52 protein-coding genes, 1 tRNA gene and 1 riboswitch (2 of these 54 only partly in view) are annotated in these 56039 nt (G+C 73.0%); of the genes, 23 read left to right on the top strand and 30 right to left on the bottom strand.

The window, feature by feature from the left end; genetic code table 11:
• The 4 genes from ACGFSC_RS28700 to ACGFSC_RS28685 form a co-directional block, all read left to right on the top strand.
• Window positions 1-139, top strand: partial view of a glycosyl hydrolase gene (locus ACGFSC_RS28700; protein ID WP_359904567.1) — the 3' end only. It extends 1169 nt beyond the left edge of the window; 139 of the gene's 1308 nt are visible here — the last part of the coding sequence; the start codon falls outside the window, past its left edge; it ends in the stop codon at window positions 137-139.
• Window positions 140-201: 62 nt separating this feature from the next.
• A complete protein-coding gene (locus ACGFSC_RS28695) occupies window positions 202-1437 on the top strand; it encodes a ricin-type beta-trefoil lectin domain protein (RefSeq protein WP_359904570.1) in 1236 nt (411 codons plus the stop codon).
• 65 nt (window positions 1438-1502) lie between these two features.
• Window positions 1503-1646, top strand: a riboswitch (cobalamin riboswitch).
• A gap of 167 nt (window positions 1647-1813) precedes the next feature.
• Complete coding sequence (locus ACGFSC_RS28690; RefSeq protein ID WP_392864113.1) at window positions 1814-4249, top strand: ribonucleoside-diphosphate reductase subunit alpha; 2436 nt, start codon at window positions 1814-1816, stop codon at window positions 4247-4249.
• Window positions 4249-5268, top strand: a complete 1020-nt coding sequence (locus tag ACGFSC_RS28685; RefSeq protein ID WP_359904573.1) for a ribonucleotide-diphosphate reductase subunit beta — start codon at window positions 4249-4251, stop codon at window positions 5266-5268. Before ACGFSC_RS28690 ends, ACGFSC_RS28685 begins: the two co-directional genes overlap by 1 nt.
• Before the next feature lie 65 nt (window positions 5269-5333).
• On the opposite strand, the gene ACGFSC_RS28680 is transcribed toward ACGFSC_RS28685, so the two are convergent.
• From ACGFSC_RS28680 to ACGFSC_RS28670, 3 genes are read right to left on the bottom strand one after another with little or no spacing between them, the layout of a single operon-like run.
• Complete coding sequence (locus ACGFSC_RS28680) at window positions 5334-5618, bottom strand: DUF397 domain-containing protein (RefSeq protein ID WP_359908491.1); 285 nt, start codon at window positions 5616-5618, stop codon at window positions 5334-5336.
• 59 nt (window positions 5619-5677) lie between these two features.
• Complete coding sequence (locus tag ACGFSC_RS28675; RefSeq protein ID WP_359908488.1) at window positions 5678-5887, bottom strand: DUF397 domain-containing protein; 210 nt, start codon at window positions 5885-5887, stop codon at window positions 5678-5680.
• 29 nt (window positions 5888-5916) lie between these two features.
• Window positions 5917-6771 (bottom strand): helix-turn-helix transcriptional regulator, encoded by an 855-nt coding sequence (locus ACGFSC_RS28670; protein ID WP_359908485.1) that lies wholly within the window; start codon window positions 6769-6771, stop codon window positions 5917-5919.
• A gap of 232 nt (window positions 6772-7003) precedes the next feature.
• Here ACGFSC_RS28670 and ACGFSC_RS28665 point away from each other — a divergent pair, with 232 nt between their 5' ends.
• The 6 genes from ACGFSC_RS28665 (at window position 7004) to ACGFSC_RS28640 (ending at window position 11559) form a co-directional block, all read left to right on the top strand.
• Complete coding sequence (locus ACGFSC_RS28665; RefSeq protein ID WP_359908483.1) at window positions 7004-7441, top strand: ATP-binding protein; 438 nt, start codon at window positions 7004-7006, stop codon at window positions 7439-7441.
• The gene (locus tag ACGFSC_RS28660; RefSeq protein ID WP_359908480.1) at window positions 7438-7713 is read left to right on the top strand and encodes a hypothetical protein; all 276 of its coding nucleotides are present in this window, start codon (window positions 7438-7440) and stop codon (window positions 7711-7713) included. The genes ACGFSC_RS28665 and ACGFSC_RS28660 overlap by 4 nt, the downstream gene beginning before the upstream one ends.
• Before the next feature lie 117 nt (window positions 7714-7830).
• Complete coding sequence (locus ACGFSC_RS28655) at window positions 7831-8322, top strand: hypothetical protein (RefSeq protein WP_359908477.1); 492 nt, start codon at window positions 7831-7833, stop codon at window positions 8320-8322.
• 164 nt (window positions 8323-8486) lie between these two features.
• A complete protein-coding gene (locus ACGFSC_RS28650) occupies window positions 8487-9551 on the top strand; it encodes a ferritin-like protein (protein ID WP_359908474.1) in 1065 nt (354 codons plus the stop codon).
• Window positions 9552-9629: 78 nt separating this feature from the next.
• Window positions 9630-10472, top strand: a complete 843-nt coding sequence (locus ACGFSC_RS28645) for a transcriptional regulator (RefSeq protein WP_359908471.1) — start codon at window positions 9630-9632, stop codon at window positions 10470-10472.
• Window positions 10473-10575: 103 nt separating this feature from the next.
• Complete coding sequence (locus ACGFSC_RS28640) at window positions 10576-11559, top strand: NAD-dependent epimerase/dehydratase family protein (RefSeq protein WP_359908468.1); 984 nt, start codon at window positions 10576-10578, stop codon at window positions 11557-11559.
• A gap of 90 nt (window positions 11560-11649) precedes the next feature.
• Here ACGFSC_RS28640 and ACGFSC_RS28635 read toward each other — a convergent pair whose 3' ends face one another.
• From ACGFSC_RS28635 to ACGFSC_RS28615, 5 genes are all read right to left on the bottom strand, one after another.
• Complete coding sequence (locus ACGFSC_RS28635; protein WP_359908466.1) at window positions 11650-12543, bottom strand: sugar ABC transporter permease; 894 nt, start codon at window positions 12541-12543, stop codon at window positions 11650-11652.
• Entirely contained in the window at window positions 12540-14156 is a 1617-nt protein-coding gene (locus ACGFSC_RS28630) for an ABC transporter permease subunit (protein ID WP_359908463.1), read from the bottom strand. The genes ACGFSC_RS28635 and ACGFSC_RS28630 overlap by 4 nt, the downstream gene beginning before the upstream one ends.
• Before the next feature lie 183 nt (window positions 14157-14339).
• A complete protein-coding gene (locus ACGFSC_RS28625; protein WP_359908460.1) occupies window positions 14340-15650 on the bottom strand; it encodes an extracellular solute-binding protein in 1311 nt (436 codons plus the stop codon).
• A gap of 94 nt (window positions 15651-15744) precedes the next feature.
• On the bottom strand, window positions 15745-17106 hold the full coding sequence (locus tag ACGFSC_RS28620) for an alpha/beta hydrolase-fold protein (protein WP_359908457.1): 1362 nt from the start codon (window positions 17104-17106) through the stop codon (window positions 15745-15747).
• On the bottom strand, window positions 17103-18911 hold the full coding sequence (locus ACGFSC_RS28615) for a glycoside hydrolase family 13 protein (RefSeq protein ID WP_359908454.1): 1809 nt from the start codon (window positions 18909-18911) through the stop codon (window positions 17103-17105). Before ACGFSC_RS28615 ends, ACGFSC_RS28620 begins: the two co-directional genes overlap by 4 nt.
• A gap of 152 nt (window positions 18912-19063) precedes the next feature.
• Between ACGFSC_RS28615 and ACGFSC_RS28610 the strand changes: the two genes are divergently transcribed.
• Window positions 19064-20110 carry a LacI family DNA-binding transcriptional regulator gene (locus ACGFSC_RS28610; RefSeq protein ID WP_359908452.1) on the top strand — a complete coding sequence of 349 codons (1047 nt, stop codon included), beginning with the start codon at window positions 19064-19066 and terminating at the stop codon, window positions 20108-20110.
• 57 nt (window positions 20111-20167) lie between these two features.
• Here ACGFSC_RS28610 and def read toward each other — a convergent pair whose 3' ends face one another.
• The 8 genes from def to ACGFSC_RS28570 all read right to left on the bottom strand — a co-directional run bounded on the left by def (window position 20168) and on the right by ACGFSC_RS28570 (window position 28263).
• Window positions 20168-20809, bottom strand: coding sequence for a peptide deformylase (def, locus tag ACGFSC_RS28605; protein WP_359908449.1), 642 nt, complete (start codon window positions 20807-20809; stop codon window positions 20168-20170).
• A gap of 43 nt (window positions 20810-20852) precedes the next feature.
• Window positions 20853-21845 (bottom strand): hypothetical protein, encoded by a 993-nt coding sequence (locus ACGFSC_RS28600; RefSeq protein ID WP_359908447.1) that lies wholly within the window; start codon window positions 21843-21845, stop codon window positions 20853-20855.
• 289 nt (window positions 21846-22134) lie between these two features.
• A complete protein-coding gene (locus ACGFSC_RS28595; RefSeq protein WP_380354963.1) occupies window positions 22135-23469 on the bottom strand; it encodes an HD-GYP domain-containing protein in 1335 nt (444 codons plus the stop codon).
• Window positions 23470-23573: 104 nt separating this feature from the next.
• Window positions 23574-25007, bottom strand: coding sequence for an HD-GYP domain-containing protein (locus tag ACGFSC_RS28590; RefSeq protein ID WP_359908445.1), 1434 nt, complete (start codon window positions 25005-25007; stop codon window positions 23574-23576).
• A 402-nt stretch (window positions 25008-25409) separates the two neighbouring features.
• Window positions 25410-25820 (bottom strand): mycothiol system anti-sigma-R factor, encoded by a 411-nt coding sequence (gene rsrA, locus ACGFSC_RS28585; RefSeq protein WP_359908442.1) that lies wholly within the window; start codon window positions 25818-25820, stop codon window positions 25410-25412.
• On the bottom strand, window positions 25817-26722 hold the full coding sequence (locus ACGFSC_RS28580; RefSeq protein WP_380354936.1) for a sigma-70 family RNA polymerase sigma factor: 906 nt from the start codon (window positions 26720-26722) through the stop codon (window positions 25817-25819). Before ACGFSC_RS28580 ends, rsrA begins: the two co-directional genes overlap by 4 nt.
• Before the next feature lie 129 nt (window positions 26723-26851).
• Entirely contained in the window at window positions 26852-27490 is a 639-nt protein-coding gene (locus ACGFSC_RS28575; RefSeq protein WP_359908439.1) for an alpha/beta family hydrolase, read from the bottom strand.
• A gap of 20 nt (window positions 27491-27510) precedes the next feature.
• Window positions 27511-28263, bottom strand: a complete 753-nt coding sequence (locus ACGFSC_RS28570) for an SOS response-associated peptidase (protein ID WP_359908437.1) — start codon at window positions 28261-28263, stop codon at window positions 27511-27513.
• Between the two features lie 149 nt (window positions 28264-28412).
• Between ACGFSC_RS28570 and ACGFSC_RS28565 the strand changes: the two genes are divergently transcribed.
• From ACGFSC_RS28565 to hisN, 5 genes are all read left to right on the top strand, one after another.
• Entirely contained in the window at window positions 28413-29138 is a 726-nt protein-coding gene (locus ACGFSC_RS28565; protein ID WP_359908434.1) for a M50 family metallopeptidase, read from the top strand.
• Window positions 29139-29203: 65 nt separating this feature from the next.
• Complete coding sequence (gene aroA, locus ACGFSC_RS28560) at window positions 29204-30535, top strand: 3-phosphoshikimate 1-carboxyvinyltransferase (protein ID WP_359908431.1); 1332 nt, start codon at window positions 29204-29206, stop codon at window positions 30533-30535.
• A gap of 15 nt (window positions 30536-30550) precedes the next feature.
• Complete coding sequence (rsgA, locus tag ACGFSC_RS28555; RefSeq protein WP_359908428.1) at window positions 30551-31603, top strand: ribosome small subunit-dependent GTPase A; 1053 nt, start codon at window positions 30551-30553, stop codon at window positions 31601-31603.
• Between the two features lie 128 nt (window positions 31604-31731).
• Window positions 31732-32055, top strand: coding sequence for a multidrug efflux SMR transporter (locus tag ACGFSC_RS28550; protein WP_359908425.1), 324 nt, complete (start codon window positions 31732-31734; stop codon window positions 32053-32055).
• Between the two features lie 108 nt (window positions 32056-32163).
• On the top strand, window positions 32164-32961 hold the full coding sequence (gene hisN / locus ACGFSC_RS28545) for a histidinol-phosphatase (RefSeq protein WP_359908423.1): 798 nt from the start codon (window positions 32164-32166) through the stop codon (window positions 32959-32961).
• 80 nt (window positions 32962-33041) lie between these two features.
• On the opposite strand, the gene ACGFSC_RS28540 is transcribed toward hisN, so the two are convergent.
• On the bottom strand, window positions 33042-34517 hold the full coding sequence (locus tag ACGFSC_RS28540) for a catalase (protein ID WP_359908420.1): 1476 nt from the start codon (window positions 34515-34517) through the stop codon (window positions 33042-33044).
• Window positions 34518-34621: 104 nt separating this feature from the next.
• Here ACGFSC_RS28540 and ACGFSC_RS28535 point away from each other — a divergent pair, with 104 nt between their 5' ends.
• On the top strand, window positions 34622-35035 hold the full coding sequence (locus ACGFSC_RS28535; RefSeq protein ID WP_359908417.1) for a Fur family transcriptional regulator: 414 nt from the start codon (window positions 34622-34624) through the stop codon (window positions 35033-35035).
• Window positions 35036-35110: 75 nt separating this feature from the next.
• On the opposite strand, the gene ACGFSC_RS28530 is transcribed toward ACGFSC_RS28535, so the two are convergent.
• From ACGFSC_RS28530 to ACGFSC_RS28520, 3 genes are all read right to left on the bottom strand, one after another.
• Entirely contained in the window at window positions 35111-37087 is a 1977-nt protein-coding gene (locus ACGFSC_RS28530) for a sel1 repeat family protein (protein WP_359908414.1), read from the bottom strand.
• 367 nt (window positions 37088-37454) lie between these two features.
• A tRNA-Met gene (locus ACGFSC_RS28525) sits at window positions 37455-37528 on the bottom strand.
• Window positions 37529-37592: 64 nt separating this feature from the next.
• On the bottom strand, window positions 37593-40532 hold the full coding sequence (locus ACGFSC_RS28520; protein ID WP_359908411.1) for a UPF0182 family protein: 2940 nt from the start codon (window positions 40530-40532) through the stop codon (window positions 37593-37595).
• Between the two features lie 251 nt (window positions 40533-40783).
• Here ACGFSC_RS28520 and ACGFSC_RS28515 point away from each other — a divergent pair, with 251 nt between their 5' ends.
• Window positions 40784-41356: a PPA1309 family protein gene (locus tag ACGFSC_RS28515; RefSeq protein ID WP_359908408.1), complete on the top strand. Its 573-nt coding sequence runs from the start codon at window positions 40784-40786 to the stop codon at window positions 41354-41356.
• 62 nt (window positions 41357-41418) lie between these two features.
• Here the strand turns inward: ACGFSC_RS28515 and ACGFSC_RS28510 are convergent, their stop codons facing one another.
• The 4 genes from ACGFSC_RS28510 to ACGFSC_RS28495 all read right to left on the bottom strand — a co-directional run bounded on the left by ACGFSC_RS28510 (window position 41419) and on the right by ACGFSC_RS28495 (window position 44710).
• Complete coding sequence (locus tag ACGFSC_RS28510) at window positions 41419-42528, bottom strand: PDZ domain-containing protein (protein ID WP_359908403.1); 1110 nt, start codon at window positions 42526-42528, stop codon at window positions 41419-41421.
• Window positions 42529-42570: 42 nt separating this feature from the next.
• Window positions 42571-42762: a hypothetical protein gene (locus tag ACGFSC_RS28505; protein ID WP_359908400.1), complete on the bottom strand. Its 192-nt coding sequence runs from the start codon at window positions 42760-42762 to the stop codon at window positions 42571-42573.
• 212 nt (window positions 42763-42974) lie between these two features.
• On the bottom strand, window positions 42975-43415 hold the full coding sequence (locus ACGFSC_RS28500; protein ID WP_359908397.1) for a molybdenum cofactor biosynthesis protein MoaE: 441 nt from the start codon (window positions 43413-43415) through the stop codon (window positions 42975-42977).
• A 146-nt stretch (window positions 43416-43561) separates the two neighbouring features.
• Complete coding sequence (locus ACGFSC_RS28495; RefSeq protein WP_359908394.1) at window positions 43562-44710, bottom strand: NAD-dependent epimerase/dehydratase family protein; 1149 nt, start codon at window positions 44708-44710, stop codon at window positions 43562-43564.
• 199 nt (window positions 44711-44909) lie between these two features.
• Here ACGFSC_RS28495 and ACGFSC_RS28490 point away from each other — a divergent pair, with 199 nt between their 5' ends.
• Entirely contained in the window at window positions 44910-46430 is a 1521-nt protein-coding gene (locus ACGFSC_RS28490; RefSeq protein WP_359908391.1) for a zinc-dependent metalloprotease, read from the top strand.
• On the top strand, window positions 46427-47029 hold the full coding sequence (locus ACGFSC_RS28485) for an NUDIX hydrolase (protein WP_359908388.1): 603 nt from the start codon (window positions 46427-46429) through the stop codon (window positions 47027-47029). The genes ACGFSC_RS28490 and ACGFSC_RS28485 overlap by 4 nt, the downstream gene beginning before the upstream one ends.
• Window positions 47030-47149: 120 nt before the next feature.
• Here ACGFSC_RS28485 and ACGFSC_RS28480 read toward each other — a convergent pair whose 3' ends face one another.
• Window positions 47150-47881, bottom strand: a complete 732-nt coding sequence (locus ACGFSC_RS28480; protein ID WP_359908385.1) for a YgjP-like metallopeptidase domain-containing protein — start codon at window positions 47879-47881, stop codon at window positions 47150-47152.
• 255 nt (window positions 47882-48136) lie between these two features.
• Between ACGFSC_RS28480 and ACGFSC_RS28475 the strand changes: the two genes are divergently transcribed.
• Window positions 48137-49225 (top strand): ThiF family adenylyltransferase, encoded by a 1089-nt coding sequence (locus tag ACGFSC_RS28475; protein WP_359908382.1) that lies wholly within the window; start codon window positions 48137-48139, stop codon window positions 49223-49225.
• Window positions 49226-49452: 227 nt separating this feature from the next.
• Window positions 49453-50835: an AarF/ABC1/UbiB kinase family protein gene (locus tag ACGFSC_RS28470; protein WP_359915644.1), complete on the top strand. Its 1383-nt coding sequence runs from the start codon at window positions 49453-49455 to the stop codon at window positions 50833-50835.
• A 120-nt stretch (window positions 50836-50955) separates the two neighbouring features.
• Here ACGFSC_RS28470 and ACGFSC_RS28465 read toward each other — a convergent pair whose 3' ends face one another.
• The 4 genes from ACGFSC_RS28465 to ACGFSC_RS28450 all read right to left on the bottom strand — a co-directional run bounded on the left by ACGFSC_RS28465 (window position 50956) and on the right by ACGFSC_RS28450 (window position 54886).
• Entirely contained in the window at window positions 50956-51354 is a 399-nt protein-coding gene (locus ACGFSC_RS28465; RefSeq protein WP_380358895.1) for a hypothetical protein, read from the bottom strand.
• Window positions 51351-51719, bottom strand: a complete 369-nt coding sequence (locus tag ACGFSC_RS28460; RefSeq protein ID WP_380358898.1) for a WhiB family transcriptional regulator — start codon at window positions 51717-51719, stop codon at window positions 51351-51353. Before ACGFSC_RS28460 ends, ACGFSC_RS28465 begins: the two co-directional genes overlap by 4 nt.
• 170 nt (window positions 51720-51889) lie before the next feature.
• On the bottom strand, window positions 51890-52336 hold the full coding sequence (locus ACGFSC_RS28455) for a hypothetical protein (protein WP_359915371.1): 447 nt from the start codon (window positions 52334-52336) through the stop codon (window positions 51890-51892).
• A gap of 282 nt (window positions 52337-52618) precedes the next feature.
• On the bottom strand, window positions 52619-54886 hold the full coding sequence (locus ACGFSC_RS28450) for an ATP-dependent DNA helicase UvrD2 (RefSeq protein ID WP_380358904.1): 2268 nt from the start codon (window positions 54884-54886) through the stop codon (window positions 52619-52621).
• 164 nt (window positions 54887-55050) lie between these two features.
• Between ACGFSC_RS28450 and ACGFSC_RS28445 the strand changes: the two genes are divergently transcribed.
• Window positions 55051-55308, top strand: coding sequence for a mycoredoxin (locus ACGFSC_RS28445; protein WP_030058313.1), 258 nt, complete (start codon window positions 55051-55053; stop codon window positions 55306-55308).
• A gap of 41 nt (window positions 55309-55349) precedes the next feature.
• Here ACGFSC_RS28445 and ACGFSC_RS28440 read toward each other — a convergent pair whose 3' ends face one another.
• Window positions 55350-56039, bottom strand: the 3' portion of a protein-coding gene (locus tag ACGFSC_RS28440) for a GntR family transcriptional regulator (protein ID WP_359915373.1). It continues 150 nt past the right edge of the window; 690 of the gene's 840 nt are visible here — the last part of the coding sequence; its start codon lies beyond the right edge, outside the window — the gene reads right to left on this strand; its stop codon occupies window positions 55350-55352.

Genomic DNA, 56039 nt, shown 5'->3' with positions numbered 1-56039 from the left:
GCCGGCCCCCGCGCCCGCCCCGACGCCCGATCCCCCGACCACTCCGAGCCCGACGGCCGGCTCCAGCACGAAGCCCCCCGCCAAGAAGCCGACCTCCCCCGCGACCCGGCCCCGGTCGAGCTCCACCCCCGCCGGGTGAGCGCGCCGCCGAGCCGGCCCTCGTACCGGCCGACAACACCGCAGCAGGGAGGCGAGAACCCCATGACCACCACCCCCGCCGTACCCGGAACCGGGCGCGCGACCCGGCGCTCGTGGTGGTGGCTCGCGCCGACCATCGTGATCGCGCTGATCCTGTGCGCCGTGCTGCTCCCCCGGGACCGCAGGCAGCCCGACCAGGCCGCCCCCGCGGTCGCCCCGCTGCCGGCCGCCACCGCCGGCGAGATCTGCTCCACCGCGGAGAACCGCTACCCCGCCCAGGCCGTCGACTCCGGCCGCTACCTGATCAACCCGAACGAGTGGAACGCCACCGGGGGCCTCTGCATCAGCGGCACCGACGGCGGAAGCGGCTTCCGGGTGACCCGCAGCGGCATCGGCCCCGCCAGCCTGACCGACCCGGACCGCGGCCCCGGCGCGTACCCGCACATCAGCACCCAGCTCCAGCCCGGCACCGGCCCGCTGCCCATCGCGGTCGACAAGTTGCGCTACGCCACCAGCAGCTGGCGGACCACGCAGATCGACAGCGGCGTCTACAACGCCTCGTACGACGTCTGGTACAGCAACAGCCGGACCAGCTGCTCCTTCACCGAGAGCGCCGAGCTGATGATCTGGCTGCGCGGGAACGGCAAGACCCCGTTCGGCCGGCAGGCCGGCGAGCTCCAGGTCGGCGGCGCCTCCTACCGGGTGTACGAGGCGCCGAAGAAGAGCAGCCACACCCTGATCACCTACGAGATGGCCACCAGCGCGACCTCCGTCACCGACCTGGACCTGCGGGCCTTCACCCGCGACGCCGTCCAGCGCGGCTACGTCCCGGCGGGCTCGTACCTGTGCGCCGTCCAGGCCGGTTTCGAGATCTGGGACGGGGGCGCCGGGCTCAGCAGCGACTCGTTCTCGTTCCAGGCCGCCGCCGGGCAGCCCAGCGGCGCGATCACCTCGGCCCTGCCCGGTCTCTGCCTGGACAGCCGGGTGGCGGGCGATCCGGCCGCGATCGGCGCCGGCACCTGCGACGGCTCGCCCGCGCAGGCGTGGACGATGGGGGACGACGGCTCGGTGGGGCAGAGCGGGCGCTGCGTCGAGGATCCGGGCCTCGGTTTCCCCGTCCTCACGGACTGCACCTCGCGTCCCGACCAGCGCTGGCGGGTGACCCCGACGGGGCAGCTCGCGAACCAGGGCACCGGGCGCTGCGTCGAGAATCCGGGCGCCGCCGCGAGCGGGACCGCCCAGGTCCGGATGCGCCCGTGCGAGGCCCGCACAGGCCAGGAATGGCACCCTCCAGCCTGAGCAGTTTATCGCACACACAGTCGAACAACTGTACTTCGCGACACAACATGTGGGGCTGCATCGGACTCACGGCACTAGATGTATGCTCGTCCCTGCTGTCGATGCAGGGGAACCCGGTGCGAATCCGGGACTGCCCCGCAGCGGTGAGCGGGCGGCTCCACGAGCCCTCCCCGCGAGTCCGAATACCTGCCGACGGCGTGCCACGGGCCCTCCCGCAGAGGCCGGCAGCACGAGCAGTTTCCTTCCGGGCCTCGCGGGCGGGCCGGGGATGCCACCGTCGCGCGGACGCCGCTTGCGCCCGCGTGCGTGCTCCCCTGCCCCGATCGGCCCGGTACCCCCGATCACCGCCGCCCGATCGCCGCCAGGAGAGAGCGCCTTGACCATCGCCGCCTCAGCCACCCTGCCCACCCAGGGCACCGGCACCGCCTTCACCGACCCGACGGTCTCCGACCCCGGCGGCGCCCTGTTGCGGCTGCTCACCGACCGCAGCACCGACCTCACCGAGGTCGACCCCGGCCATGTCGCCGCCGCCGCGCTGCGCGGCCGCCACGCCGGCTCGGACTTCGCCGAGCTGCGCGGCCTGGCCGTGGACGCCGCCGCGTCGATGATCGCCGAGGACCCCCAGTACTCGAAGCTCGCCGCCCGCCTGCTCGCCCTGGAGATCGTCGACGAGGCGAACAGCCAGGGCTCGGTGTCCTTCTCCGCCTCGATCGCCGTCGGCCACGCCGAGGGCCTGATCGGCGACACCACCGCCGCCTTCGTCACCAAGCACGCGGCCGCCCTGGACGCGCTCGTCGACACCAAGGGCGACGACCGCTTCGAGTACTTCGGCCTGCGCACGGTGCAGTCCCGCTACCTGCTGCGCCACCCGATCACCCGCAAGGTGATCGAGACCCCGCAGCACTTCCTGCTCCGCGTCGCCTGTGGCCTGGCGGTCGGCGACAGCGAGCAGTCCGTGCGCGAGGTGGCCGAGCTGTACGGCCTGATGAGCCGCCTGGAGTACCTGACCTCCTCGCCGACGCTCTTCAACTCCGGCACCCGCCACCCGCAGATGTCGAGCTGCTACCTGCTCGACTCGCCGCTGGACAACCTGGACTCGATCTACAACCGCTACGCGCAGATCGCCCGCCTGTCCAAGCACGCCGGCGGCATCGGCCTGTCGTACTCGCGCATCCGCTCGCGCGGCAGCCTGATCCGCGGCACCAACGGCAAGTCCAACGGCATCGTGCCGTTCCTGCGCACCCTCGACTCCTCGGTCGCCGCCGTCAACCAGGGCGGCCGCCGCAAGGGCGCGGCCTGCGTCTACCTGGAGACCTGGCACGCCGACATCGAGGAGTTCCTGGAGCTCCGCGACAACACCGGCGAAGAGGCCCGCCGCACCCACAACCTCAACCTGGCGCACTGGATCCCGGACGAGTTCATGCGCCGGGTCAACGCCAACCAGGACTGGTCGCTGTTCTCCCCGGCCGACGTGCCCGAGCTGGTCGACCTGTGGGGCGAGGAGTTCGACGAGGCGTACCGCAAGGCCGAGCTGGCCGGCAAGGCCGTGCGCACCATCCCGGCGCAGACCCTGTACGCCCGCATGATGCGCACCCTCGCGCAGACCGGCAACGGCTGGATGACCTTCAAGGACGCCTCCAACCGCGCCGCCAACCAGACCGCGCTGCCCGGCCGCACGGTGCACTCCTCCAACCTGTGCACCGAGATCCTGGAGGTCACGGACGACTCCGAGACCGCCGTCTGCAACCTGGGCTCGGTCAACCTGGGCGCCCACGTCGCCCCGGGCGCCTCGGCCGCCGACCTGATCGGCGCCATGGACTGGGAGCGCCTCGACGCCACCGTCCGTACGGCCGTGACGTTCCTCGACCGCGTGGTGGACATCAACTTCTACCCGACCACCGAGGCCGGGACGTCCAACTCCCGCTGGCGGCCGGTCGGCCTCGGCGTGATGGGCCTCCAGGACGTCTTCTTCCAGCTGCGGATCGACTTCGACTCCGCCGAGGCGAAGGTCCTCTCCACCCTCATCGCCGAGCGCATCATGCTCACCGCGTACGAGCGCTCCGCCGACCTGGCCGAGCAGCTCGGCCGCCACGAGGCGTACGGCGAGACCCGCGCCGCCCGCGGCGAACTGCACATCGACCACTTCCCGACGGCCGCCCCGCAGTGGGCCGACCGCTGGACGGCGCTGCGCGCCCGGATCGCCGAGACCGGCCTGCGCAACTCGCTGCTGCTGGCCATCGCGCCGACCGCGACCATCGCGTCCATCGCCGGCGTGTACGAGTGCATCGAGCCGCAGGTGTCCAACCTGTTCAAGCGCGAGACGCTGTCCGGCGAGTTCCTCCAGGTCAACCCGTACCTGGTGCGCGAGCTCAAGGAGCTCGGCGTCTGGGACCAGCAGACCCGCGACGCCCTGCGCGACGCCAACGGCTCCGTCCAGGAGCTGAACTGGCTTCCCGCCGAGGTGCGTTCGCTGTACCGGACGGCCTGGGAGCTGCCGCAGCGCGCGCTGATCGACCTGGCCGCGGCGCGGATGCCGTACCTGGACCAGAGCCAGTCCCTGAACCTGTTCATGGCGGCGCCGACCATCGGCAAGCTCAGCTCGATGTACGCCTACGCGTGGAAGGTCGGTCTGAAGACCACCTACTACCTGCGCTCGCGCCCGGCCACCCGCATCGCCCAGGCCGCGTCCGGTGCCGCCCGCGCCGCCGCGCCGGCGCCCGTGCCCGTGAACACCCCGACCCTCACCCCGGAGCAGGAAGCCGCCCTCGCCTGCTCCCTGGAGAACCCCGAGTCCTGCGAGGCCTGCCAGTAATGTCCCAGTCCGAAGACCGCAAGATGCTGCTCGACCCCGGCTTCGAGCTGACCCTGCGCCCGATGCGCTACCCGTCGTTCTACGACCGGTACCGGGACGCGATCAAGAACACCTGGACCGTCGAGGAGGTGGACCTGCACTCCGACGTCGCCGACCTGGCGAAGCTCAGCGAGGGCGAGCGCCACCTGATCGGCCGGCTGGTCGCGTTCTTCGCGACGGGCGACTCGATCGTCTCCAACAACGTGGTGCTGAGCCTCTACAAGCACATCAACTCGCCCGAGGCGCGGCTGTACCTCTCGCGGCAGCTGTTCGAAGAGGCCGTGCACGTCCAGTTCTACCTGACGCTGCTCGACACCTACCTGCCCGACCCGGAGGACCGCAACGCGGCCTTCGCGGCGGTGGAGAACATCCCCTCCATCCGCCAGAAGGCGCAGTTCTGCTTCAAGTACATGAACGCGGTCGACCACATCGACTCGCTGCAGACGAAGGAGGACAGGCGGGCGTTCCTGCTCAACCTGATCTGCTTCGCGGCATGCGTCGAGGGGCTGTTCTTCTACGGCGCGTTCGCCTACGTGTACTGGTTCCGGAGCCGTGGCCTGCTGCACGGCCTGGCGACCGGTACGAACTGGGTGTTCCGCGACGAGTCCATGCACATGGACTTCGCGATGTCGGTGGTCGACACCGTCCGCGAGGAGGAGCCCGACCTCTTCGACGACGAGATGGCCAAGCAGGTCACGGAGATGCTGGAAGAGGCCGTCGAGGCCGAGCTCCAGTTCGCCCAGGACCTGTGCGGCGACGGCCTGGCCGGCATGAACACCGCCTCGATGCGCGAGTACCTGGAGGCCGTGGCGGATCAGCGCCTCGCGCGCCTCGGCCTGCCGATCCGGTACGGCTCCACGAACCCGTTCGGCTTCATGGAGCTCCAGAACGTCCAGGAGCTGACCAACTTCTTCGAGCGCCGCGTGTCGGCGTACCAGGTCGCCGTCGAGGGCACCGTCGCCTTCGACGACGACTTCTAGGAAGAACAGAACGAACGACAGAGGTGCCCCGCACGGCCACAGCCGTGCGGGGCACCTCTGTCGGTTCAGAGGGACGGAAACTCCCCGCCCTTGATCCCGGCGAGGAAGGACGACCAGGCATCGGCCGCGAACAACAGAGCTGGCCCGTCCGGTTCCTTCGAGTCCCGGACAGGAACGGCACCAGGCAGGCCAACAGCCACCTCAACGCACTCGCTCTGCGCACCCGAGAACGAAGACTTGTGCCAACTGACTTCGGCACGCACGAAGCCCGCTACCTCCACGCAGTTGCTCTGCGCACCCGAGTACGACGACTTCCGCCACACGATGCCTCCGAGATCCACTGCGATCACGTCTCGCCTCCACGGACCAGTGGCACAAGCCCAGCCGCATTCAAGCGATCGAGACGTGTCTACCCATCCGATAGCTCTCCAGCCTTCACGCCCCGAACGAACGCAGTCCAGGCATCCGCAGTGAACGCCAGAGCCAGCCCGCTTGAGTCCTTCGAGTCCCGGACGGCCATTCCACCCAGGACCAGCCGACGGGTCTCCACGCAGTCGTTCGCCTGAGCGCTGAAGCTGCTCTTGAACCAGTCCCGAACAGCGATCTCCGGTACGGCCATCGCGCTCACACCCCTGTCTGGTCTTGTGCTCACGTCTCCGCTGCAATTGCCGAGATCATATCCAGCGATTCCGCCGGGTTCAGGGCCGATGACCGGAGGTACTCGAAGACCAGCCCGTAGCCGTCCAGCTCTGCTTGGTTCTCCATGTAATGGCTGCTCGTCAGTGTCTCCAAGAAGACCGCTCCGGGGTTCGGGGAGTCTGTGAACCCGAACATCACGAAGGCTCCGCACGCGCCAGCCGTCGCACCGACCTCCAGCGGCACCACCTGCAAGGTCACATTGGGCATTTGAGCAGCTATGGCCAGGTGCTCCAGCTGCGCTCGTTGGACTTTCCTGCCTCCGACGGGGCACCTGAGCGCTGGTTCCCAGATGATCGCCCAGAATCTGGCCGGGTCGGCTTTGGAGAGGACTTCCTTCCGCTCCATCCGGATCTCGACCAGCTGGTCGATGCGCTCCGGGCGGACGGCAGCCGGATTGGCCTCCAATACCGCGCGTGCATAGTGCTCGGTCTGCAACAAGCCCGGCACCACCATGGATTGCCAGGTACGGATGTACCGGGCATCTCCCTCGAGCCCGAGGAAGTCGGCGTATGCCGGCGGAATCGTGTCGCCGTAGTCGTGCCACCAGCCGCGCTTCTTGCTGTCACGGGCCAGTACCTCAAGAGCATCGCGTTCCTTGCCTGCCGACCCGTACAGGTCCAGCAGGATCCCAAGATCCAGCCGACGAACGCCCGACGCCCCGGTCTCTATGCGGCTGATCTTGGCGCGGGAGCAAGCAAGTGCCTGCGCCGCATCATCCGTTCCCTTGCCCGCAGCTTCGCGAAGTCGGCGAAGCTCCGCGCCAAGACGGCGGGCACGGACAGTGGGCTTCGGTTCATCAGCCATGCGCAAGTCCTCTCACCTGACGGGCCCAAGTGTGCCGCGTGACGGTTCGTCAATCCAGCGCCACCAGTTCTGCATCGTTGCAGTTGTTTCGCTTGCAGGTTGCAGCGACACGGGTGCATGCTACCTGGAGTGCGAGTACCGCCACGAAACGTAATCAAGGCGGGCTCATCACCGGGCATCCCCATGCCCTCTTCAGCCACTCTCACCTGCACACTCCATAGGTGGCCCCGCCATGCCTGAAGACCTCTCCCCCTCCCCCGTCCCCGCCGAGCGGACCTGCTGGTTGCCCCGGCATCGCAAGGCCCCCCGTGCCGCCCGCTGGGAGCTCCACGACTTCCTCCTCCCCCACCCCTCCGGCGAACTCCTCGTCTTCACCGGTGAATTGCTGGTCAGCGAGCTGGTCACCAACGCCGTCCGGCACGCCCGCGCCCCGCGTGACCGGCTGATCTTCATCCGCTTCCAGCTCTCCCCGGACGACACCCTCCGCATCGAGGTGCACGACGCCAACAGCGAGAAGCCCTCCCTCCGGCCCGCCTCCACCTCCGCCGAAACCGGCCGGGGCCTGCGACTCGTCCAGCAGCTGGCCACCGAGTGGGGCTGCTGCCCGCGCGAGGGCGGCATCGGGAAGTTCGTCTGGTGTCACATCTCCCCCGAGGCGGACGCCGCGTGAGCGCCGTCCGGGCCGGGATCGCCGGCATCATGCTCCCCGCCGACTTCCCCAGCCTCGACCACGCCCTCCCCGTCCTCTGGGAGCGCGTCCGCGAGCTCCCCATCCGGGAGGCCCACCGGGACTTCATCCGGATCTGCATCGGGCCGGGCGGCGGCCAGGGCATCGCCAACCGCCTCTCCCGCAACGACTCCTGGAGCGTCACCCTCTACGTCGGCGAGATGACCGACTGGACCTCCCACCTGATCACCGTCACCACCACCCCGCAGCCCTGAACTCCCCCGCCGCCGCCCGGCGTTCACGCCGGGCGGCGGCGATTGCCCGGGTGCGTGCCGCCACGCTCGCCCCCCTCGCCCCGGCCATGATCTATCGAATCTGCTACGGTCGTACTCATGACGAAAGAAACTGGCGCCCAGTCCGCCGCGACCGAGCTCCGGATGCCCCTCGACACCAAGGTGGTCGTCTGGGCCTTCTGCGGCGCGGTCGGCGCCGGCCTCGGCTTCGCCGTCCCGTGGCTGCTCCAGTTCGCCGCCCGGCACCCGATCCCCTACGCGGACACCGTGCGGTTCCTGGGCTCGTTCTCCTCCCCGGCCATGGTGATCGGCCGCCCGGTGGCGCTCGCCGCCGTCGGCCTCGTGATCGGGCTCTTCGTCACCTACCACGCCGCCGCGCTGCGGATCTCGGACGAGAGCATCACCATCGTCGAGGGCGACGACAGCCGGGTGATCACCCGCGACCAGGTCGGCGGCGTCTTCCGTCACGGCGGCAAGGTGCGGATCGAGTCACCGGTCGGGCGCGTCCTCTTCGACGACGACGTCGAGGGCGGGAAGGCGGCCATCGCCTCGGCCTTCCGCCGCCACGGCTATCCCTGGGAAGGCGCGTGATCGAGCACCGAGGCGCTCCTGCCCGGTCGGCGCCGGGCAGGAGCACCTCGGGCGAGACGCGACATCCGTCCGGATGAACTCCTCGGCCGCACCGACGGCATGCGTCCGCGCGCGATCCGCCTCCGGCTACGGTCCGGCGCACAGCCGAACGAAAGGTGACCAGCGTGACGACCGGAATCCTGGACTACGAGAGCGACGCGATCGTCCAGCTCATGAACATCGCCGAGGAGGACTGGACCGAACAGGAGCTCAAGGACGCGCTCCAGCGGGCGATCATGCTGGAGCTCTCCACCATCCCGCCCTACGCCACCGCGCTCTGGTCGATCACGAGCCAGGACAACACCCAGCCCGTCCGCCACACGATCCGGGAGATCGTCTTCGACGAGATGTCGCACTTCGGCCTGGTCTGCAACATGCTCACCAGCATCGGCGGCACCGTCGTCCTGACCGACCCCGCCACCGTCCCGAAGTACCCGGGCGAGCTGCCCGGCGGGGTCAACCCGGGGCTGATCGTCTCCCTCGGCGGGCTGACCAGGGAGTCGGCGGGCCTCTTCGCCGACATCGAGAAGCCCGAGAACCCGCTCGCGTTCGCCGCCGACGGCAACACGATCGGCGCCTTCTACCAGCGCATCGCCGATGTCTTCCCGAGGTTCGCGCACCTGCTCACCGGCCGGAACCAGGTGACGTTCCCGCTGGGGTCGCAGCACGGCGCCGGCAACAACATCGTCGCGATGAACACCCTGGACGACGTGCTGAAGGCGATCGACGTCATCCGGACCCAGGGCGAGGGCACCGATGTCTCGCCCGACAACCCCTTCCCCGGCCCTCCTGGCGAACTCGCCCACTACTACGCGTTCAAGGAGATCGCCGTCGGCAGGAAGCTGGTCGAGAACCCCGCGACGGGGAGGTTCGAGTTCACCGGCCCCGACGTACCGCTCCCGGACACCTCGCCGGTCGCCCGTGTTCCCGCCGGCGGCTGGGCCAACGACCCCGCCAACGCGCCCGACCAGCCCACCGCCTCCGCACTGCACGACTTCAACACGTCCTACAGCGCCATGCTGACGTCCCTCGAACACGCCTGGGGCGGCAACGGGAACGAGCTCTTCGACGCGATCGGGCACATGAGCGATCTGGGCGACGCCGCACGGGTGATCGACGCCATCAAGCTCCCCGCCGATCCCCACCTCACCTACGGCCCGGAGTGGCTCTTCGTCCAGCAGGGGTCCTGAGCCGACGCCGGCGGCCGGTGTGGCAGATTGACCGGACGGCCCCGCCCCGGGGCTCGTGATCGAGAACCGAGGTCTTCCGTGTCCGCAGACAAAGCCGCGCCGCGAACGGTCGTCGAGGCCTGCTTCGATCCGCAGGGCACGGCCTCGCTCGACTACGTCTACGACGTCGCCGCGGCGGTCGGCCTGTCGGACCAGCCGGTGCGGCTGGCCGTCCGCCGGCTGGAGGCGGCGGGCGTCCTGCGGCAGGAGGGGCGGGGCCGCAAGGGCCGGCTCGTGCTGACCGACGCGGGCAGGCTCCGCTCGGACATGGACGTCCGGTTCGTCGCGCTCGCCTACGCGCAGGACGCCGGCCTCGCCCCCTGGGACGGGCTCTGGCGCCTCTACACCTTCTCCGTCCCCGAGCGGCACCGGTCGGAGCGCGACGCCCTGCGGGCCGCGCTGACCCGGCTCGGTGCCGTGCCGCTCGCGCCCGGCGCCTACGTGAGCCCGCACGACCTCCTCGACGAACTCACCGCCGAGGCCTCGGCGGCGACGGTCGGCGCCTACCTGATCACGGCGGAGGCCACCCGCCTGACCGGTCCGGGCTTCACCGACCCCGCCTCCACCGCGGAGCACCTGTGGCCCTCGGCCGAGACGGTCGAGGCCTACCGGCCCCTCGCCGACGTGCTCGCCGCGGATCCCCTCGGCCCCGACCTCGGCTCCGTCGAACTCGTCGCCGTCGCGCTGCGGCTGGCCGAGGCCTTCACCCACGCCCTGGAGCGCGACCCGCTCCTCCCTCCGGAGCTGCGGCCCGCCCCCTGGCTCCCGTCCCGGATCCGGCGCGACTTCCACGAGGCCTGGACCACGATCCGCGGCCGTACCCCCGACCTCTCGCTCTTCCGTGCCTTCGACACCGGGCCGACGGCCGCCCAGCGTGCCTGAACTCCACCCCGGGACAAACCCCGCTCGCCCGATATTCACCCGGACGGACGCGAATTCGAATTCCCGGATCGCCCATATGTTCTAGGCCTGATATATCGATTACATGCTCGAAGAATACGACAAGGTATTGGTGTCGGGCGGATTGGGTTTCGTCGGAAGGCACCTGACCAGCGCTCTTCTCTTCCTGGGGAAAGAGGTGTCGATCATCGACAACGCCCGGACGGCCACGAGCATCTCGGCGCCGTCCGGGACCACCCTGCACCTGCTGGACATCCGCGAGGTCGACGCCGTCGCCGCGGCCGTGGACGACGCGGACCTGGTCTTCCACGTCGCCGCGAACGCGAACGGCACGTTGTCGGTGACGCAGCCGCGCCTCGACTTCGAGATCAACGCACTCGGCACGCTGATCTTCGCCGAGGCCCTCCTCAAGGCGCCCGTCCGTCGGGTCGTCTACGTCTCGTCCGCGTCCGTCTACGGAACGCCCCGGAAATTCCCCATGGACGAGGACCACCCGACCCGCCCCTTCGTGCCGTACGGCGCGTCCAAACTCAGCGGCGAGATCACCTGCCTGGCACTCCACCGCGCCTGCGGCCTCCCGGTGGTGGTCGGCCGCCCCTTCTGCGTCTACGGACCGGGGGAGAACCCGCACGAGGCGATGGTCGAGGTCGGCCGCTTCCTGCGCTGGCACCTCAACCACCGACCCATCCAGATCGTGGGCGACATCGACCGGAAGACCCGCGACTTCGTCCATGTCACCGACCTGGTCCAGGGGTTGCTGACGATCGCCGACCGGGCCGACCTGGGCGAGGTGTTCAACATCGGCTCCGGCACGGAGGTGTCGATGCGCGAGCTCGTCGACACGATCGGGGAGGCCACCGGCAAGTCGCCCGAGGTCAGCGTGATCCCGGAGATCGAGGACGACACCTACCGGCTGGTCGGCGACATCTCCAAGCTCCAGGGCCTGGGATACCGGCCGTCGGTCTCGCTGGTCGAGGGGGTGCGCGACCTGGCCGACCACCTCGGCGCGAATCCGGAACTCCCCGGCAGCCCGACCATCTTCTCCCGCGGCCAGCACGGCGAATCCTGATCCGCCGCCCGCACGGGACCCCCTGTGCGGGACCCACCACCCCGCCCCGGACGTCGTCGGCGTCCGGGGCGGCGGGCCGGCCACCCGCGCTCAGCCCTTGACCGATCCCGCGGTCAGCCCCTGGGCCAGGTAGCGCTGGAGGAACTGGTAGACCACGATCACCGGCAGCGAGGTCACCAGCGCACCGGCGGCGAACAGGCCGTAGTTCTGGTCCTGTTGGCCGGAGATGATCCCGTAGAGGCCGACCGCGACCGTCTTGGAGTCGTTCGAGGTCAGGAAGATGTTCGCGAGGATCACGTCGTTGAGCGCGGCGGTCAGCGACAGGATGGAGATCACCACCAGCATCGGCGCGGCGAGCGGCAGGATCAGCCGGAAGAAGATCTGGGCGTGCCCGGCGCCGTCCACCTTGGCGGCCTCGTCGATCTCGCGCGGGATGGTGTCCAGGTAGCCCTTCATCAGCCAGGTGTTCACCCCCATCGCGCCGCCGAGGTAGACCAGCACCAGGCCCCACGGGGTGTCCAGGCCGATCGCCGGCAGCACGTCGCCGATCTTCGCGAACATCAGGTAGAGCGAGATCACCGCGAGGAACTGCGGGAACATCTGCACCAGGAAGACCGCCATCAGCCCGAACCGCCGCCCCCGGAAGCGGAACCGCGAGAAGGCGTACGCGGCCAGCACCCCGAGCAGCACGTTGAGCACCGCGAAGGTGCCGCAGACCAGCGCGGTGTTCCCCAGCCACCGGGCGAACGGGTACTGCCCGTCGGTGAAGAGCGCGGTGAAGTTGGCGAGCGAGGCGTGCCGGGGCAGCAGGGTGGACGACTGGAGCGTGCCGAGCGGGTTGAGCGCGGCGGAGAGCACGAACAGCAGCGGGAACAGCGCGAAGCAGACGGCGAGTACGGCGATCAGGTGCCGCCAGCCGAAGCGGCGCAGCCAGCGCGCGGCAGCGGTGCCGGTGGTGCCGGTGGTACCGGACGTGGCGGTCATGCGTTCAGCTCCTCAAGGGCGCGGGTGCGGCGGAAGCCCACCAGCGTGATCAGCCCGACCAGCAGGAAGATGACGATGGACAGCGCGGCGGCGAAGCCGTACTGGGCGCCCTGCCCGCCGAAGGCCAGCCGGTAGGTGTAGCTGATCAGGATGTCGGTGGAGCCGGCCGTGCCGCCCGCGCCGTCGAACGGCCCGCCGCCGGTGAGCAGTTGGATGGCGTTGAAGTTGTTGAAGTTGAAGGCGAAGGACGAGATCAGCACCGGTGCGGCGGCGACCAGCAGCAGCGGGAAGGTGACCGCCCGGAACGCCCGCCACGGCCCGGCGCCGTCGATCCGGGCGGCCTCGTTGAGCTCGGCGGGCATCGCCTGCAGCACGCCGGTGCAGATCAGCAGCATGTTGGGGAAGCCGAGCCAGAGGCTGGTGAGCACCACCGCGAACCGGGCGCTCCAGGCCTCGCCCAGCCAGTCGATCCGGGTGTGCAGCAGTTGGTTGAGCAGCCCGAAGTCCCGGTTGTACATGCTCTGCCAGATCAGGATGCCGATGAACGCGGGCATCGCGTACGGCAGCAGCATCAGCGAGCGGTAGACCCGCTGCCCGCGCAGCCGCGGGTGGTGCAGGGTGAGCGCGAGGCCGAGGCCGAGGGCGAAGGACGCGCCGGTGGAGAGCAGGGCGAAGCCGAAGGTCCAGGCGAGCACGCCGAGGAAGGGGCCGCGGATGGCGGGGCTGGTGAGCACGGCGGTGAAGTTGGCGAAGCCGACGGTGCGGTGCCAGCCGGTGGGCAGGGTCCGCCCGGAGCCGTCGGCGGCGGTGTACCGGCCGTCCTCCGGGTGGTAGACGGTGCCGTCGCGGGTGTCGGTGAGGGTGTCGGCCGCCCGGTCGTGGACGAGGGTGGGCCGGGCGGTGGTGGCCATCGACAGCCCCTGGCTCACCAGGAAGGCACCGTCCACCGGCACCCGCAGGCCGGTCAGCTCGGCGGAGCGGGCGTTGACCTGGCCGAAGGTGAGCAGCTTCAGTCCGGGGGCGGAGGTGACCCGGCCGTCCGGTCCGGCGACCGTCCCGGCGGGGGCGGGGGCGAGGCCGCTCGCGGTGCCGGCCGACACCTGCCCGGTGTCGGGATCGGTGAGCAGCAGCACCAGCGGGCCGCCGTCCGGTCCGGTGGCGACGGTGAGCGCGTACGAGGGGCTGCCGGGAACGGGCTCGACGGAGTGCTCGACGAGGCTGCGGACCGCCTGGTCCTTGGTGAGGAGGTGGCCGTCGCCGTAGTCGGTGAAGGAGATGGCGACGATGTACAGCACGGGGTAGGCCACGAACGCGAGGAAGAGCCCGGTGGCGGGCAGCAGGTACTTGGCGGGCAGCCGGCGCGGCGAGAGGTAGGTCCAGAACGTCGCGCCGACGGCCGCGGCCAGCACGCCGAGCGCGGCCCAGTGCCCGCCGTCGTACAGCCGGGGCGCCGCGTAGAGGGCGAGGGCGGCGACGGCGGCCAGCAGGGAGGTCCTCGCCACGAGCGCGGTGACGGCGCCCGAGCGGCGGGGGGCCCGGCGGGGCGGGCGGTCCGGGGCGGCGGCGGAGTCGTCGTCCGGGCGCCTGCTGTCCTGAAGGGTGGGGGAGGTCATGGGTGGTCCCTGGTCCGGAGGGCGCCCGGAGGTGGTGGCCGTCCGGGTGGCGGCACGCGTGCGGAGGGCTCGGCACACGGGGGCTGGGTGCACGGAGGCCCGGCACACGGGGGCTCGGTACGGGAGTTCGGTGTACGGGAGTTCGGTGTACGGGGTGTACGGGGGTTCGGAAGGGCCGGGGCCTCAGCGGGCGGAGCCCAGGGCGGCCCGGATGGCCTCGCCGGCCTGCTTCATGGTCGTGGCCGGGTCGGCACCGGCCACGATGTTCGCCTCGGCCTGGCCGAGCGGCCCCCAGATCGCGTTCATCGCGGGGATCGTCGGCAGCGGCTGCCCGCCCGCCCCGGCGGCGGCGAGGGCGCCGATGTCGGGGTCGGTCGCGGACGCCCGGGCGAGCGCGGAGGTCAGCGCCGGCGGCTCCGGCGAGGCCTGGTAGAGCGCCAGCTGGCCCGACTCGGAGCCGATCTCGCGCAGCAGGAACTCCTGGGCCAGCGGCACGTTCCTGGCCTTGGCGGACAGGTAGAAGCTCTGCACCCCGATGAACGGCCGGGCCTGGCCCTTGCCCGCCCAGCCGGGCACCGGCGAGATCGCGTAGGGCAGCCCGGACTGCTTGAGCTGGCCCAACGCCCAGGGGCCTGCCACCAGGAACGGCGTCTTGCGCTCGGTGAACAGCGCGATGGCGTTGGTGTCCACCGAGCGGTTGAACAGCGCGCTGCCCTTCTCCCCGTACTGCTTGAACAGCTCGCCGGCCGCGATCGAGCCCGGCCCGCCGACCCCGAGGTCGGCGGTGTCGTAGCCGCCGTCCGCCTTGGTGCCGAACAGGTAGCCGCCGGCCGAGGTGAACAGCGGCTGCAGCGCGTACGCGTTGCCCTGCTGGCCGATCGGCAGGGCGAGCGGGACGTCGCTGCGGCCGGCCTTGACGGCGCCCTGCCCGGCGGCGGCGAGGTCCTCGAAGGTGGCGGGGGCGTCCGGGGCGAGTTCGGTGTTGCGGAACAGCACCAGGCTCTCGGTCGCGTAGGGCAGCCCGTACGGCCGGCCGTCGTGCTGCACGGCCTCCAGCGCGGCGGGCTCGAACGACGCCTTCTGCGCCCCGGTGAGCGGAACGGGCGCGACGACGCCGTTCTGCACCAGGTTGCCCAGCCAGTCGGAGGCGCCCACCACCAGGTCGGGGCCCTTGCCCGCGTTGGTGGCCGAGACGTAGGCCTGCTGGGTGTTGACGGACTGCGGGACGACGGTGACCTTGACCCCGTGCTCCTTGCCGAACCGGTCGGCGACCGGCTGGAGGGCGGCGGCCTGCTGGGTCTGCGCCCAGATCACCAGATCGCCCTCCGCGGCCGGGATCGGCGGGTCGGTCATCGGTCCCCCCGGGGCGCCGCCCGCGGCGGATGAGCCGGCGGCCGGGGTGACGGGGGACGGCGTGCCGGCGGGCGAGGTGCCGCCGCAGGCCGTGACCAGCAGGGCGAGGACGCCGAGAGCGGCGTGTCTGCGGTAGCGCATCGTCCGAGACTCCTTCGTCTGGGAGGGGGTGGGGCCGGGCCCCGGGGCGGGTGGGGCCCGGACCCCGGGGTGGGGCCGGGCCCGGGAGGGCGGGTCAGATGCCGTCCGCCGGGCGGTGCCAGCGGTCGACGGTGAGGTCGAGGCGGGTGTCCCGGTCGACGGTGAGCGGGTGCACGACCCGCAGGCCGTCCTCGTCGACGGCGTCCAGGCCCCAGCCGCGGGAGACGCCGCCGTCGAAGCCGGTGCCGCGCGGGACGGAGATCCGGCCGCGGAAGCGCCCGGGGCCGTCGGGCCGGCAGGGCAGCGGGCCGAACATCACCGGCGCGTCGTCCGGGGTGCCGTCCGGCACGGTGACGACCACCTCCAGGACGGGCCGGGCCGGCAGCTCCGGCGCCACCTCGACCTCGGTGGGCGCGTCCAGCCCGTGCGCCCGGACGGTCACCGCGGTGCGGCCGGCGGCCAGCGGGCGCAGCAGCCCGTGCGGCAGGACGGCGGCGACCTCGGGCCGCTCCACCCGGTAGTCGGCCTCCAGTGCGGTGTACCGCACGCCGTCGGCCCGGACGGCGACCGGGTTGACGGCGCTCCAGGTCTCGCCGGGGGCGAGCCGCAGGTGCGCGGCGGCGGTGAGCGAGACGACCGGCGAGGCGGCACCGAACAGGTGCAGCAGCGCGTGCCGGGCGCGGGGACGCCAGGCGTCCTCGTGGTGGGGTGCCTGCGGGTCCTCGTAGTAGAGGAGGTCGGCGCCGCTGGTGTAGCCGGCCTCGTCGAGGAGCTGGACGGCCAGTTCCCTGGCCGGCCGGGCCAGGATCAGGCCCTCCCGGCCGCCGATGTCCAGCCAGAGCCGGCTGGGCCCGCGGCGGCGGTAGCGCTCGTACACCGACTTCTCGCCGAGGCCGGCCGGGTCGACGTGGGTGAGAAACGGGGAGAGGACGGCGGCCAGGCCGAACACCTCGGGGCGGCGGAAGGCCATGTGGTAGGCGACCAGGCCGCCCATCGAGGAGCCCATCACCGCGGTGTGCTCCGGCCCGGTCCTGGTCCGGTAGCGGGCGTCGACGAACGGCTTGACCTCGTCGACCAGGAACGCCTCGTAGCGGTGGCCCTTGAGCGGGGTGCCGGGGGTGCGCCAGTACTCGGCGACGTGCGAGTACTCGGTGCCGCGCTCGGCGCCGGCGTTGGGCACGCCGACCGCGATCAGCTCGGGTATCAGGCCCTCGGCGTAGAGCTGCTCCAGCGTCCGGTCCAGCGCCCAGGTGGGCCGCTGTCCCTGGTCGAAGACCTGCTGGCCGTCCTGGAGGTAGAGCACCGGGTAGTCGGCGTCCGGGCTCTCGTCGTAGCCGGGCGGCAGGTGGACCAGGAGGTCCCGTTCGTTGCCGAGCTGTTCGGAGCGGAAGCCCGGGACGCGTTCGGTCCGGCCGCGGCGCACGGCGGCGGCGGTCCCCGCGGTGGAGGTGCTCATCGGGCCACCGACCAGACGTGCACGGCCGGGCCCTCGGCGGGCAGGTCGCGGCCGGGGACGAGCTGCGGCCCGCCGAGCAGGTGGGTGGCGTGCCACTCCCCCGCCACCGGCGGGTGGTCGGCCCGGCTGATCTGCACCAGGATCCGCTCCTGGTCGTCCTCGCGCTCGAACAGCAGGACGTCGCGCTCGGCGAGCAGCCAGCGCAGCCCGCCGCCGCCGAGCGCGCTGTGGCCGCGGCGCAGCCGGATCAGCTCGCGGTAGGTGCGGTAGGTGTGCTGGTCCCAGGCGGACTCGTCCCAGGGGAAGGGCTTGCGGCCCTCCTCCAGGCCCTCGCCCACCACGCCGACCTCGTCGCCGGAGAACACCATCGGGGTGCCGGGCAGGGTGAACAGCAGGGCCGCGCCCAGCAGTTGGCGCTCGGGGCCGGCGAAGCTGCGGAACCGGGCGGTGTCGTGCGAGTCCAGCAGGGTGAGGTTGTGCACCCGGCTGCGCCAGGGCAGGGCGGCGCCGAACGCCGTCATGGTGGCCCGCAGTTGGGCGCCGCTGTAGTCGGGGATCGGCCCGGGCACCGCCCAGAAGTCCTTCTGGTCGTGCCGTTCGGCGAGCCAGGCCCAGACCGGGCGGGTGAAGCCCGCGTAGCTCATGGTGCCCTGCCAGCCGTCGCCGCCCAGGGCGAGCGAGGCGTCGTGCTGGTGCTCGGCGAGCAGCACGGCGTCGGGGTTGGCGGCCCGTACGGTGGCGGCGGTGGTGGTGGCGACCAGGCGGTTGAGTTCGACCTCGCCGCGCCGGCCGGCCATCTGGGCCACGTCGACCCGCCAGCCGTCCAGGTGGAACGGCGCCTTGAGGTACTTGGCGACCACCGAGTCGGGGCCCTCGTAGAGGCGGCGGCGCAGTTCGGCCGAGCGGTGGTCGAAGGTCGGCAGGGTGCGCACGCCCAGGAAGGTGGCGTAGTCCTCGGGGCCGCCCTCGCCGAAGAAGTAGTAGCCGGCCTCGGGGCTGCCGGGGTCCCGCTGGGCGGTGCGGAACCACTCGTGGTCGCTGCCGGAGTGGTTGAGGGTGATGTCGCCGATCACCTTGATGCCGCGCCGGTGCGCCTCGGCGATCAGTGCGATCAGCGCCTCGTCGCCGCCGAGCGCCGGGTCGACCCGGTCGAAGGAGACGGCGTCGTAGCGGTGGTTGGAGCGGCCCTCGAAGAAGGGGGTGAGGTAGATGACGGTGGCGCCGAGGCGCTGGATGTGGTCGATCCTGCGGGCCACGCCCCAGAGGTCGCCGCCGTACATCTGCTGGAGGGCGGCGGCGTCGCCGGTGTGCAGCGGGGTGTCCCAGTCGGCCGGGCGGGCCCACTCGGCGAGCGGGGCGTCGCCGCCCCGGGCGTAGCGGTCGGGGAAGATCTGGTAGACCACCGCGTCGGCGGCCCAGGCCGGCGGGGCCGGGTGGGCGGTGAGGCGGAAGTCGGTGGCGTCCGGCAGGTCGTGGTCGTGCAGGCCCGCCGCGGTGAGCCAGCGTCCGCCGTCCGGGGTGTGCAGCCAGAACCGGTAGTTCATCTCCGGGTTGACCATCGTCAGGCCGACCCGCCACCAGTTCGCGTCGGCGTCGGTGCGGTCGGGCACGGCGGCCTCGAAGTGCGGTTCGCCGTCGGGGACGGAGCGCAGGAAGACCCGCTCCACCGGCTGGTCGGCCGGGACCCGGACCAGCAGGTCGACCTTCTGCCCGAGCCGGGGCGCGAGGTCGCCGACGTAGCGCGCGGAGCCGTCGTGGTGCGGCTGGTGGCGGGCGGCGAGGCGGGGGCTGCGGGCCGTGTCCATGGAGCTCCTCGGTCGGGCGAACAGGGTACTGGAGGGCGGCGTTCCGCTTACCGGGGCCGACGAGGGAACCGTAACGGCGATGAAACTGTTGCGCAATATGTTGCTAAGATTGTTTCAACAGCCTCGCCGACCCGCGGCCCGGGATTTGTAAGATGCAGGCTCGACCAGTCGGGAGGACCACATTGAGCGGCCCGTCACTACGGGACATCGCCGCCCGGGCAGGCGTCAGCGCCGCCTCGGTGAGCAGGGTGATCAACGACCGACCGGGTGTCTCCGACGACACCAGGCTCAAGGTCGCCGAGGCCATGCGGGAGCTCGGCTGGCAGCCCGACCAGGGCTACGACCCGCACCAGGGCGCGCTCATCGGCATCGTCGTCCCCGAACTCGACAACCCGGTCTTCCCCCTGCTCGCCTCCGCGATCGAGGTGCAGCTCGCCAAGCACGGCCTGACCGCCGTGGTCGGCACCTCCACCCGCCAGGGCACCGCCGAGCTGGGCTACATCGACGTCCTGCTGCGCAAGGGCGTCTCCGGGCTGGTCCTGGTCTCCGGCCGGCACGCCAACCCGCACGCCGACCACGGCTTCTACCGGCTGCTGCACGAACGCGGCATCCCGATGGTGCTGGTCAGCGGCCGGGTCGAGGGCCTGGCCGTACCCACCGTCGCCACCGACGAGGCGCTCGGCGCCCGGATCGCCGTCGCGCACCTGCGCGAACTCGGCCACCGGCGGATCGGACTGGCCGGCGGCCAGGGCTACCTGCGGCCCTCGATCAACCGCCTGGACGGCTACCGGCGCGCGATGCGCGAACTGCTCGGCGAGGAGGCCCCCGCCGACTGGTACGCCGAGTCCTCCTACTCGATCGCCGGCGGCGCCGCGGCCGCCCGCCAGCTGTTCGACGCGGGCGTCACCGCGATCGTCGCCGGCAGCGACCTGATGGCCCTCGGCGTCGCCCAGGCCGCCCGCGAGGCCGGCCGCTCGGTGCCGGGCGACCTCTCCGTGGTCGGCTACGACGACTGCTACCTGGCCGCCCACAGCAACCCGCCGCTGACCACCGTGCGCCAGCCGATCCAGGATATGGCCGCGGCCGTCGCCGAGGCCCTGTGGCGCCAGCTGGAGGGGCACGGCGGCCAGGTCAGGGACTACCTGTTCAGCCCGGAGCTGGTCGCCCGCGAGTCCACCGGCCGGCTGCGGCACGGCTGACCCCACGCCGAGGGCCGGGACACCAGCGGTGTCCCGGCCCTCGCACGTACCGCACCGTCAGGCGTTCGACACCGTCGCGTACTTCGGGGTGCCCTCGGCCATCTGCTGCAGGGCGTCCTTGCGGTCCCGCTTCGACAGCTTGTCGATGTAGAGGGTGCCGTACAGGTGGTCGGTCTCGTGCTGGAGGCAGCGGGAGAAGAAGCCGGTGCCCTCGACGCGGATCGGCTTGCCGTCCTTGTCGACGCCGGTGACCGCGGCGAAGTCCGGGCGGGCCAGCTCCGCGTAGGCGGTGGGGACGGAGAGGCAGCCCTCGTTGCCGTCGTCCAGGACGCGGCGGCGGTCGGCCGGGTACTCCTCCAGCACCGGGTTGATCACGTGGCCGATGTGGCGCACGCCGTCGTCGTCCGGGCAGTCGTAGACGAAGACCTTGAGGTCGACGCCGATCTGGTTGGCGGCGAGGCCGACGCCCTCGGCGGCGTACATCGACTGGAACATGTCGTCGATCAGTGCGGACAGCTCGCCGTCGAAGACGGTGACGTCCTTGACCTCGCGGTGCAGCACCGGGTTGCCGACGACGGTGATCGGGCGCGCGGTGCCCTTGCTGAGGTCGGGCTCCTCACCGATCACCTTCACGGGCGTCTCGGGCGCCGTCCCCTCCACGTCGTGCTCGTGCTCGTGCTGCTCGGCCTGCTCCGCCATGTCTTCCGCTTCCGTCGGTGTACGCGTTACCTCACCAGGGTACTCAGCACACTTCTTCGAGATCCCGGTAAGCCCGGCTTCCCGGGGCGGCCGCGACCCAGCGGTCCAGCAGGGTGCGCACCAGGTGGGCCGGTGCGGCGATCCCGCACTCGCGCTCGACCAGCCAGGACATCCCGGCCGCGCCGCCCTGGCTGAGGTGGCTGAGGTGGCCGGGGTGGGCGGCGTCGCCGTCGTCGTGCGGGTCGTGGTGGGCGGCGACGCCGTCGTCGGAGGCCATCCGGCTCTCCGAGCAGGCGCGGCACAGCAGTCGCACCGAGGAGGTCCAGTCCTCGGCCGCGTAGCCGGCGTCGGCGACCAGCCGCTCCAGCGCGTCCCGGTCCCCGGCGGTGGCGGCCTGGAGCAGCACCACGTAGGTCGGCACCGGGGAGGGCGCCCACAGCTCGATCTCGTCGAACACCGGGTAGGCGACGCCGTCGGTGACCCGCTCGCCGTGCGGGGCGCCGTCGTGCAGCACCACCTCGCCCCAGCGGCGGCCGGAGGAGGGCAGCGGGATGGACAGCACCTCGATCCGGGCCGGGTCCAGCCGGCGGCCCCAGACCACCTCGGACTCGCCGTCCGGGGAGAGCCGTACCGGGGTGGTGCCGAGGTCCAGGCTGACCGGGCCGTCCTGCTGCCCGCCGGGGCCGCCGGGCAGCTTCAGCCCGTACGCCTGCCAGGCGCGGCGGGCCAGCGGCCAGTCCTGGAGGGCGGTGGCGGTGATGCCGAGGTTCCACCAGTCCGGGGCGCCGTGCTCGCGGTCCAGCAGGGCGACGGCGCGCAGCCCGGCCGAGCGGGCCTGCTCCCAGTCCCGGCGGAACTTGTGCAGCAGGGCGAGGTTGAACCAGGAGTCGGAGAGCCACGGCTCCAGGTCGGCGGCCATCACCAGCAGCGCGCCGGCGTCCTCGTAGCGGCCGTCGCCGATCAGCGTGAAGGCCCGGTCGGTCGTCTGCCGCCAGGTGGCGGACGGCCGGTGCCGTGCCCGGTGGAAGATCCTCACGTTCGTCCCTGCCGTCGTCGTCCGCTCAAGTCCCGTGCCACCGTGCCCGTACCGCCTCGGACGGTGTTCGGGGCCCGGTGCCCCGGGTCGGTGTTCCACGCTACGACCGCATCCAACCACGCCCGCCCCCGCCCGCGCTCCCCACCGCCGAGGTTGGGGTCCGCCCCTCCCCAGCCTGCCCGTCCGATCCCACCCGCTCAACCCCTGACGGCCGGAACCCGGTTTTCCCGGTCCCGCGACGGCGGCGCACGGCCCGTACCGTGCGAGCCCCGCGCGCCCGGGCCCGCCCTCAGCGACGGGCCTGGCCGCCCACCCTGGCGAGGGCGTCCACCACGCGGGGGTCGTAGACCCGGCCGCGGCCCAGCCGCAGCACCTCCAGGGCCTCCAGCCGCCCGACGGCCTCGCCGACGCCCCGGCCGCGGGCCGACGTGAGCAGGTCGTCGTGGGCGTTGGCGACCCGGATGATCCGGGACGCGAGCGGCACCGGCCCCTCGCCGGGGGCGGGTCCGGTGTACGGGTCGGCCAGCCGGGCGACCTGCTCGGCGACCTGCCGGGGCACTCCGGTGCGGCTGATCACCTCGCTGCCGAGGCGGGCGATCCGCTGCTGCTCGGCGTACGGCAGCAGGGCGGTGGCGCCGTCCGGAACCGGTTCGACCAGGGAGAGCTGGCCGACGTCGTGCATCAGCGCGGCGTACTCCAACAGGGCGAGCTCGCGGGTACCCATACCCAGCTCGCGGCCCAGCGCGCACGCCGTGTCCGCGACCCGGCGCGCGTGCCCGTGCGGGGTGTAGCCGGCCACCTCGGTGGCCCGGGCGAGGCTGGCGATGGTCTGCCCGGTGGTGGCCCGCACGGCGGCGGCGCGCCGGAAGGACACCTGGGCGAGCAGCAGCGGGGTGCAGAACAGCGGCAGCGCCCACAGCCCGACCTCGCCCGCCGCGAGGCTGACCAGCATCCCGGTGGCGACGATCGCCGAGCCGATGCCGAACAGCGAGCGCAGCTCGTCCTCCAGCGCCGCCGGGAACCGCAGCCCGCCGCCGGAGCGGCGCAGCAGCGCCGCCAGGGTCGCGTCGCAGAGCGCGGCCAGCGCGGCGACGGCGGTCAGGAACGCCCCGTACGCCGGGCCCTCGGGCGAGAAGCGGTCGACCGCGCCGCCGTTGTAGAGCGGCTGGAAGACGGCGGCCGCGAAGCCGACGGCGAGCAGCCGGCGGGCGGCGCCGTCGCGGCGGGCCGGGTCGGCCCAGGGCGGACGGCCGGGCGGACGGCCGGGGCCGCCCGGCAGGACGCGGCGCGGCAGGACGAGGCAGGCCAGCCAGCCCAGCAGCAGACCGGCCCCGGTCACCGCGACCACCTGGAGCGTCCCGTGCGCGGTCGGCACTCCGCGCAGCGGCCCGAGCAGCGCGTACGCCAGCGCGCCGGCCGCCCCGATGGGCGCCTGCTCCCGATCCCCCGGAAGGGTGATCCGGACGCACTCGCCGAGCGCGATCAGCGCGGTGAACGCCAGCACGACCCCGGGCTCCGCGACCCCGCGCACCGCGACGGCGCCCAGCGCGAGCACCAGCAGCGCGGCGGCCACCGCGTGCACCGCGCGCGCGGTGCGCCCGCAGGGCGTGCGGCCGAGGAGCACCCGCCGCAGCGCCCGGGGCCCGAACGCCCCCGCTCCGCACACCGCACGCCCGAACACCCCCGCTCCGAGCACCGCACGCCCGGAAGCCGCGCGCCCGGGGGCCCTCACGGCTGCCCGGCCGCGGGGACGCTCCCGCCCTGGGGCGGCACCCGGCCCGGCGCCGCCCGGACCGGCTCGGGCACCCCGAGCGGGATGTCCGGCACCGCCTCGATGCCGTCCTCGGAGTGCACCACCGGCTGCCAGTCGTGCCCGGCCAGCGCGTCGATCAGCGCCCGCACCATCACCGGGTCGAACTGGCTGCCCGAGCAGCGCTCCAGCTCCGTGACCGCCTCGCCGACCGGGCGGCCGCGCCGGTAGGAGCGGGTGGAGGTCATCGAGTCGAAGGCGTCGGCGACCGAGATGATCCGGGCGAACTCGGGGATCCGCTCGCCGGCCAGCCCGCTCGGGTAGCCCCGGCCGTCCATCCGCTCGTGGTGGTGCAGGATTCCGGCGTGCGCCTCGCCGAGGAAGTCGATCCCGCGCACCAGCTCGTACCCGTACACCGGGTGGATCTCCACCGCCCGGCGCTCCGCCTCGGTGAGGGGACCGTTTCTGCGCAGCAGTTCGGTGGCCACCCCGAGCTTGCCGACGTCGTGCAGGATGCCGGCGAAGCGCAGGGTGCGCAGCCGCTCGGCCTCCATGCCGAGCTGAGTGGCGATCAGCACCGAGGCCCGGCCGACCCGTTCGCTGTGGCCCCGGGTGTAGGAGTCCTTGATCTCCACGGCCTGCACCAGCGACTGCACGGTGGCCTGGTGGGCGTCGCGCTCGCGCTGGCCCTGGGCGAACACCCAGGCCGAGATGGACAGCGGCAGCAGGGCGAGCAGCGCCGCGAACGCGCCGTACGGGCCCTGCCAGAGCACCGCGACCATCAGCCCGCCGGCCGCGTGCACCAGCACCGGCAGCCCGCACACCGCGTGCGCCCCGCGCAGCAGCACCCCGGGGCGGCGTCCCTCGCCGAGCATCAGCATGACGCCCACCACCACCCCGTTGACCAGGCAGAACACCGCGACGGCGGCGAATCCCGGCAGCAGCGCGGCCGGGAAGCGGGAGCCGAGCAGCAGCTGCGGGCCGCGCAGCAGGTGGAAGGCGGCCGAGGAGGCGAAGGCGCACAGCGCGAGCTGGGAGCCGTTGAACAGCTGGCGCGGGCGGCAGCCGCGCCCGTTCGGGCCGCCGAGCAGCGCGGCCGGGGCGGCGACCAGGGCGGCGGCGGACGGCGGGAGCATCAGCACCCCGGCGAACAGCACCGGGAAGAAGGCGTTCACCCCGGGCCGGGCCGGCGTCCGCTCGGGCAGCGCGGGCCGGTGCAGCAGCCGGCGCACCAGCACCAGGCAGGGCGTGGGCAGGCCCTGGGCCAGGGACTCCCAGCAGCCGTGCAGGAAGGCCAGCAGCCCGACCTTGGGCCAGTCCACCGGAGCGCCCAGCCAGTGCGGCACCCCGGGGGCGGCCGCGGCGGGCAGCAGCGGCACCAGGCAGCACAGCGCCGCCACCGGGACGGCCACCAGGTAGCGCGCCGCTCCTCGCGGCAGGGTCGATCCTCCACAGTCGGTAGCGATCTCGACCTCCCCGCCGTACGGACCCCGTCTTGCCTCAACGCGTCGGGCGGACCGACGGTGAGTGTCCGTCAGGAGAATAGGCCGCCGTCCGGACATGGGGACGCATGATGGCGCAACGGCGCAGTTGGCGCACCGCCAACTCACTCGAACGAGTGAGGGCGCATGCGAGCGGAACGGGAACGACCCCGGGAGCACACACTCCCGGGGCCGCTGTCACTCCTTGCCCGACCTGCGCGAACCGTCCGCCCCACCCTCACCGGCGGGCCGGCGGACCACCGTTCCCGGTGGTCGGCCACCCGGCCGCCCGTCGCACGGACGTTCGCCGCGCGGGCGTTCGCCGAGGGGCCGTCACTCCGCCTGGGCGCCGGCCTCGACCGGCGCGCCGGGGCGCTCCGTGGACTCCTGTTCGGCCGCCCCGCCCAGCCCGGGCGCCGGACGGGCCGACTCGGCGTGCACCTCGACGGTGGTCTCCACCGCGACCACCACCTGCTCGCCCGAGCGCTGCCCGGCCCGGATCGAGTCGATCCTGGCCAGCACCTTGCTGCGCAGGTCGGTCGGGGTGTCGTCGCACCCGCAGGAACGCTTGATCAATGCCTTGATCGCCTGCTCCAGCCCGTACTGCTTCAGGCAGGGCGAGCACTCCTCGAAGTGGACGCGCAACTTTGCGCAGTCGCCCTCGGGCATCTCGTTGTCGAGGAATTCATAGAGGTGGTCGAGGACCTCGCCACACTCGGTTTCGTGCGGATCGCCGCAGCTCATGAGCCCGAGCCCTTCGCTTCCTGCCCTGCCCCGCTGCCGGCCGGGACCAGCCCGCGCTCACGGGCGTAGTCCTCCAGCATGCCGCGCAGCTGACGACGGCCGCGGTGCAGCCGGGACATCACCGTACCGATGGGAGTACCCATGATGTCCGCGATCTCCTTGTACGCAAAGCCTTCTACGTCCGCGAGATAGACGGCGATCCGGAATTCCTCCGGGATGGCCTGGAGCGCGTCCTTCACATCACTGTCGGGAAGGTGGTCGAGCGCCTGGGTCTCGGCCGAGCGCAGACCGGTCGACATGTGCGACTCGGCCCGGGCCAGCTGCCAGTCCTCGATCTCCTCCGCCGCGGTGCGCTGGGGCTCCCGCTGCTTCTTGCGGTACGAGTTGATGAACGTGTTGGTGAGGATGCGGTACAGCCAGGCCTTGAGGTTCGTGCCCTCGCGGAACTGGTGGAAGGACGCGTACGCCTTCGCGAACGCCTCCTGGAGCAGGTCCTCCGCGTCGGCCGGGTTGCGCGTCATGCGCAGCGCCGCCGAGTACATCGGATCCAGGTAGCCCAGGGCGTCGCGCTCGAAGCGCTCCCGCCGGGCCTCCTCGCTCTCCTCCGCCGACACCCGGTAGGTGTCCTCACCGATCGCCTCGGCCAGCTCCTCACCGGTGAGCGCCTCGCCCGCGGGCAGGGCGTCGCCCGGGCCACGGCCCGGATCGGCCTCGTGCTCGGTCCCGACGACCGGACCCACCTCCTCGGCATGACGGGCACGGCCCACGGCGGGCCGCCCAGAAATGGAGGATATCGGGCTGACGGGCTTCTCGCCCGCGTCGAGCCACTCCGACCACGAGGGGGCGAACGCCGTGGTGGCCTCGCGCTCCTCAGGCCGCTCGGGGCACGCGATCGAACCCATCTGCCCTGCCTCTCACACCGGTGACTCGTGCTGACGGACACGACAACCACACCGGCCCCGGCCGCATTCCCGCCCCCGGGCACCATTCGCTCGCACGAGTGATCGAGCAGAAACTCCCCGCTCACGGCCTCACAGCAGCCGCAGCACCCAGTCCCCCACCGACGAACAGATCAGGTCCAGCACCTCGTCCTGCCCCACCGGCGCCCGCTTGGGCACCTCGAACCCGTGGCTGCCGTACGGCACCGCCACCAGTTCGTGCCCCTCCGGGAGCTCCGGGAACTCCGCCGGCCCGCCGAACGGGTCCGCCGCGCTCTGCACCACCAGCGTCGGCAGAGCGGACTCCAGCAGCTCCCCGGCCCGGCTCTTCTCCGGCTTGCCCGGAGGGTGCAGCGGGAACGCCAGGGCCACCACCCCGACCGCCCCGGTCGCCGCGCCCGTGCGGCAGGCCACCCGCGCCCCGGCGCTGCGACCGCCCACCACCAGCGGCAGGCCCTGCCCGGCCAGCCGCTCCGCCACCGGCCGCCAGCCGAGGTCCAGCGTCCTCGGCGCCGGGCCGAGCCTGCGGCCCGCCACCCGCCAGGGCTGCTCGACCAGCGCCACGGTGATCCCCCGGGCCGGCAGCTTCCCGGCCAGCGCCACCAGGTCCCGGGCCTCGATCCCGCCGCCCGCGCCGTGGCCGAGCGCCAGCACGGCCACGGGCCGCTCGGCGCGGTGGTAGGTGATCCGGGCCTCCCCGGCCTCGGTGGGGACCAGTTCGGTGGTGCTCATCGCAGTGACTCCAGGAAGGTTCAGAACAGGGTGGTCTCGTACTCGACCTCGGTCCACGGCTCCTTGAGCTCCGGACCGTTGTTGCGGATGCTGCCGACCGCCGGCGACACCGGGGTGGCCAGCAGCGCGCCCGGCGGCGGGGGCACCAGCAGCCGGCGCAGCCCGTCCGGGTCGGTCAGCCGCGGGTCCAGCCACTCGTCCCAGTCCCCCGGGTCCAGGAACAGCGGCATCCGCTCGTGGATCGGCGCCAGCGACTCCTCGGCGTCCGTGGTGACGATCGTGAAGGTCACCAGCCAGGCCTCCGGGTGCCCGGGCGGCACCGCCCGGTTGCGCCAGAACTCGTACAGCCCGGCCAGCGCCAGCGGGGTGCCGTCGGCCCGGGAGACGAAGTACGGCTTCTTGCGGGCCTTTCCGCGCTCCCCCGGCACCGTCTGCCACTCGTAGTAGCCGTCCACCGGCAGGACGCACCGGCGCGCGGCGAAGGCCTGCCGGTACGAGGGCTTCTCGTGCACCGTGTCCGACCGGGCGTTGATCATCTTCACCGCCGTCTCGGCGGAGTTCGACCACTGCGGCACCAGCCCCCAGCGCAGCACCCGCAGCTGCCGCACCGGCCGCGGCCGCTCCCCGCCCAGCCGCTCCAGCACCACGAAGGCGCTGTTGGTCGGCGCGACGTTCCAGTTCGGGTCCAGGGTCTCCGCGGGATCCCAGTGCTCGACGTCGAACAGCTCGACGACGTCCTCGGGCTTGCTGCTGGCTGCGAACCGACCGCACATGCGGGCCAGCTTGCCATGCCACCGGTCCTCAGGACTTGTTCATCCCCGGACCAGAACCACCCGCCGCCTCCCGCCCGTCCCCGCATGGGAGGCTGCCCCGAACGGCCCAACGCGACGGCCCAGTGCGGCGGACGGAGGCGGAGACCCCGATGAACGCGAACGACCTGACCCTCGGCGACCTGTGGAACCAGGTGACCGGCACCCAGGCCGCCCCACCCGGCTGGCTGGTCCTGGCCACCGGCGCCGCCGCCCTGCTCACCGTCCTGGCCCGCCCGCTCTGGCACGTCGCCCGCAACGCCGTGACCATCGCCCACGAGGGCGGCCACGGCCTGATCGCCGTGGTCACCCGCCGCAAGCTGGCCGGCATCCGGCTGCACTCGGACACCTCCGGGCTCACCCTCTCCTACGGCCGCCCCACCGGCCCCGGCATGGTCCTCACCGCCGCCGCCGGCTACACCGCCCCCGCGCTGCTCGGCCTCGGCTGCGCCGCCCTGCTCGCCGCCGACCGGATCACCCTGCTGCTCTGGCTGGCGATCGTGCTGCTGCTCGCCCTGCTGCTGCGCATCCGCAACGCCTTCGGCTTCCTCAGCGTGCTGGTCGCCGGCGGCGCCTTCTTCCTGGTCTCGTGGTTCGGCAGCGCCGAGGTCCAGGCCGGCTTCGCCTACCTCGGCTGCTGGTTCCTGCTCTTCGGCGCCGTCCGCCCCGTCCTGGAGCTCCAGCACCAGCGCCGGATCGGCTGGGCCCGCGACTCCGACGCCGACCAGCTCGCCCGGCTCACCCACGTCCCCGCCCTCGCCTGGGTCACCGTCTTCCTGCTCGTCGCCCTCGCCTGCCTCGGCCTCGGCGCCGCCTGGCTGCTCCAGCCGCTGCGGTAGCCGGCCGGGGCGTCCCGCCGCCCGACCGACGAGGGGGCTTCCGCCGCGGCCCCTAGACTTGCCCCATGACCGAGACCCTGTGGCCCGCCCCCGTCGCGACCAGCCCCGTCGACGCCACCGTCACCATCCCCGGCTCCAAGTCGGTCACCAACCGGGCCCTGGTGCTGGCGGCACTCGCCGACGGGCCGGGCTGGGTGCGGCGCCCGCTGCGCAGCCGGGACTCCCAGCTGATGGCCGACGGCCTGCGCGCCCTCGGGGTCACCATCGAGGAGAAGGTCAACAACGACTCCGGCGGCACCGGCGGCGGCGAGGCCTGGCGGGTCATCCCCGCCCCCGCGCTGCTCGGCCCCGCCTCCGTCGACGTCGGCAACGCCGGCACGGTGATGCGCTTCCTGCCGCCGCTCGCCGTCCTCGCCGACGGCCCCGTGCACTTCGACGGCGACCCGCGCTGCTACGAGCGCCCCCAGCACGGTGTGATCAACGCCCTGCGCGCGCTCGGCGCCCGGATCGAGGACGGCGGCCGGGGCGCCTTCCCGCTCACCGTGCACGGCACCGGCTCGCTGGACGGCGGCCCGGTCGAGCTGGACGCCTCCTCCTCGTCCCAGTTCGTCTCCGCCCTGCTGCTCTCCGGGGCCCGCTACAACCACGGCATCGAGGTCCGCCACGTCGGCGGCCCGGTCCCGTCGCTGCCGCACATCCGGATGACCGTGGAGATGCTGCGACTGGCCGGCGCCCAGGTCGACGCCCCCGAGGACGGCGGCGAGAAGGACGTCTGGCGGGTCACCCCCGGCGCCCTGCTCGGCCGCGACCTGGTGGTCGAGCCGGACCTCTCCAACGCCGCGCCGTTCTTCGCCGCCGCCCTGGTCACCGGAGGCCGGGTCACCGTGCGGGACTGGCCCAGGCACACCACCCAGCCCGGGGACCAGCTGCGCGAGATCTACACCCGGATGGGCGGCGCCTGCGAGTTCACCGACGAGGGCCTGCAGTTCACCGGCACCGGCCGGATCCACGGCATCGAGGCCGACCTGCACGACGTCGGCGAGCTCACCCCGGTGATCGCCGCCGTCGCCGCGCTGGCCGACTCCGAGTCCCACCTGTACGGCATCGCCCACCTGCGCCTGCACGAGACCGACCGGCTCGCCGCGCTCGCCAAGGAGATCAACGACCTGGGCGGCGACGTCACCGAGACCGAGGACGGCCTGCGGATCCGCCCGCGCCCGCTGCACAGCGGCATCTTCCACACCTACGAGGACCACCGCCTCGCCACCGCCGCCGCCGTGCTCGGCCTCGCCGTGCCCGGCGTCGAGGTCGAGAACGTCGCCACCACCGCCAAGACCCTGCCCGACTTCCCCGGGATGTGGTCCGAGCTGCTCGGCGAAGCGGCGGCGGGCGCCTGAGCGGAGACTGAGCACATGCGCCGCTACGGCAAGGACGCCGACGAGGACGACATCCGCAACCGCCCCGCCCGCCGGGGCTCCCGGCCGCGGACCCGGATCCGGCCCAAGCACGAGGACGCCGCCGAGGCGATGGTGCTGACCATCGACCGCGGTCGGATCACCTGCCTGGTCGACCCGGGAACGAAGCAGGAACGCGAGGTCGTCGCCATGAAGGCCCGCGAGCTGGGCCGCAAGGGCGTCGTCGTCGGCGACGTGGTCAACCTGGTCGGCGACCTCACCGGGGACGCCGACACCCTCGCCCGGATCGTCCGGGTCGAGGAGCGCACCTCGGTGCTGCGGCGCACCGCGGACGACGACGACCCGTACGAGCGGATCGTGGTCGCCAACGCCGAGCAGCTGGCCATCGTCACCGCCCTGGCCGATCCGGAGCCGCGCCCCCGACTGATCGACCGCTGCCTGGTGGCGGCGTACGACGCGGGCATGGAGCCGCTGCTGGTGCTCACCAAGTCGGACCTCGCCCCGGCCTCGACGCTGCTGGAGACCTACGCGCCGCTGGGCATCGAGTACGTGGTCACCCGCCGCGACGAGCTGGAGACCACCGGCGCCGAGGCCGTCCGGGAGCACCTGCGCGGCCTGTCCACGGTCTTCATCGGCCACTCCGGCGTCGGCAAGACCACCCTGGTCAACGCGCTCGTCCCGGACCGCCGGCGACAGACCGGGCACGTCAACGCCGTCACCGGCCGCGGCCGGCACACCACCGTCTCCGCGCTGGCGCTGCGCCTGCCCCCGCCGCCCGGCGCCAAGCCCGGCTCGAAGAAGGCGCTGAACCCCGGCTGGGTGATCGACACTCCCGGCTTCCGCTCGTTCGGCCTCTCGCACATCGATCCGTCCCGGGTCATCCTCGCCTTCCCCGACCTGGAGGCCGGCACCGTCGACTGCCCGCGCGCGTGCAGCCACGACGAGCCGGACTGCGCGCTGGACGCCTGGGTCGCCGAGGGCCACGCCGAGGCGGCCCGGCTCTACTCGCTGCGCCGTCTGCTGGCCAGCAAGGACGGCGAGGCCGACTGAGTCCGGCCGTCCGCGGCCCGTCGGCGGGGTTGGTGGCCCGTTCGAGGTGTCGGAGCGGGCCCACCTGGCGATCATAGGAAAGTCGGGCCGTATGCGGTCCGCCCGTCGATCGACAGGGAGGGCACGCGATGGCATGGGCCCTGGTGGTCCTGGCCGGCCTGCTGGAGACCGGCTTCGCGATCAACCTCAAGCTCAGCGAGGGCTTCACCAAGCTCTGGCCCACCATCAGCTTCTGCGTGTTCGCCCTCGGCAGCTTCGGCCTGCTCACCCTCTCGCTGAAGACCCTTCCGGTCGGCCCCGCCTACGCGGTGTGGACGGGCATCGGCGCGGCCGGCACCGCGATCTACGGCATGCTCTTCCTCGGCGAGAGCTCCTCGGTGCTCAAGCTGGTCTCGATCTCGCTGGTGATCGCCGGTGTCATCGGCCTCCAGCTCAGCGGCACGACCCACTGAGCGGCCCGGCGCGCGGAGCCGCCCGGCACGCGGAGCGCCCGCACCCGCTCCGGGCCGCTCCGCGAGCCCGGCTGTGCCGATCCGGGGAGGCTCGCTAGGGTTTCGGGCATGGCCGATTACCACGACGACCTCCGACTCGCCCATGTCCTCGCCGACTCGGCCGACTCGGTCACCCTGGATCGCTTCCGCGCCCTCGACCTGAAGATCGAGACCAAGCCCGACCTCACCCCGGTGAGCGACGCCGACAAGGCCGCCGAGGAGCTCGTGCGCAGCGTGCTCCAGCGCGCCCGTCCGCGCGACGCCGTCCTCGGCGAGGAGTTCGGTCTCCAGGGCTCGGGCCCGCGCCGCTGGGTGATCGACCCGATCGACGGCACCAAGAACTACATCCGCGGCGTCCCGGTCTGGGCCACCCTGATCGCCCTGCTGGAGGACGGCCCGGACGGCGTCGAGCGCCCGGTGGTCGGCATCGTCTCCGCCCCCGCGCTGCAGCGCCGCTGGTGGGCGGCCAAGGGCCTGGGCGCGTTCGGCGGCCGCAGCCTGACCAAGGCCTCCCGGCTGCGGGTCTCCGGTGTCTCCCGGATCGAGGACGCGTCCTTCTCCTACTCCTCGCTCAGCGGCTGGGAGGAGCGCGGCCGCCTCGACCCGTTCCTGGACCTCACCCGCGCCTGCTGGCGCACCCGCGCGTACGGTGACTTCTGGTCCTACATGATGGTCGCCGAGGGCGCCGTCGACATCGCCGCCGAGCCCGAGCTGTCGCTGTGGGACATGGCGGCCAACTGCATCATCGTCGAGGAGGCCGGCGGCCGCTTCACCGGCCTGGACGGCGTCCCCGGCCCCGGCGGCGCCGACGCCGTCGCCTCCAACGGCCTGCTGCACGAGGAGGCCCTGCGCCGGCTCTCCGTCTGACCCGGCCGGCCCGAGCGTGGTCGCGGCCCCCCGACCAGTGGGAGCTGGTCGGGGGGCCGCCGCCGTTCCCGGTCCGGTGACTACCGCTTGCGCAGCTCCCGGACCGCCGCGTCCAGCCGCTGCCCGAAGTCGGCGTCGGCCTTGCGGAAGTTGTCGACCGCCCGCTCCACGATGTCCTCGCGGTCGGCGGAGACCTTGGCGATGAAGCCCGCCAGGTTGCCGATCAGGCGCTGCTTCTCCTCCTCGGAGAACAGCCGGTACAGGTCGCCGGCCTGCACGAAGTCGTCGTCCTCGGCGTGCGAGGGCGCGGCGTGGGTGCCGGTGGGGCCGTCGACGGCGGTCGCGGCCCACAGCGGACGGCCGGTCTGCACCGGGCCGCCGAAGCTGTTCGGCTCGTAGTTCTTCTGCCGGCCGTGGCGGCCGTCGTACAGGTGGCCGTCGCGGCTGTTGGTGCGGGCCTCGGTGGCGTGCGGACGGTTCACCGGCAGGTGGTCGGCGTTGATGCCGACCCGGTAGCGGTGGGCGTCGGCGTACGCGAACAGGCGGCCCTGGAGCATCTTGTCCGGGGACGGGCCGATGCCGGGCACGAAGTGCGCCGGGGAGAACACCGACTGCTCGACCTCGGCGAAGACGTTGTCGGGGTTGCGGTTGAGCTCCAGCTTCCCGATCTCGATCGGCGGGTAGTCGGCGTGCGGCCAGACCTTGGTCAGGTCGAAGGGGTTGAAGCGGTAGTTCGCCGCGTCGGCCGCCGGCATGATCTGGACCTGCACCGTCCAGCTGGGGAACTCGCCGCGCTCGATCGACTCGCGCAGGTCGCGCTGGTGGCTGTCCGGGTCCTCGCCGGCGAGGGTGTTGGCCTCGGCCTGGGCGAGGTTGCGGATGCCCTGGTCGGTCTTGAAGTGGTACTTGACCCAGAAGTGCTCGCCGGCCTCGTTCTGCCACTGGTAGGTGTGCGAGCCGTAGCCGTTCATGTGCCGGTACGAGGCGGGGATGCCGCGGTCGCCGAACAGCCAGGTCACCTGGTGGGTGGCCTCGGGCGACAGGCCCCAGAAGTCCCAGACGTTGTCCGCCTCCTGGGAGCCGGTGTACGGGTCGCGCTTCTGGGTGTGGATGAAGTCGGGGAACTTGATGGCGTCCTTGATGAAGAACACCGGGGTGTTGTTGCCGACGAGGTCGTAGTTGCCCTCCTCGGTGTAGAACTTCAGCGCGAAGCCGCGGGGGTCGCGCACCGCGTCGGCCGCGCCGAGGTTGCCCGCCACGGTGGAGAAGCGCAGGAACGTCTCGGTCTGCTTGCCGACCTCGGAGAGGAACGCCGCCCGGGTCCAGGGCGTCACGTCGGCGGTCACGGTGAAGGTGCCGTACGCACCGGCGCCGCGGGCGTGCACCACGCGCTCCGGGATCCGCTCGCGGTTGAAGTGCGCGAGCTTCTCGAACAGCAGCTGGTCCTGGATGAGCGCCGGGCCCCCGACGCCCGCCGTCTCGGTGTTCTGGTTGTCGGCGACGGGGGCACCCGCCTCCGTGGTCAGGGTCGGGCGCTGCTCGTCCTGGATCGTCATGGGAGTGCCTCCGCGGTGTCCGGTCGTGATGACACGATCCTAACTTGGACTTTGTCCAAGTCAATACTGGAACCAATCTCGGAGCTTGACCTACTCTGGATGGCATGAGCGACCTGCTGGAGAGACTGCGCGCACGGGGCTGGCGGCTGACCTCGCAACGCCGGGTCGTGGCCGAGGTCCTGGACGGCGACCACGTGCACCTCACCGCCGACGAGGTGCACGCCCGCGCGGCGGCCCGGCTGCCGGAGATCAGCCGCGCCACCGTCTACAACACGCTCGGCGAACTCGTCACCCTCGGCGAGGTCCTGGAGGTCGCCACCGACGGCCGCGCCAAGCGCTACGACCCCAACGCGCACCGCGCCCACCAGCACCTGATCTGCTCGGGCTGCGGCGCGATCCGCGACGTCCACCCGCAGGGCGACCCGCTCGCCGCCCTCCCCGCCGACGAACGCTTCGGCTTCGCCGTCACCGCCGCCGAGGTCACCTACCGCGGCCTGTGCCCGAACTGCCGCCCCTGATCAGGGAGTTGCACTGATCAGGGGGTTGCGCCGACCGGCGGGACAAGCGGATCGGGGGCCGCTCGAATCGGGAGGCTACGCGCTCAACTCGGCGTTCAGCGCGCCCAGCAGCCGCCCGGCCCGTTCGGCCACCTCGGCCGGCCCGGAGCCGATCGCCCGCCGGCACCAGTTCTCCGCCTGCATCGGCTCCCCGCGGCGCAGTGCCAGCAGCGCCAGCCGCAGCGCCGCCCGGCCGTGCCCGGCGTCGGCGGCCCGGGTGTACCAGAGCATCGCCTCGGCCTCGCTGTCCTGCCGGGCCAGCAGCAGCCCCAGGTTGAACGCGGCGCTGCGGCTGCCCGCCTCGGCGGCCCGCCGGTACCAGCTCTCCGCGATCTCCAGCGCCCCGCGCTCGGCCGCCCGCACGCCCATCCGCACCTGCGCCCGGCGGTGCCCGGCGTCGGCGGCCAGCGCGTACCAGTGCTCGGCCTCGGCGTCCGCGTCCCCGCGCCGGTCCAGCAGCGAGGCCAGCCGGAACGCGCCCTCGGCCGAGCCTCCGGCCGCCGCCTGCCGGTAGCGCTGCAGCGCCCCGGCCAGGTTGCCGCGCTGCTCCTGGACGACCGCGAGCTGCAGGGCCGCCTCGCCGTGCCCCTCGGCCGCGGCGCGCGCGTACCACTCCTGGGCCTGCTGCTGCTCGCCGCGCCCGGCGTGCAGCACGCCGAGGTTGAACGCGCCGTCCACGCTGCCGGCCTCGGCCGCCTTGGAGAACCAGGGCTGGGCGCCGGACTCGTCGCCGCGCTGCAGCAGCACCACGGCCAGCGCGTTGCAGGCCTCCCGGTGCCCGGCGTACGCGGCCCGCCGGTACCACTGCTCGGCCTGCTGCTCGCGGCCGGTGCCGGCGCAGAGCAGGCCCAGGTTGAAGGCGCCGTTCTGGTCGCCCGCGTCGAGTGCGGCGCGGTACCAGCGCTCGGCCGCGGCGGCCTCGCCGCGGCTCGCGTGCAGCGCGCCCAGGGCGTTGGCGGCGTTGCCGTCCCCGGCCTCGGCGGCCTCCTGCCACCACTCGGCGGCGGCCGCCACGTCCCCGGAGTCGCGCAGCAGGAAGCCCAGCGCGCAGGCCGCGCGCGGCTCCCCGTTCTGCGCGGCCTGCCGGTACCAGCGGGCCGCCTCCTCCAGCAGCGACTGGTCGGTGCGGGCGCGCTCCTCCAGCAGCACGCCCAGGCGCAGCGCGGCGCGGGCGTGGCTGCGGGCGGCGGCGGTGCGGTACCAGGTCTCGGCGGTCTCCTTGTCCCCGGCGGCCTCGCGCATCCGGGCCAGCCGGTAGGAGGCCTCCCGGTGCCCGGCGTCGGCGGAGACCTTGAACCAGCGCTCGGCGCGCACGTCCCGCCGGTGCTCCATCAGGTCGCCCAGGGCGTACGCGCCCAGCGGGTGGCCGTGGTCGGCGGCGAAGTGCAGCCAGTACTCGGCGGCCTCCTCCTCGCCCTGGTCGCGCAGTTGCAGCCCGAGCGCGTGCGCGGCCGGCGCGCTGCCGGCCACGGCGGCCTGGCGCCACCACTGGCCGGCCTCGGCGCGGTGGCCCTGCTGGTGCAGCAGCACGCCGAGGTTGTTGGCGGCGGCGCGCACCCCGGCGGCCGCGGCGGCGCGCAGGTAGGACTCAGCGTCCTCCAGTTCGCCGCGGCGCAGCAGCAGGGTGCCGAGCCGGCAGGCGGCGTCCGGGTCGCCGCCGTCGGCGGCCTGCCGGTGACGGGCCTCCAGCGCGGCGGACTCGCGGGCGGCGAGGGCGGTCTCGAAGCTGGTCGAGTCGAGGCCGGCCGGGTCGAGCGCGGCGCCGGCGGCCGGCTCCCCGCCGGGCTGTTCGCCGTACGCGCCGACGGCGGCGGCGAACTGACGGGTCGACACGTGGACCAGGCTGTCGGGTCCGCAGCCGGGGGCCGGGGAACGCTCGGACAGTCCGCTGGTGCGCTGGGCGGGCAGGGCTCCGGGGTGGGCGGCGGTGCTCTCGGGGCTCTCCGCCCAGGCGTCGGTGTCCGCCTCGACGGCCGCCGCGGACTTGGCGCCTGACTTGCCGATCAGCCTCATGCCGACTCCCGCTCCCCCAGAGTGTCGCGGCATCGTGCCCCGGCGTGCGACCGGGAGGACTCCCGGGGGAGGCGCCGGACCCGACGGCCGGTCAGCGGCCGTGCACCGTCCCCCATGTGTCCCATCGTCGCATCACCCAGTACCCGCGTACACCTGCCCCGGCCGAATTCCGGCGGGGCTGACCCGAAGCCGACGAAATTGCTTCGGCGCTTTGTCGATTTCCCGACACTCCAACCCCACAAACCCCGCTGCCGTCGTCCTTGGCGACGGTCGATACTACCGGAGCGGTTCCCGCCGCTTCCGGGCGAGAACGGAACGGGAAACACCAGAGGCCCGGAGGAAGAATCCTCCGGGCCTCTGGCCTTTGTAGCGGGGACAGGATTTGAACCTGCGACCTCTGGGTTATGAGCCCAGCGAGCTACCGAGCTGCTCCACCCCGCGTCGGTGGTTGAACCATAGCACGGTCGCGGGGTGGAACGGAAAACGGTTGCCGCAGCTCAGCGGGCTACGGCTGCGGGCTGGGCGATCCGCCGCCGGTGGCACCCGGGGCGGGCGCCGGGCTGCCGCCGCGGGCCGCCTCGGCGGCCTTCAGCGCGTCGCCGAGCGCCTTCTGGGCGTTGCCGTAGGCCACCCAGTCGCCGTTCTTGAACGCGGTCTGGCTGTCGTTGTACGCCTTCCCCGCGTCCGAGAGCGCCTTCTGGAGCTCCGGCGAGATCGTCCCGCCCGGCGCCGGCGCGGTGGGCGTCGTCGGGTTGGTCGGGGTCGTCCCGGTGCCCGGGTTGGACGGCACGGTCGGGGTGGTCGACGGGGGCGTCCCGCCGAACACCTTCTTCAGCGCGGCCTCCAGGGTGTCCTCGAACGCCACGTTGTCGTCCCCGTACACCGCCAGGACCTTCTGCATCGTCGGGTACTTGGCGCCGCGTCCGCGCACGTACACCGGCTCGATGTTGAGCAGTCCGCCGCCGACCGGCAGGGTCAGCAGGTTGCCGTACTCCAGCTCGGCGTCCCCGCCGCTCTTCAGCGCGAAGATCTGGTTGGCCACCTCCTGGCGGGAGTTGAACTTCGACTGCACCAGGCCGGGGCCGGGGGCGCCGCTCTCGCCCGTCATCTTCAGGATGCGGATCTTCCCGTAGTCGTCCCCCGGGTCCGCGTTGACGGCCATGAAGGCCGCCAGGTTGGGCCGCTGGTTGGGCACGAAGGTGCTGGTGAGCGAGAAGCTCGCGGTGCTGGTGTCCGGCATCCGCACCGTCACGTAGTACGGCGGCTGGACCTGCTTGGTGTCGCTGGTCGGGTCCACCGGGACCTGCCAGATGTCACTGCCGTTGAAGAAGGAGTTGGCGTCGGTGACGTGGTACTGGCCGAGCAGGTCGCGCTGCACCTTGAACATGTCCTGCGGGTAGCGCAGGTGCGGCAGCAGGCCCTGCGGGATGTCCGCCTTGGGCTCGACGGTGCCGGGGAAGGCCTTCATCCAGGTCTTCAGGACCGGGTCCTTGTCGTCCCACTGGTAGAGCTTCACCTCGCCGGTGTAGGCGTCCACCGTGGCCTTGACCGAGTTGCGGATGTAGTTGACCTGGTTGGCGACGGTCAGCAGCTCACCGCGCTGGTTGGTCAGCGAGTCCTTGGTGGCGGCGCCCAGCGTCGTCTTCGAGGAGAACGGGAAGCCGTCCGAGGTGGTGTAGCCGTCCAGCACCCAGAGCACCCGGCCGTCCTGCACCACCGGGTACGGGTCGGCGTCGATCGACAGCCACGGCGCGACCTTCTCCACCCGCTCCTTGGGCGTCCGGTTGTAGATCACCTTGGCGCCGTCGGTGATCGCCCCCGCGTAGAGGATCTGCGGCTCGCTGAAGCGCACCGCGTACGCGGCCCGGGTCAGCGGATTGTCCAGCGAGACCCCGCTGCCGCCGGAGTAGGTGTACTCGGCGTTCTGGCCGGTCTTGGGATCGGTGTAGTCGATCTCCTTGTTGGCCCCGCCGACGATCGAGTAGGTGGTGGTCTTCTCGCCGTAGTAGATCCGCTGCTGGTAGTCGCCCAGCGTGCCGGTGGCCGGCAGGCCCGACTCGGTGAACACCGGCTGGCCCTTGTCGTCGACCTGGTTGCCCTTGGCGGCCACCGCGCCGTAGCCGTGGGTGTACTTGAAGTGGTCGTTGATCCAGTTGCGCTGCACGCCGTTGAGGTCGAGCTCGCGCAGGCCGATCACGCTGTCCTGCTTGCCCTGCCCGGTGCCGTAGCGGTCCACGTCCAGCGTGCTCGGGAAGGCGTAGTAGTTGCGCTGCTGCTCCAGCGACTGGAACGTCGGCGAGACGACGTTCGGGTCCAGCAGCCGGATGTCCGCGACGGTCTGCGCGTCCGGCTTGAGCGCGTCGGCGTTGGTGGTGCCCTGCGGGGTGTACTGGGTGGTCTGCGCGTCCGCGATGCCGTACGCCTGGCGGGTGGCGTCGATGTTCTTCTGGATGTACGGCGTCTCCTTGGCCTGCTCGTTCGGCTTGACCTGGAACTGCTGCACGATCGCCGGGTACAGCCCGCCGATCAGCACCGCCGACAGCACCATCAGCCCCAGGCCGATCAGGGCCGGGGCCCAGGTGCGGCGGATCGGGGTCAGGAAGAACAGCACCGCGCAGATGATCGCGACGAAGAACAGGATGGTCTTGGCCGGCAGGAACGCGTTGGCGTCCACGTAGCGCAGGCCGGTCCAGCCCGAGACGCCCTTGTACGAGCCGGTCTTCACCGCCAGCGCGTACCGGTCCAGCCAGTACGCGACGGCCTTCAGCAGCACGAACACGCCCAGCAGCACCGCCAGGTGCCCCTGCGCGCCCACGCTCGCCCGGCGGCCCGGGCCCTGCAGCCGCAGCCCGCCGTACAGGTAGTGCACCAGCGCCGAGGTCAGCAGCGAGACGATCACCGCGCTGAACGCGAAGCCCAGCACGAACTCGTAGAACGGCAGGTCGAAGGCGTAGAACGAGACGTCCATGCCGAACTGCGAGTCCTTCTCACCGAAGGAGGTCGAGTTCGTCCACATCAGCCAGGTCCGCCACTGCCCGGAGGCGGCGGCGCCGGCCACCAGGCCGATCACCAGCGAGATGCCGATCAGCGCCCAGCGCTTGAACGGCGCCAGGCCGGCCCGGTAGCGGTCCAGGCTCTGCTGCTCCACCGACATCGCCGACAGCGGCGGCCGCAGCCGGTGCGCCAGCCAGATGTTGAAGCCGACGATCACCGCCATCAGCAGCCCGAACACCGCGAACAGGCCGGTCTTCGTCCACAGCTGGGTGGTGAACACCGAGGAGAAGTGGACCGACTTGAACCACAGCCAGTCCGTCCAGAAGCCCGCGAACATGACGAACAGCAGGAAGAGCACCGCGAGCACGCCCAGGGTCAGCAGGGCCACCCGCGCTCGCCGGGAGGGCGGGCCTACCCTGCGCCGGAAACCCGGCTCTGAGCGTTCGGGCATCTGGAAGACCACGGTGGCACCTCGGCTGTGTCGTCTGAATGGGTCGGTCGTCAGAGAAACTTAACCAGGCTTTGGTCGAGTTCCCACCGTTAGCAGACGGTTACGACGCCGGTCCGCCCCCGGCCGTCCCGGCCGCGGTTCCGGCGGCCCTCCGGGCGGCCCCCGCGGCGGTCGTCGCGGCGCCCCTGCCGACGGCTCCCGCGGCGGACCGCCCGGCGAGCGGGCCCCGCCCGGCGTGTGAGGATTGAGTCATGTCCGACGCGTCTGATCTGAACAACTCCCCCGACGACGTCTCCAAGCTCCCGGCCGCCACCCCGCTGACCCGGGCCGCGCTGGAGATCGACGAGTACGCATCCACCCTCGGCTGGGACCTCCCGGCCCGGCTGTTCGCCCTGGTGGACAGCGCCGCCCTGCGCAAGGCCAACCCGAAGATCGCCAAGCAGCTCGGCCTCGCCGAGGGCGACGAGGCCGGCCTGACCCCGATCGAGCAGGACGAGCTGCCGGCCGGCATGGAGCTCGACAAGTTCCTCGGCACCATCGCCTGGCCCGACTCGGTGGCCGGCTGCGCCCTGGTCGTCGAGCGCATGATGCTGCCCCCGGGCGCCGAGCAGTCCCGCCCGCGGGGCGCCAGCGACGCCCAGCTCGCCGAGTGGGTGGCCAACCACCCCAAGCGCGAGGAGGTGCGGATCACCGCCGCGGTGCTGCGCGGCGGCAAGAAGGAGATCGCCCTGCGGCTGCGTTCCAAGGACGTCGCCCGCGAGGTGCTGACCGGCCCCGACCTGGTGCCGGGCCTGACCGAGGCACTGCTGGCGACCTTCGCCTGACGCCTTCCCCGCCGGCTCTCCCGGCGGCCGCCCGGCGCCCGCCGGGCGGCCGGCCGGGCCTGTCAGCCGGCGGAGCAGGACGGCAGCGCGGAGGTCTGCCCGGAGCGGACCTGCTCCAGCGACTTCAGCGCGCCGTCCAGCGTGTCCGCCTTGATCAGGGTCAGCCCGGACGGCACGTTCTTGGTCGCCTCGGCGCAGTTCGAGGACGGGGTGAAGAAGTACTCGGCCCCGGCGTCCCGGGCGGCGATCAGCTTCATCGAGATGCCGCCGATCGGGCCGACCTTGCCGTCGTCGTCGATGGTCCCGGTGCCGGCCACGAACTTGCCGCCGGTGAGGTCGCCGCCGGGGGTGAGCTTGTCGATGATGCCGAGCGAGAACATCAGGCCGGCGCTCGGGCCGCCCACGTCCTGCAGGCCGATGTCGATCTGGAACGGGTAGGTGTGCCGCATCCCGGTGCCGATGCCCACCACCGCGAGCTCCGCCCGCTCGGCGGAGGCGTTCGGGTCGAGGTCCTTGGCCCGGACGGTCGGGACGGTGACGTCGGTCTTCCCGCCCTGCGTGGCGGCGCCGTTCGCGTCCTTGACCCGCGGCACGACGGTGAAGACCACCGACTCGCCCGGCTTGTGCTTGGTGACGGCCGCGACCACCTGCTCGACCGAGCCGACCGGCGTGCCGTCCACCGCCACGATCTGGTCCCCCGCGTGCAGCCGGCCCTCGGCCGGGGCGCCCGCGGTGACCGACTTCACGATGAACTCGCTGCCCACCGGGATGCCCAGCTGCTTGAGCGCCGCGGTGCGCGCGCTGTCCTCGGAGGAGGCGAACTCCTCGGCGTTCTGCTTCTTGGCCTCCGCGTCCGACTGCCCCTTGGGGTAGACGTTGTCGTGCGGCACCACCAGCACGTCGTCCCGCAGCCAGCCGACCACCGCGTTGACCAGGCTGGGCTCGTACTTGGCCCCGGTGACCTGGACGGTGGTCATGTTGAGGTGGCCGCTCGTCGGGTACGAGTCGTGCCCGCTGATGCTGATCACCGGCTTGCCGCCCTGGTTGCCGAGCGTGTTATACGTCGGCCCCGGGCTCATCTCCGTGTACGGCACCTTCATCAGCACCGAGACGCAGAGCAGCGCTATGAGCAGCAGGGTGGCAGCGAGCATCGTCGCGGAGCGGCGTGGCATGCCACGACAGTACGGGACGCGCCCGAAGCGGCGCCCGCCGGGCTACCTGCCGGAGCCCTCGCCGGGGGCGGCCGCGCCGGCGGTGGTGCGTTCCATGGCGGCCATGAAACGGCGGTGCTCGGCCAGTGAGGCCGGGTCCCCGGTGGCCCGCGGCGCCCGCTGGGCCCACACCGCCCAGAGGGCGGCGACCAGGACCGCGACCACCGGAATGATCAACCAGGCGAGCGCACCCATGTCAGTACTCCCAGCTCGTCGTGTCTATGAGCAGATTAACCACTCCGGCGGACAACGCGGCCGGCGCCATCCGGGTCACGGGACGGCCGATCGGCTCACTTCCAGGGAGTATTCGGAGCGCCGTCACGGACCCGTTGGAGTGAGACCTCGGCGCGCCTGCCCCGACCGACGCACGAGGTGTGCCGATCGGTTCCGTCGCACCGGTCCCGCTCTCAGCAGCCGCCGGCGCCGACCCACTCCTCCCCGCCGTCGGAGAAGACCTGGTGCTTCCAGATCGGCACCTCGTGCTTGAGGTCGTCGATCAGCCGACGGGCGGCCGCGAAGGCCTCGCCGCGGTGGGCGCAGGAGACGGCGACGATCACGGCCTTGTCCGTGATCTCCAGCCGGCCCACCCGGTGGACCGCGGCGAGCGCCCGGACCGGGAAGTCGGCGGCCACCTTCTCGGCGATCCGGCGCATCTCCTGCTCGGCGGTGGGGTGGCAGCTGTACTCCAGCGCGGAGACCGACTTGCCGCCGTCGTGGTCCCGGACCGTCCCGACGAAGACGGTGGTGCCGCCGGCCGCGTCGTCGCCGACCGCCTCGTACACCTCGTCCAGCGAGAGCGGGGTGTCGCGGATGGCGAGCAGGCGGATGGGGTCGTGGTTCTCGGACATGACCCCATGATTCCCCATCCGGGACGGGACGGTGCAAGTACTTTCCGCATCACGACGCCGGAATTTCGCATCGTGAGAAGCGCGTGCCGCCCAGCGCCCGCCCCCCGTTTACGGCAGGACGGAACCGGCCGACCCGGGCCGACCGGTCAGAACCGCCGCCGCTTGCGGGCCCGGCGCACCAGCGCCGCCGTACCCACCAGCGCCACCGTCGCCCCGGCCGCCCCCAGGCTGGTCGCCGCCTCCTTGCCGCCCAGCCGGCGACCGGCCACCGCGTGCTTGCCGGACACCTGCTCCAGCAGCTCGGCCAGCACCTGCTCGTTGGTGTGCGCCGGACGCCAGCCCGCCTCGTGCAGCCGGCTGCCGGACACCACCCACGGGTACATCGTGTACGCCAGGTCCCCGGCCGGGGCCGGGGTCAGACCGAGCCGGTGCAGCCGCGCCGCCGTACCGAGCGCCAGCGAGGCCGGCAGCTCCATCCGCCGGATCCCGGACAGCCGCTCCACGTCCTCCTGCTCCAGCCAGCCGTCGCAGCCGACCGTCACCTCGCCCTCGACCAGGCCCAGCGCCGCGTACTCCAGCGCCGCCGCCAGGTCGTCCACGTGGCAGAACTGCCAGCACGGGCGGGAGCCCGCCACCACCAGCAGCCGGGGCGCCTCGAAGTGCCGGGTCAGCACGGTGTCCACGCCGGGGCCCACCACCACGGCCGGGCGCAGCACCGTCACCTGGAGGCCCGGGTGGGCGCGCGGCGCCCGGCGGGCCAGCCGCTCGATCTCCAGCAGGTCCCCGACCAGCGAGGCCTCCTCGGTGGCCCGCAGCTCGGAGTCCTCCGCCAGCGGCACCTCGTTGTCGGCCAGCGCGCCGTAGACCATCGCCGAGGTGCACAGCACCACCCGGTGGACGCCGGCGGCCGCGGCCGCGGTCAGCACCGTCTGGGCGCCGCGCACGTTGTAGGCGCTGCGGGCCCGGGCGTCGGACTCCATGCCGAAGTCCATCGCCAGGTGCACCACCACGTCGACCCCGGCCAGCCGCTCGGCCACCGCCGGGTCGCGGACGTCGAGCACCCGCCACTGCACGCCCGGCACCTCCCCCCGCCGGTCGTCCACGGCGAGGACCTTCCGGACGTGCGGGGAGGCCACCAGCCGGGCGGCGACCCGCTCGCCCAGCACCCCCGCGGCGCCGGTGACCGCCACGGTCAGCGGCCGTCCGCCGTAGGCTGGAGACGGCGACGCCGTGGTGTCCGACGCGTCCTCTCCTCCGGTCAGCCCAGAGCGAACGTCCGAGGGCGGGGAACTCACCGGCCATCCTCCACGGTTAGCTTTATGTGCGTACGGACGTGTGTCACGTACGTCCATCCTGCCCGAGGCGAAGGCCCGGCGGTGCACCCGGCGCGGGCCTGCCGCGCGGGAGCCGCCCCCGAGTCCCCCACTCCGCCGCCGCCCCGGGCGCAGACTTTTCCGCCACACCCGCATGACGGCCGACCGGATCGAGGACCCCGTGAGCGACCTTCCCTTCGGATTCGGCGTTCCGCCCGAGGAGCCCGAGGACGGCAAGGCCAAGCCCGACGACGCGCAGAAGAACGAGAAGAAGGACCAGGAGCAGTCCGGCGGCGGTCCGCAGCCGTTCGGCTTCGGCGGCGGCAACCCCTTCGGCGCGATGTTCGGCATGCCCGGCGCCCCGGGCGGCGCCGGAGCCGACAACCCCTTCGCCGCGATGTTCGGCGGCATGAACCCGGGTGACCTCGGCGCCGCCTTCCAGCAGCTCGGCCAGATGCTCTCGTTCGAGGGCGGCCCGGTGAACTGGGACCTCGCCACGAACATCGCCCGCCAGACCGTGGTCGCCGAGCCCGCCGAGGGCAAGAGCAAGGACCGCTCGGTCAGCGCGGCCGAGCGCTCCGCCGTCGCCGAGGCCGTCCGCCTGGCCGACCTGTGGCTCGATGGCTCCACCGAGTTCCCCTCCGGGGCCGGCACCGCCGTCGCCTGGAGCCGCGCCGAGTGGATCGAGGCCACCCTCCCGGTCTGGAAGGACCTGGTGGACCCGGTCGCCGAGCGGGTCGGCAACGCCATGGGCGGCGTGCTGCCCGAGGAGATGCAGGCCATGGCCGGCCCGCTGATGGGCGTGATGCGCTCGATGGGCGGCGCCATGTTCGGCACCCAGATCGGCCAGGCGCTCGGCGCGCTCGCCGGCGAGGTGGTCGGCTCCTCCGACGTCGGCCTGCCGCTCGCCCCGGCCGGCAAGGCCGCGCTGCTGCCGCAGAACGTCGCCGAGTTCGGCGAGGGCCTGAACGTGCCCGCCGACGAGGTCCGGCTCTACCTCGCCCTGCGCGAAGCCGCCCACCAGCGGCTCTTCGCCCACGTGCCGTGGCTGCGGGCCCACCTGCTGGGCGCCGTCGAGGCCTACGCGCGCGGCATCAAGGTCGACACCTCCCGGATGGAGGAACTGGTCGGCCAGCTCGACCCGAGCAACCCGGAGGCGCTGCAGGAGGCGCTGGCCGGCGGTCTGCTCCAGCCCGAGGACACCCCGGAGCAGAAGGCCGCGCTCGCCCGCCTGGAGACCGCGCTCGCACTGGTCGAGGGCTGGGTCGACGCCGTCGTGCACGCCGCCGCCGAGCCGCACCTGCCGCAGGCCGGCGCGCTGCGCGAGACCGTCCGCCGCCGCCGCGCGGCCGGCGGGCCCGCCGAGCAGACCTTCGCCACCCTGGTCGGCCTGGAGCTGCGTCCGCGCCGACTGCGCGACGCCTCCCGGCTCTGGGCGCTGCTCGCCGACGCCCGCGGCATCGAGGGCCGCGACGCGCTCTGGGAGCACCCGGACATGCTGCCCACCGCCGCCGACCTGGACGACCCGGACGCCTTCGTGCACCGGGGCTCCGCCGACGACCTGGAGGGCGGCATCGACTTCGACGCCTTCGACAAGCTGCTCGGCGATGCCGCGGCCGGCAAGCCCGACCTCACCAAGAAGGACGAGCGGCCGGGAACCGACGAGGACGGCACCGACGGAAAGGGCGAGCCCACCGCATGACGGCGACCGAGACGCCCGCCACCGGGACGCCCGGCACCGGACTGCACGCGGACGCCGTCCGCGCGCTGACCGGGTGGCGGCCCGCCGACGAGGACCAGGAGCGGCTGCGGCTGGACTACCTGGAGCACCTGGCCGAGCAGCCCGAGGGCCTGTACCGCTCCTGCCTGCCCGCGCACATCACCGCGAGCGCGGCGGTCGTCGACCCGGCCGCCGGGCGGGTGCTGCTCACCCTGCACCCCAAGGTCGGCATGTGGCTCCAGATGGGCGGGCACTGCGAGCCCGGCGACCGCGACCTCGCCTCGGCCGCGCTGCGCGAGGCCGTCGAGGAGTCCGGCATCCCCGACCTGGTGCTGCTGGAGAGCGACGGCGCCCCGGTGCCGGCCAAGCTGGACCGGCACCTGGTCCGCTGCACCGGCAAGGACCGGCCGGAGAACACCCACCTGGACGTCCAGTACATCGCGCTGGCCCCGGCCGGCGCGCAGGCGCTGATCAGCGAGGAGTCGCTGGACCTGCGCTGGTTCGACTACGACCGGCTGCCGGAGCTCACCGACCACTCGGTGCGCGACCTGGTGGCCCGGGCGCGGCAGCTGACCGGCTGAGGTGCGGCACCGGAAGGGGGCGCGGAGCCTATTGGCCCGCGCCCCCTTCCGTCGTTCCTCCGGTCGGACCGACCGGGCTCCGGCCGGGTGCGCACCCTCCCCGCCCGCGCCGCCGCGGCCTCAGCCGCAGGAGGTGTCCGGCCCGGACGGATCCGGGGCCGCGTGCCGCGCGCCGGGGATGTGCGGCAGCCGGGCGGCGGAGACCACGCCCTCCAGGTAGCCGCGGGCCCGCTCGGTCCGCGGGTAGGACTCCAGCAGGGCCCAGAACGCCGGGCCGTGGTCCGGCACCAGCAGGTGCGCCAGCTCGTGCAGCAGCACGTAGTCCAGCACGTACTCCGGCATGCCCTGGAGCCGGTGGGAGAGGCGGATCGTCCCCTCGCTGGGGGTGCAGGAGCCCCAGCGGGAATTCTGGTTGGTGACCCAGCGGACCTGGCTGGGCCGGGCGCGACCGTCCAGGTAGGCGCCCGACAGCTCGCGGGCCCGGGTCATCAGGGCCTCGTCACCGGGGGTCCGCCGGGACTCCTGGGCGGCGAGCTTCTCCAGCATCTGCGCGACCCAGCGCTGCTCCTCGGCGTGCGACATCCGGGCCGGGATCAGCACCACGGTGCGGTCGCCCTCGCGGTAGGCGGAGACCGTACGGCTGCGGCGGGCGCTGCGGCGCACCTCGACCCGGCCGCGCTCGTGCGCCTCGGGGGCCGCCGCGCCGGAGGGCGGCGGCTGCGGTGGAGCCGGCCTCGGCTGCTGCCGCTGGTCGGGGCGCCCGCGTGTGTTCGGCGCCGCGACCTGCGACCCGGACGCTGCGCGGGCACGCCGACGCGACGCCGGTGGATGGGAGTCCCGCTCGGCTGCCATGGCACACGACGTTACCCGGTACCACGGACAGAAGTCCGCTGCCGTGGCCGGAATCTTTCATGGAGTGATCGGGAACGAAAAGTCGACGGCGGGTGTCCGGAAACCGACGCCGGAGGGGATGGCCGGTTATCCACAGGGCTCGCGAACGGATGGTGCGATCATGCGCGCGGCCCTGTGGACAACCTTCCGCACGACGTCGGCGCGATGGGGCAAGCTGCGGTCGGCCGTCCGGAAACGATCGGAAGGGAGATCGTCGTGCGCCTCGCCCTCAAACCCGCGCTGTCCCGCAGCTGGCGGGACCCGCAGACCCTGCAGTTCGGCACCGTCACCCGCTTCGCCGGGGTGCTCGGCAACGCCGACAAGACCCTCTGCGACTTCCTCGCGCTGCTCGACGGGACAAGGGAGCGACCGGAGCTCCTGACCGAGGGCGAACGCATCGGGCTCGGCCGCGAACCGGCCGACACCCTGCTCACCGGCCTGGAGGAGACCGGCCTGCTGGACGACGCGGAGGCCGACCGCCGCGCCCTGGCCCGCTTCCCCCCGCAGCAGCGGGACCTGCTCGGCCCCGACCTCGCCTCGCTCTCCCTGGTCCACTCCGGCCCGGGCGCCGCACCGGCGGTCCTCGGCCGCCGGGCCGACGCGCGGATCGAGGTGCGCGGCGCGGGCCGGGTCGGCGCCGCCGTGGCGGCGGTGCTCGCGGCGGGCGGCACCGGCACGGTCACGGTCGCGGACCGCGGCCGGGTGAGGCCGGAGGACTGCTCCCCCGCCGGGCTGCCGCCCGGGGACGTCGGACGGCTGCGCTCGACGGCGGCCCGGGAGGCGGTGCAGCGGGCCACCGGCCGGCCGCCGGCGCCCCTGCCCCGGCGCCGCACCGGGGAGCCGCCACCGGACTTCGTGGTCCTCGCGCCGCGGGACGGCAGCGCCGCCTTCGCCGGCGGGACGTACGAGGCCCGACTGCTGCTGCGGGCCGGGGTGCCGCACCTCTACGTGGGCGTGGTCGAGGAGTTCGGCGTCGTCGGACCGCTGGTGATCCCCGGGGTGTCCGCCTGCGGGCACTGCCTGGTGCTGCGCCGGGAGGACGAGGACGCCGCCTGGCCCCGGGTCCTGGCCCAGCTCGCCGACGGAGGCCCCGGACGGGCCCGGACCCCGGCCTGCGACACGGCGCTGGCGACGGCGGTCGCCGGGCTGGCGGCGCTGCACGTCCAGGTGTTCCTGGACGGCGGCCGGCCGCCGAGCGTGGACGGCTGGTGCGAGGTCTCGGCCGGGGACGGCATGCCGAGGCGCCTGCGGCTGCGCGGGCACCCCGACTGCGGCTGCCTGTGGCAGCCGCTGCCGCCGGGATGAGGAGCCCCGGAGGAAGCAGTCCGGCCCCGCGCGGGAAGTCGGCCGAGCCGACTTCCCGCGCGGAACCACCGGCCCCCACCGGACCAAGCCACCCAACTCCCCGCAAAGCGAGGGCACTCCCGGCCCCGCCCCACGGAATTCCGAGGGGCACGCAGCAGGGAGCGGGCACAATGGCGTAGAGATGGTCGGCCGCCCGGAACCGGGGGGCCGGGGAATGGAGGCCCGGGGTGAGCGATCTTCCGCGCAAGGCAATGACCCGCACGGCACGGCTCGCCGCCCTGCCGCTGGGGATAGCCGGCCGCGCCACGCTCGGCCTGGGCAAGCGGATCGGCGGCCGCTCCGCCGAGGTCGTCACCGCCGAGCTCCAACAGGCCACCGCGGACCAGCTGTTCAAGGTCCTCGGCGAACTCAAGGGCGGGGCGATGAAGTTCGGGCAGGTGCTGTCCGTCTTCGAGGCCGCGCTCCCGGAGGAGGTGGCCGGGCCGTACCGGGCCGCGCTCACCAAGCTCCAGGACGCCGCTCCCCCGATGCCCGCCGCCAAGGTGCACACCGCGCTCGCCCAGCGGCTCGGCGACTCCTGGCGCGAGCTGTTCCTGGAGTTCGACGACCGGCCCTCGGCCGCCGCCTCGATCGGCCAGGTGCACAAGGCGGTCTGGCACGACGGCCGCACGGTCGCCGTCAAGGTGCAGTACCCGGGCGCGGGCGACGCCCTGCTCGCGGACCTCTCGCAGCTGAGCCGGGTGGCCTGGCTGCTGGGACCGCTGATCCCCGGGCTGGACATCAAGCCGCTGATCGCCGAGCTGCGCGAGCGCGTCTCGGAGGAGCTGGACTACGAGCTGGAGGCGCAGGCCCAGCGCCGGCACGCCGAGGAGTTCACGGACGACCCGGACATCGTGGTGCCGGGCGTGGTGGCCCAGGCCGACCAGGTACTGGTCACCGAGTGGATGGGCGGCACCCCGCTGGCCGAGGTGATCACGGGCGGCACCCAGGAGGAGCGCGACCGCGCCGGGCAGCTGCTGGCCCGGTTCCTGTTCGCGGGCCCGTCCCGGACGGGACTGCTGCACGCGGACCCGCACCCGGGCAACTTCCGGCTGCTGAAGGACGACGGCCCGGTGTCGGGCTGGCGGCTGGGCGTGCTGGACTTCGGCACCGTGGACCGGCTGCCCGGCGGGCTGCCCGCGCCGATCGGGGCCTCGCTGCGGATGGCGTTGGCCGGGGACGCGGCCGGGGTGCTCCGGATGCTGCGCGAGGAGGGTTTCGTGAAGCCCTCGATCCGGCTGGATCCGGACGCGGTGCTGGACTACCTGCTGCCGATCATCGAGCCGGCCGCGGTGGAGAACTTCCACTTCACCCGGACCTGGATGCGCTCCCAGGCGGCCCGGATCGCCGATCCGCGCTCGCCCGCCTACAACCTGGGCAAGCAGCTGAACCTGCCGCCCGCGTACCTGCTGATCCACCGGGTGACGCTGAGCACCATCGGGGTGCTCTGCCAGCTGGGCGCCAAGGCACCGTTCCGCGCCGAGATGCTGGCGTGGCTGCCCGAGTTCGCCGGGCACCCGTCGGCAGGGCCCGCCGATCCCGCCGAGCCCGCCCGGGTCCGCGAGGACTGACCCCGGCACCGCGACAACGGCCGCAGGCCGCTCCCCGACGACGGGGAGCGGCCTGCGGCACGACGGGGGTGGACCGGAGTCCGGGAGGGGCCTGTCGAGGACGGCCCCGGGCCGAAGGCCCTACATCAGTGCGACGGCGAGCGCCTTGCGGGCCCGCATCGAGGCCCGCTCGGCCCGCTGCCTGAGCCTGCGGGCCCGGGCGACCCGGTTGACGAGCCGTTGGTTCTCGGCCTCGTGCAGCCTGTCTTGCATATGGGCACGGGCCAGGGATTCGTGGAGGAGTTGCATTTCGAGGATCCTGTTCTGGGTCTGACGTTCGGTGGCCTGCTCGGCGCGGGCGGTGGGATCGACGGCGGCGGGGTTCATGTGGTGGTCCTGCTCGTGGTGCTTGCTCGGGAACGGGATGCGGGCTGCGGCGTCGGCCTTGGCGGCGGCGATCCGCACGGATCGACGGAGGGCGCTGTCCAGCGGGGGCTGCTCTCCCCGGCGGACGACCCTGGCGCCGTGGGCGGGGTTCACGCCATGACCTCGGTCTTGCGCGGACGGCCACGGGGACGCTTGCGGGCCACGACGACGCCCTGGACGAACAGCTCGCCACCCCAGACGCCCCACGGCTCGCGCCGCTCCAGGGCGCCGGCCAGGCAGGCCTCCTTCACCGGGCAGGTGCCGCAGAGGGACTTCGCGTACTCGACGTCGGCCGGCGTCTCGGCGAAGAAGACCTCGGGGTCGAAGGCGCGGCAGGGGATGGGGAGACCGAGGGACTCGGCCTGCTCGATCGAGCTGAGCTGCATGGAAGGAACCTCCGGGGGGTCGGCCTGGTCGGCCTGGGTGATCTGGCTTGTCGGCGGTACGGACGGGGTGGGCGGTGTGATGACCGTGGACACTGTGGGCGTCTTCCTCGTCTTTTCTCAGTGGTTCCGGCCCAGGTGACTGGTGGTGCTGGGCCGGAGGCCCCGGAGGGCCTGGGTGGTCTTGCGTACCGGACAAAACAGAAGGGCCGCGGATCCCGGTGTGACGGGTTCCGCGGCCCTGGAGGTGCCGACCTGAGGCTGGCTCAGGTTCGTTCTCTCCAGGGTTCAGGGCCGCGGAAGGCCCACATCCGGACGGCCTCGGCGCCGGTAAAGGCGGCCATGGCCTGGTTAATCTGCTGCTCGTTCTGCTTCTGGGCGTTTTCGGCACCGATGACCTGCGCATAGCCGCCATGCATGGCGGCGGCTACGGCCGCCTTCGGTGCCTGGGTCGGTCGCTCGTCGCGCAGGGAGCACGGCGTGCCGAACGAGGCCCAGCCCCGGGACAGACCGGTCTCGACAGTGGTGCCGTCGACGCTCCTGCTGCCCGTGAGGCACAGATCAGTGTGTCCAGGACCACTGACAACGGGGACGACGGAGACACCGGTGGTGTCGAGACCCAGACCGGTTCCACCGAGCTCGGCGAGCGCCCGCAGACGGGCGGCACGCAGGGAGGCAGCGACAACGGTCTGGCCAGTCATTTTGGTGATCATGATGTTTCCCACTGTCTTCGCCTCCTCTCGGCGTCTCGCGGAGCCTGGTCTCCCTGGCTCCGAATGTTCGGATGTCTGTCTCGGTAAAGCTGTGGTGAAGCTCTCGGGCGAGGGGCGTCGGCACAGGTTTCACCCCGTGCGACCGCGTCCCCTTGACCGCTCCGGCAGGCTATTGCGCTCCCGGTACGCGGCGCAAACTATTTTTCACGCGAGTTCTTCGGCACGTCACACAACGGGTTCCGAAACCCTCGGAGCGGCCTCCTGGACCACGCCCGGACCGGCTCAGGCCGGATCGTCCGAACCGCCGTCCTCGACGTCGTCCGGGTCCTCCTCGGGCTCCTCCCCCGCACACAACGAGAGCACGGCCGCCCCGTACTTGTCCAGCTTCAGGGCGCCGACCCCGGAGATGGCGGCCAGCTCCCCGCGGCCGGCGGGCACGTCCTCGGCGATCGCCATCAGCGTGGCGTCGGTGAACACCACGTAGGCCGGCGCGCCCTGCTTCTTCGCCTGCCGGGCCCGCCACTCGCGCAGCCGCTCGTAAAGCCCCTCGTCCATCGTGGACGGGCAGCTCTCGCAGCGGCGCAGCTTGCGCTCGACGGCCTCGGTGAGCACCTTGTCGCAGACCCGGCACTTGACCGGTCCGCGGACCCGCCGCGCGGCGGAGCGCTCGCCGGGCTCGACGCCCCCTCGCCCGCCGCGCGCGCCGGTGCGCGCGCCGGGAGCGGTGGAGCCGGGGCGCAGCCCGTCCAGGAAACGGCTGGGCTTGCGGCTCGCCCGGCCGCCCGGGGAGCGGGAGAGCGCCCAGGAGAGGCTGAGGTGCTTGCGGGCGCGGGTGACGCCGACGTAGAGGAGGCGGCGCTCCTCCTCGACCTGCTCGTCGGTCTTGGCGTAGATGATCGGCAGGGTGCCCTCGGTGAGGCCGACCAGGAAGACGGCGTCCCATTCGAGGCCCTTGGCGGCGTGCAGCGAGGCGAGCGTGACGCCCTCGACGGCCGGGGCGTGCTGGGCCGCGGCACGGGCGTCCAGCTCGGCGACGTAGGCCGAGAGGTCGGTGCCCTGGCCTGCCTCGGTGCGGGTGCGCTCGAACTCCTCGGCCAGCCGGACGAGGGCGGCCAGCGACTCCCAGCGGTCCCGGACGGCGCCGGAGCCGGCCGGGGGCTCGGCGGTGAAGCCGCGGGTGGCCAGCACCGCGCGGACCTGGCCGGCCAGGTCCGGGGCGTCGTCGGTGAGCGGGTCGGAGGCGGCCCGGGCGGCGCCGCGCAGCAGCACGCCGGCGTCCCGGACCTCGGGGCGTTCGAAGAACCGTTCCGCGCCCTTGAGCTGGTAGGGGACGTTGAGGTCGGCGAGGGCCTGCTCGTAGACCTCGGACTGGCCGTTGGTGCGGAACAGCACCGCGATCTCGCTGGCGCGCACGCCGGCGGCGAGCAGCTCCTTGATCCGGCGGGCGGTGGTCTCGGCCTCGGTGGGCTCGTCCTCGTACTCGGTGTAGACCGGTTCGGGGCCGGCCTCGCGCTGGGAGACGAGCTCCAGGCGGTGCCGGGCGGCCTCGCCGCGGGCCTGGGAGAGCAGCCCGTTGGCGAGGTGGACGACCTGGGGGGTGGAGCGGTAGTCGCGGACCAGCTTGACCACCGTCGCCCCGGGGTGCCGGTTGCGGAAGTTGAGCAGGTAGTCGGGCGTGGCGCCGGTGAAGGAGTAGATGGTCTGGCTGGCGTCGCCGACGACGCAGAGGCTGGCGCCGCCGTCCGGGCCGGTCCACCGGTCGAGCAGGCGCTGCTGGAGCGGGGAGACGTCCTGGTACTCGTCGACGGTGAAGTGCCGGTACTGGGAGCGGACCTGCTCGGCGATGTCCGGGCGGTCCTCCAGGATCGCGGCGGTGAGCAGCAGGACGTCCTCGAAGTCCATGCTGCCGCGGCGGCTCTTGGCCTCCTCGTAGACGCGGTAGACCTGGGCGGTCTCGGCCGGGTCGCGGGGGGCCTCGCGGCCGGACTTGGCGACGGCCACCGGGTAGTCCTCGGGGGCGATCTGGGTGACCTTGGCCCATTCGATCTCGGCGGTGAGGTCGCGCAGTTCGGTGCGCTGGACGCGCAGGCCGCAGCGGCCGGCCGCCTCGGCCACCAGCTGGACCTTGCGCTCCAGGAGCTGGGGCACGGGGCCGCCGACGGCGCGCGGCCAGAAGTACTGGAGCTGGCGCAGCGCGGCGGCGTGGAAGGTGCGGGCCTGGACGCCCTCGGCGCCGAGCTGGCGCAGCCGGCCGCGCATCTCGCCGGCCGCGCGGGCGGTGAAGGTCACGGCGAGGACCTGCTGGGGGTGGTAGACGCCGCTGCTCACGCCGTAGGCGATCCGGTGGGTGATGGCGCGGGTCTTGCCGGTGCCGGCGCCGGCCAGGACGCAGACCGGGCCCTGCAGGGCGGTGGCGACGGCGCGCTGCTCGGGGTCGAGCCCGGCGAGCACGGCGTCCGGGCCCGTCGCGGCGCCGGGGTCGGCCCAGGGGGAGCCGTGGGGGCCGTCGTAGGGGCTGCCGCTCAAGAGGTCTTCCTGCATGCGTTCCATCCTCTCAGCCCGGTGGGACATCGCGGAGGGGGTTGTCCACAGGCCCGGTGCGATCGCAGGATGATCGCTCCGTACGACGGTCGACGCCATACCGGAATGCCCGCCGCCCGGTGGACGTTGCCTCCGGAGACCGTACGCACCTCTCTTTCGAAGGAGCCCCCTCGATGTCCGGCACCGTGACGATGTACAGCACGACCTGGTGTGGGTACTGCAACCGACTCAAGAGCCAGCTGGAGCGCGAAGGCATCGGCTACACCGAGATCAACATCGAGGAGGACCCGGCGTCGGCGTCCTTCGTCGAGTCGGTGAACAACGGCAACCAGACCGTTCCGACGGTGCTGGTGACGCCGGCCGGCGGCGGCGAGCGGGTCGTCATGACGAACCCGAGCCTGCTGCAGGTCAAGAAGGCCCTGGCGGCCTGAGGCCGCCGGGTCCGGCCCGGGCCGCCGGGGGCCGGCGCGCGTCACGGCGCGTCGGCCCGGGCCGGGTCGACGGGCGCGGCGGGGGCGGGCAGGGTGGTGCGGGCGCCGAGGTCGCCGACGCCGTAGACGAGCCTGCTGCGGTCGGCCGAGTAGCGGGTCTCGATGACCCGGACGGGCCCGCGCCGGTCGTAGGTGACGCGGGTCTGCACCATCAGCGGCACCCCGGGGCCGCCCTGGAACCACTGGGCCTCCTCGGGGCCGGGCATCCGCGCGACCAGGTGGTCCACGGCGCCGATCTCGGTGCGTCCGAGGGTGGCGAGCACCGCCTCGTCGCCGCCCTCGACGGGGTCGGGCTCCATCAGCGGGGTGCCGGCGGCGAGGCCGGCCCGGTAGTGGCTCTCCTCGATGGAGTACGGCTCGCGGTCGAGCAGCCGCAGCTGGCGGCGGACCACGATGGCCTCGCCGGGGCGCAGTCCGAGCCGTTCGGCGATGTCCACCCGGGCCCGGACGATCATCATCTCGAAGTCGGTGCCGAGCTCCCGTCCGGCCTCGGCGGCCTCGCCGAGGTAGACGGCGGAGGGCGCGGCGAGGCAGTCGCGCGGCGCGGGGGTCAGGCCGGGCCCGTAGGCGCGGTGGTCCAGGACGGGGTGTTCGCGCAGGTAGGTGCCCTTGCCCTGGAGGCGGACCAGGCGGCCCTCGTTGACCAGGACGTCGACGGCGAGCCGGACGGT

This window comes from Kitasatospora sp. NPDC048715 (genome assembly GCF_043198905.1).
Taxonomy (GTDB): Bacteria; Actinomycetota; Actinomycetes; order Streptomycetales; family Streptomycetaceae; genus Kitasatospora; species Kitasatospora lactacystinica.
The sequence above is the reverse complement of the archived record's forward strand: the minus strand, read 5'-3'. Positions and strand labels throughout refer to the sequence as shown.

What these genes read in the sequence shown, in the direction of transcription:
- ACGFSC_RS28695 (WP_359904570.1), top strand. Translation starts at nt 202, where the DNA reads ATGACCACCACCCCCGCCGTACCCGGAACCGGGCGCGCGACCCGGCGC.
- ACGFSC_RS28685 (WP_359904573.1), top strand. Translation starts at nt 4,249, where the DNA reads ATGTCCCAGTCCGAAGACCGCAAGATGCTGCTCGACCCCGGCTTCGAG.
- ACGFSC_RS28675 (WP_359908488.1), bottom strand. Translation starts at nt 5,887, where the DNA reads ATGGCCGTACCGGAGATCGCTGTTCGGGACTGGTTCAAGAGCAGCTTC.
- ACGFSC_RS28670 (WP_359908485.1), bottom strand. Translation starts at nt 6,771, where the DNA reads ATGGCTGATGAACCGAAGCCCACTGTCCGTGCCCGCCGTCTTGGCGCG.
- ACGFSC_RS28665 (WP_359908483.1), top strand. Translation starts at nt 7,004, where the DNA reads ATGCCTGAAGACCTCTCCCCCTCCCCCGTCCCCGCCGAGCGGACCTGC.
- ACGFSC_RS28655 (WP_359908477.1), top strand. Translation starts at nt 7,831, where the DNA reads ATGACGAAAGAAACTGGCGCCCAGTCCGCCGCGACCGAGCTCCGGATG.
- ACGFSC_RS28640 (WP_359908468.1), top strand. Translation starts at nt 10,576, where the DNA reads ATGCTCGAAGAATACGACAAGGTATTGGTGTCGGGCGGATTGGGTTTC.
- ACGFSC_RS28635 (WP_359908466.1), bottom strand. Translation starts at nt 12,543, where the DNA reads ATGACCGCCACGTCCGGTACCACCGGCACCACCGGCACCGCTGCCGCG.
- ACGFSC_RS28630 (WP_359908463.1), bottom strand. Translation starts at nt 14,156, where the DNA reads ATGACCTCCCCCACCCTTCAGGACAGCAGGCGCCCGGACGACGACTCC.
- ACGFSC_RS28625 (WP_359908460.1), bottom strand. Translation starts at nt 15,650, where the DNA reads ATGCGCTACCGCAGACACGCCGCTCTCGGCGTCCTCGCCCTGCTGGTC.
- ACGFSC_RS28620 (WP_359908457.1), bottom strand. Translation starts at nt 17,106, where the DNA reads ATGAGCACCTCCACCGCGGGGACCGCCGCCGCCGTGCGCCGCGGCCGG.
- ACGFSC_RS28615 (WP_359908454.1), bottom strand. Translation starts at nt 18,911, where the DNA reads ATGGACACGGCCCGCAGCCCCCGCCTCGCCGCCCGCCACCAGCCGCAC.
- ACGFSC_RS28610 (WP_359908452.1), top strand. Translation starts at nt 19,064, where the DNA reads ATGCAGGCTCGACCAGTCGGGAGGACCACATTGAGCGGCCCGTCACTA.
- def (WP_359908449.1), bottom strand. Translation starts at nt 20,809, where the DNA reads ATGGCGGAGCAGGCCGAGCAGCACGAGCACGAGCACGACGTGGAGGGG.
- rsrA (WP_359908442.1), bottom strand. Translation starts at nt 25,820, where the DNA reads ATGAGCTGCGGCGATCCGCACGAAACCGAGTGTGGCGAGGTCCTCGAC.
- ACGFSC_RS28580 (WP_380354936.1), bottom strand. Translation starts at nt 26,722, where the DNA reads ATGGGTTCGATCGCGTGCCCCGAGCGGCCTGAGGAGCGCGAGGCCACC.
- ACGFSC_RS28575 (WP_359908439.1), bottom strand. Translation starts at nt 27,490, where the DNA reads ATGAGCACCACCGAACTGGTCCCCACCGAGGCCGGGGAGGCCCGGATC.
- ACGFSC_RS28570 (WP_359908437.1), bottom strand. Translation starts at nt 28,263, where the DNA reads ATGTGCGGTCGGTTCGCAGCCAGCAGCAAGCCCGAGGACGTCGTCGAG.
- ACGFSC_RS28565 (WP_359908434.1), top strand. Translation starts at nt 28,413, where the DNA reads ATGAACGCGAACGACCTGACCCTCGGCGACCTGTGGAACCAGGTGACC.
- aroA (WP_359908431.1), top strand. Translation starts at nt 29,204, where the DNA reads ATGACCGAGACCCTGTGGCCCGCCCCCGTCGCGACCAGCCCCGTCGAC.
- rsgA (WP_359908428.1), top strand. Translation starts at nt 30,551, where the DNA reads ATGCGCCGCTACGGCAAGGACGCCGACGAGGACGACATCCGCAACCGC.
- ACGFSC_RS28550 (WP_359908425.1), top strand. Translation starts at nt 31,732, where the DNA reads ATGGCATGGGCCCTGGTGGTCCTGGCCGGCCTGCTGGAGACCGGCTTC.
- hisN (WP_359908423.1), top strand. Translation starts at nt 32,164, where the DNA reads ATGGCCGATTACCACGACGACCTCCGACTCGCCCATGTCCTCGCCGAC.
- ACGFSC_RS28540 (WP_359908420.1), bottom strand. Translation starts at nt 34,517, where the DNA reads ATGACGATCCAGGACGAGCAGCGCCCGACCCTGACCACGGAGGCGGGT.
- ACGFSC_RS28535 (WP_359908417.1), top strand. Translation starts at nt 34,622, where the DNA reads ATGAGCGACCTGCTGGAGAGACTGCGCGCACGGGGCTGGCGGCTGACC.
- ACGFSC_RS28530 (WP_359908414.1), bottom strand. Translation starts at nt 37,087, where the DNA reads ATGAGGCTGATCGGCAAGTCAGGCGCCAAGTCCGCGGCGGCCGTCGAG.
- ACGFSC_RS28520 (WP_359908411.1), bottom strand. Translation starts at nt 40,532, where the DNA reads ATGCCCGAACGCTCAGAGCCGGGTTTCCGGCGCAGGGTAGGCCCGCCC.
- ACGFSC_RS28515 (WP_359908408.1), top strand. Translation starts at nt 40,784, where the DNA reads ATGTCCGACGCGTCTGATCTGAACAACTCCCCCGACGACGTCTCCAAG.
- ACGFSC_RS28510 (WP_359908403.1), bottom strand. Translation starts at nt 42,528, where the DNA reads ATGCCACGCCGCTCCGCGACGATGCTCGCTGCCACCCTGCTGCTCATA.
- ACGFSC_RS28505 (WP_359908400.1), bottom strand. Translation starts at nt 42,762, where the DNA reads ATGGGTGCGCTCGCCTGGTTGATCATTCCGGTGGTCGCGGTCCTGGTC.
- ACGFSC_RS28500 (WP_359908397.1), bottom strand. Translation starts at nt 43,415, where the DNA reads ATGTCCGAGAACCACGACCCCATCCGCCTGCTCGCCATCCGCGACACC.
- ACGFSC_RS28485 (WP_359908388.1), top strand. Translation starts at nt 46,427, where the DNA reads ATGACGGCGACCGAGACGCCCGCCACCGGGACGCCCGGCACCGGACTG.
- ACGFSC_RS28480 (WP_359908385.1), bottom strand. Translation starts at nt 47,881, where the DNA reads ATGGCAGCCGAGCGGGACTCCCATCCACCGGCGTCGCGTCGGCGTGCC.
- ACGFSC_RS28455 (WP_359915371.1), bottom strand. Translation starts at nt 52,336, where the DNA reads ATGATCACCAAAATGACTGGCCAGACCGTTGTCGCTGCCTCCCTGCGT.
- ACGFSC_RS28450 (WP_380358904.1), bottom strand. Translation starts at nt 54,886, where the DNA reads ATGGAACGCATGCAGGAAGACCTCTTGAGCGGCAGCCCCTACGACGGC.
- ACGFSC_RS28445 (WP_030058313.1), top strand. Translation starts at nt 55,051, where the DNA reads ATGTCCGGCACCGTGACGATGTACAGCACGACCTGGTGTGGGTACTGC.